General features: G+C 74.2%; 46 protein-coding genes (1 of these 46 running past the window's edge). 34 read left to right on the forward strand and 12 right to left on the reverse strand.

The genetic code is table 11. The features are described 5' to 3' along the window. Positions 1–247: 247 nt before the first annotated feature. The 8 genes from ACGFSC_RS40810 (at position 248) to ACGFSC_RS40845 (ending at position 11,556) form a co-directional block, all read left to right on the forward strand. Entirely contained in the window at positions 248–1,657 is a 1,410-nt protein-coding gene (locus ACGFSC_RS40810; protein ID WP_359909222.1) for a histidine kinase, read from the forward strand. Then, positions 1,609–2,274 (forward strand): response regulator transcription factor, encoded by a 666-nt coding sequence (locus ACGFSC_RS40815; protein WP_359909220.1) that lies wholly within the window; start codon positions 1,609–1,611, stop codon positions 2,272–2,274. The genes ACGFSC_RS40810 and ACGFSC_RS40815 overlap by 49 nt, the downstream gene beginning before the upstream one ends. 220 nt (positions 2,275–2,494) lie before the next feature. Then, positions 2,495–4,102, forward strand: coding sequence for a DUF2637 domain-containing protein (locus ACGFSC_RS40820; protein WP_359909218.1), 1,608 nt, complete (start codon positions 2,495–2,497; stop codon positions 4,100–4,102). Between the two features lie 110 nt (positions 4,103–4,212). Then, entirely contained in the window at positions 4,213–5,502 is a 1,290-nt protein-coding gene (locus ACGFSC_RS40825; protein WP_359909216.1) for a DUF6986 family protein, read from the forward strand. 132 nt (positions 5,503–5,634) lie between these two features. After that, positions 5,635–6,291 (forward strand): YigZ family protein, encoded by a 657-nt coding sequence (locus ACGFSC_RS40830; protein WP_359909213.1) that lies wholly within the window; start codon positions 5,635–5,637, stop codon positions 6,289–6,291. Between the two features lie 300 nt (positions 6,292–6,591). Next, positions 6,592–8,622 carry a hypothetical protein gene (locus ACGFSC_RS40835; protein ID WP_359909210.1) on the forward strand — a complete coding sequence of 677 codons (2,031 nt, stop codon included), beginning with the start codon at positions 6,592–6,594 and terminating at the stop codon, positions 8,620–8,622. 114 nt (positions 8,623–8,736) lie between these two features. Next, positions 8,737–10,518: a restriction endonuclease gene (locus ACGFSC_RS40840; protein ID WP_359909207.1), complete on the forward strand. Its 1,782-nt coding sequence runs from the start codon at positions 8,737–8,739 to the stop codon at positions 10,516–10,518. 273 nt (positions 10,519–10,791) lie between these two features. After that, positions 10,792–11,556, forward strand: a complete 765-nt coding sequence (locus ACGFSC_RS40845) for a ZIP family metal transporter (protein ID WP_359909204.1) — start codon at positions 10,792–10,794, stop codon at positions 11,554–11,556. Positions 11,557–11,617: 61 nt separating this feature from the next. On the opposite strand, the gene ACGFSC_RS40850 is transcribed toward ACGFSC_RS40845, so the two are convergent. Further along, the gene (locus ACGFSC_RS40850) at positions 11,618–12,523 is read right to left on the reverse strand and encodes a LysR family transcriptional regulator (protein WP_359909201.1); all 906 of its coding nucleotides are present in this window, start codon (positions 12,521–12,523) and stop codon (positions 11,618–11,620) included. Between the two features lie 169 nt (positions 12,524–12,692). Between ACGFSC_RS40850 and ACGFSC_RS40855 the strand changes: the two genes are divergently transcribed. Next, entirely contained in the window at positions 12,693–13,634 is a 942-nt protein-coding gene (locus ACGFSC_RS40855; protein WP_359909228.1) for an EamA family transporter, read from the forward strand. Here the strand turns inward: ACGFSC_RS40855 and ACGFSC_RS40860 are convergent. Next, positions 13,549–14,070, reverse strand: a complete 522-nt coding sequence (locus ACGFSC_RS40860) for a MarR family transcriptional regulator (RefSeq protein WP_359909198.1) — start codon at positions 14,068–14,070, stop codon at positions 13,549–13,551. The two genes, ACGFSC_RS40855 and ACGFSC_RS40860, sit on opposite strands and share 86 nt — an antisense overlap. Before the next feature lie 167 nt (positions 14,071–14,237). Between ACGFSC_RS40860 and ACGFSC_RS40865 the strand changes: the two genes are divergently transcribed. Beyond that, positions 14,238–14,573, forward strand: a complete 336-nt coding sequence (locus ACGFSC_RS40865) for a DUF2218 domain-containing protein (RefSeq protein WP_359909195.1) — start codon at positions 14,238–14,240, stop codon at positions 14,571–14,573. On the opposite strand, the gene ACGFSC_RS40870 is transcribed toward ACGFSC_RS40865, so the two are convergent. Then, on the reverse strand, positions 14,543–15,208 hold the full coding sequence (locus ACGFSC_RS40870) for a phosphatase PAP2 family protein (RefSeq protein WP_359909192.1): 666 nt from the start codon (positions 15,206–15,208) through the stop codon (positions 14,543–14,545). The genes ACGFSC_RS40865 and ACGFSC_RS40870 overlap by 31 nt on opposite strands. Before the next feature lie 481 nt (positions 15,209–15,689). After that, complete coding sequence (gabT, locus tag ACGFSC_RS40875) at positions 15,690–17,030, reverse strand: 4-aminobutyrate--2-oxoglutarate transaminase (RefSeq protein ID WP_359909189.1); 1,341 nt, start codon at positions 17,028–17,030, stop codon at positions 15,690–15,692. A gap of 245 nt (positions 17,031–17,275) precedes the next feature. Here gabT and ACGFSC_RS40880 point away from each other — a divergent pair, with 245 nt between their 5' ends. The 3 genes from ACGFSC_RS40880 to ACGFSC_RS40890 all read left to right on the forward strand — a co-directional run bounded on the left by ACGFSC_RS40880 (position 17,276) and on the right by ACGFSC_RS40890 (position 22,733). Then, the gene (locus ACGFSC_RS40880) at positions 17,276–19,348 is read left to right on the forward strand and encodes an ATP-binding protein (RefSeq protein ID WP_359909186.1); all 2,073 of its coding nucleotides are present in this window, start codon (positions 17,276–17,278) and stop codon (positions 19,346–19,348) included. A gap of 153 nt (positions 19,349–19,501) precedes the next feature. After that, positions 19,502–21,070 (forward strand): PucR family transcriptional regulator, encoded by a 1,569-nt coding sequence (locus tag ACGFSC_RS40885; RefSeq protein WP_359909183.1) that lies wholly within the window; start codon positions 19,502–19,504, stop codon positions 21,068–21,070. Positions 21,071–21,290: 220 nt separating this feature from the next. Further along, positions 21,291–22,733 carry an aldehyde dehydrogenase family protein gene (locus ACGFSC_RS40890; RefSeq protein WP_359909180.1) on the forward strand — a complete coding sequence of 481 codons (1,443 nt, stop codon included), beginning with the start codon at positions 21,291–21,293 and terminating at the stop codon, positions 22,731–22,733. Between the two features lie 119 nt (positions 22,734–22,852). On the opposite strand, the gene ACGFSC_RS40895 is transcribed toward ACGFSC_RS40890, so the two are convergent. Next, positions 22,853–23,521 (reverse strand): NAD(P)-binding oxidoreductase, encoded by a 669-nt coding sequence (locus ACGFSC_RS40895; protein WP_359909177.1) that lies wholly within the window; start codon positions 23,519–23,521, stop codon positions 22,853–22,855. A 122-nt stretch (positions 23,522–23,643) separates the two neighbouring features. Between ACGFSC_RS40895 and dxr the strand changes: the two genes are divergently transcribed. From dxr to ACGFSC_RS40920, 5 genes are all read left to right on the forward strand, one after another. Further along, positions 23,644–24,885: a 1-deoxy-D-xylulose-5-phosphate reductoisomerase gene (gene dxr / locus ACGFSC_RS40900; protein ID WP_359909174.1), complete on the forward strand. Its 1,242-nt coding sequence runs from the start codon at positions 23,644–23,646 to the stop codon at positions 24,883–24,885. A 69-nt stretch (positions 24,886–24,954) separates the two neighbouring features. After that, positions 24,955–26,259, forward strand: coding sequence for a M50 family metallopeptidase (locus ACGFSC_RS40905; protein WP_359909171.1), 1,305 nt, complete (start codon positions 24,955–24,957; stop codon positions 26,257–26,259). Between the two features lie 143 nt (positions 26,260–26,402). Then, positions 26,403–27,563: a flavodoxin-dependent (E)-4-hydroxy-3-methylbut-2-enyl-diphosphate synthase gene (ispG, locus tag ACGFSC_RS40910; protein WP_359909168.1), complete on the forward strand. Its 1,161-nt coding sequence runs from the start codon at positions 26,403–26,405 to the stop codon at positions 27,561–27,563. A 214-nt stretch (positions 27,564–27,777) separates the two neighbouring features. Then, positions 27,778–28,653 (forward strand): GNAT family N-acetyltransferase, encoded by an 876-nt coding sequence (locus ACGFSC_RS40915; protein ID WP_359909225.1) that lies wholly within the window; start codon positions 27,778–27,780, stop codon positions 28,651–28,653. 91 nt (positions 28,654–28,744) lie between these two features. After that, on the forward strand, positions 28,745–29,293 hold the full coding sequence (locus tag ACGFSC_RS40920; protein ID WP_359909165.1) for a GNAT family N-acetyltransferase: 549 nt from the start codon (positions 28,745–28,747) through the stop codon (positions 29,291–29,293). Between the two features lie 35 nt (positions 29,294–29,328). On the opposite strand, the gene ACGFSC_RS40925 is transcribed toward ACGFSC_RS40920, so the two are convergent. After that, positions 29,329–30,246 (reverse strand): aminoglycoside phosphotransferase family protein, encoded by a 918-nt coding sequence (locus ACGFSC_RS40925; RefSeq protein ID WP_359909162.1) that lies wholly within the window; start codon positions 30,244–30,246, stop codon positions 29,329–29,331. 98 nt (positions 30,247–30,344) lie between these two features. Beyond that, on the reverse strand, positions 30,345–31,268 hold the full coding sequence (locus ACGFSC_RS40930) for a ferritin-like domain-containing protein (RefSeq protein ID WP_359909160.1): 924 nt from the start codon (positions 31,266–31,268) through the stop codon (positions 30,345–30,347). 283 nt (positions 31,269–31,551) lie between these two features. On the opposite strand from ACGFSC_RS40930, the gene rimP reads away from it, so the two are divergent. The 10 genes from rimP (at position 31,552) to ACGFSC_RS40980 (ending at position 44,843) form a co-directional block, all read left to right on the forward strand. Continuing rightward, on the forward strand, positions 31,552–32,088 hold the full coding sequence (gene rimP, locus ACGFSC_RS40935; RefSeq protein ID WP_359909157.1) for a ribosome maturation factor RimP: 537 nt from the start codon (positions 31,552–31,554) through the stop codon (positions 32,086–32,088). A gap of 55 nt (positions 32,089–32,143) precedes the next feature. Continuing rightward, positions 32,144–33,145, forward strand: coding sequence for a transcription termination factor NusA (gene nusA, locus ACGFSC_RS40940; protein ID WP_359909154.1), 1,002 nt, complete (start codon positions 32,144–32,146; stop codon positions 33,143–33,145). Between the two features lie 76 nt (positions 33,146–33,221). Further along, the gene (locus ACGFSC_RS40945; RefSeq protein ID WP_392865171.1) at positions 33,222–33,515 is read left to right on the forward strand and encodes a YlxR family protein; all 294 of its coding nucleotides are present in this window, start codon (positions 33,222–33,224) and stop codon (positions 33,513–33,515) included. Positions 33,516–33,743: 228 nt separating this feature from the next. Continuing rightward, positions 33,744–36,869, forward strand: coding sequence for a translation initiation factor IF-2 (gene infB / locus ACGFSC_RS40950; protein WP_359909148.1), 3,126 nt, complete (start codon positions 33,744–33,746; stop codon positions 36,867–36,869). 152 nt (positions 36,870–37,021) lie between these two features. Further along, positions 37,022–37,318, forward strand: a complete 297-nt coding sequence (locus tag ACGFSC_RS40955; RefSeq protein ID WP_030311386.1) for a DUF503 domain-containing protein — start codon at positions 37,022–37,024, stop codon at positions 37,316–37,318. 153 nt (positions 37,319–37,471) lie between these two features. Beyond that, positions 37,472–37,912, forward strand: coding sequence for a 30S ribosome-binding factor RbfA (gene rbfA, locus ACGFSC_RS40960; RefSeq protein WP_359909144.1), 441 nt, complete (start codon positions 37,472–37,474; stop codon positions 37,910–37,912). A 2-nt stretch (positions 37,913–37,914) separates the two neighbouring features. After that, positions 37,915–39,018 (forward strand): DHH family phosphoesterase, encoded by a 1,104-nt coding sequence (locus ACGFSC_RS40965; protein WP_359909142.1) that lies wholly within the window; start codon positions 37,915–37,917, stop codon positions 39,016–39,018. Between the two features lie 35 nt (positions 39,019–39,053). After that, positions 39,054–39,983 (forward strand): tRNA pseudouridine(55) synthase TruB, encoded by a 930-nt coding sequence (truB, locus tag ACGFSC_RS40970; RefSeq protein ID WP_359909139.1) that lies wholly within the window; start codon positions 39,054–39,056, stop codon positions 39,981–39,983. Positions 39,984–40,191: 208 nt separating this feature from the next. Beyond that, complete coding sequence (locus ACGFSC_RS40975; protein WP_392865174.1) at positions 40,192–43,833, forward strand: serine protease; 3,642 nt, start codon at positions 40,192–40,194, stop codon at positions 43,831–43,833. Positions 43,834–43,898: 65 nt separating this feature from the next. Next, entirely contained in the window at positions 43,899–44,843 is a 945-nt protein-coding gene (locus ACGFSC_RS40980) for a bifunctional riboflavin kinase/FAD synthetase (protein ID WP_359911642.1), read from the forward strand. Between the two features lie 58 nt (positions 44,844–44,901). Here the strand turns inward: ACGFSC_RS40980 and ACGFSC_RS40985 are convergent, their stop codons facing one another. From ACGFSC_RS40985 to eccE, 3 genes are all read right to left on the reverse strand, one after another. Further along, complete coding sequence (locus ACGFSC_RS40985; protein ID WP_359911639.1) at positions 44,902–47,058, reverse strand: MinD/ParA family protein; 2,157 nt, start codon at positions 47,056–47,058, stop codon at positions 44,902–44,904. A 131-nt stretch (positions 47,059–47,189) separates the two neighbouring features. Beyond that, positions 47,190–47,957 carry a hypothetical protein gene (locus ACGFSC_RS40990; RefSeq protein ID WP_359911636.1) on the reverse strand — a complete coding sequence of 256 codons (768 nt, stop codon included), beginning with the start codon at positions 47,955–47,957 and terminating at the stop codon, positions 47,190–47,192. Further along, positions 47,957–49,177: a type VII secretion protein EccE gene (eccE, locus tag ACGFSC_RS40995; protein WP_359911633.1), complete on the reverse strand. Its 1,221-nt coding sequence runs from the start codon at positions 49,175–49,177 to the stop codon at positions 47,957–47,959. Before eccE ends, ACGFSC_RS40990 begins: the two co-directional genes overlap by 1 nt. 378 nt (positions 49,178–49,555) lie before the next feature. Between eccE and ACGFSC_RS41000 the strand changes: the two genes are divergently transcribed. The 6 genes from ACGFSC_RS41000 to ACGFSC_RS41025 all read left to right on the forward strand — a co-directional run bounded on the left by ACGFSC_RS41000 (position 49,556) and on the right by ACGFSC_RS41025 (position 55,563). Beyond that, complete coding sequence (locus ACGFSC_RS41000; RefSeq protein WP_359911630.1) at positions 49,556–51,241, forward strand: type VII secretion protein EccB; 1,686 nt, start codon at positions 49,556–49,558, stop codon at positions 51,239–51,241. Positions 51,242–51,423: 182 nt separating this feature from the next. Continuing rightward, on the forward strand, positions 51,424–51,729 hold the full coding sequence (locus ACGFSC_RS41005; protein ID WP_359911627.1) for a WXG100 family type VII secretion target: 306 nt from the start codon (positions 51,424–51,426) through the stop codon (positions 51,727–51,729). A gap of 120 nt (positions 51,730–51,849) precedes the next feature. Continuing rightward, on the forward strand, positions 51,850–52,140 hold the full coding sequence (locus ACGFSC_RS41010) for a WXG100 family type VII secretion target (RefSeq protein WP_359911624.1): 291 nt from the start codon (positions 51,850–51,852) through the stop codon (positions 52,138–52,140). 98 nt (positions 52,141–52,238) lie between these two features. Next, complete coding sequence (gene mycP, locus ACGFSC_RS41015) at positions 52,239–53,510, forward strand: type VII secretion-associated serine protease mycosin (protein ID WP_359911621.1); 1,272 nt, start codon at positions 52,239–52,241, stop codon at positions 53,508–53,510. 154 nt (positions 53,511–53,664) lie between these two features. Continuing rightward, on the forward strand, positions 53,665–54,204 hold the full coding sequence (locus tag ACGFSC_RS41020) for a SigE family RNA polymerase sigma factor (RefSeq protein WP_359911618.1): 540 nt from the start codon (positions 53,665–53,667) through the stop codon (positions 54,202–54,204). A 90-nt stretch (positions 54,205–54,294) separates the two neighbouring features. Further along, the gene (locus ACGFSC_RS41025) at positions 54,295–55,563 is read left to right on the forward strand and encodes a hypothetical protein (RefSeq protein ID WP_359911615.1); all 1,269 of its coding nucleotides are present in this window, start codon (positions 54,295–54,297) and stop codon (positions 55,561–55,563) included. 81 nt (positions 55,564–55,644) lie between these two features. Here the strand turns inward: ACGFSC_RS41025 and ACGFSC_RS41030 are convergent, their stop codons facing one another. Together ACGFSC_RS41030 and eccCa are read right to left on the reverse strand one after the other, a co-directional pair. Beyond that, positions 55,645–57,048, reverse strand: a complete 1,404-nt coding sequence (locus ACGFSC_RS41030; protein ID WP_359911612.1) for an APC family permease — start codon at positions 57,046–57,048, stop codon at positions 55,645–55,647. A gap of 465 nt (positions 57,049–57,513) precedes the next feature. Continuing rightward, positions 57,514–57,671: the final stretch of a type VII secretion protein EccCa gene (gene eccCa / locus ACGFSC_RS41035; RefSeq protein WP_359911609.1), read on the reverse strand. It continues 3,787 nt past the right edge of the window; only the last 158 of its 3,945 coding nucleotides appear in the window; the start codon falls outside the window, past its right edge — the gene reads right to left on this strand; it ends in the stop codon at positions 57,514–57,516.

Below are 57,671 nucleotides of genomic sequence, written 5' to 3' on the forward strand. Positions count from 1 at the left end.
ATGGTACTGCAGGGGGGACCCTGTGGGAGAGTAGGACGCCGCCGAACAATTATTCAGAAGAACCCCCATCCGGGATCCGGATGGGGGTTCTTCGCATTTCCGGACTGTCTCATCGGTCGGTGTCACTTCCTCCACTCGCAGGTGGTCCTAGGTCCACCTCGGGATTGGGGTGCCATGGCCAGTGTGGGTGCTGGACGGTTCGTGAAGACTGATGGAGGACGATCGGTACCGGCATCAGGAGCTTCCCGTGACAACAGTGAGTCGTACGAGCGGCGCGTCCGTACGTGCTCAGGCCCAGGCGGCCTTCAAGGCCGGCGGTGAGGGGCTGGCGCGGCTCGGTGTGGTGGTGTTGGCAGCGGTGCCGGGGGTGGTGCTGCCGGTGGGCGCGGCGATCTTCTCGGGGGCGATAACCGCCCGGCTCCTGCAGTCGTACGACCTGGGGCTCTTCCTCGCGCTTCTGGTGGCAGTGGCCGCCGGTGGTGTGGTGGCCGCAGCCAGCGTCCGCCGTACTGCGAACCGCACCCGCGGCCAGTTTGAGCGCTGGTTCGGCATACGGCTGCCGGCGGTCTACGAGCCCTGGCCGGAGCTGGAGTTGGACGGCCGGGGGCACTGGTGGACGGGCTACACCTACCACCGGTCGCGGACGGTGGCGAAGTACGCGCAGATCGTCCACTGGGGCCTGCGGGACCGGACCACCCGCGGCGAGCTGCTCTGGCTGCTGGTGAACCCGTTCCTCGTGGTGGCCCTGGCCGGCCCGGTGGCCGTCCTGCTCGGGCTGGGCGTCGCCTACGCCCTGTCCTCGCAGGTGCCGGCGGACGACTTCGGCCCGCTGAGCGGCCGGATGGCGTCCATGCTGCTGAGCGTCGTGCTCGGAGCCGCCATGGTCGTCGGCGGCATACTCCTGGCCCCGTTCGCGGTGCGGATGTACGCGGAGGCCGCCCGCCGGGTGCTGGACCAGGACGGCCGGGCGACGCGGGCCCAGCTGACCAGGCGGGTCGTCGAGTTGACCGAGACGCGGGCGGACGCGGCGGGCAGCCAGGCGGCCGAGCTGCGACGGATCGAGCGGGACCTGCACGACGGCGCCCAGGCGCGACTGGTCGCGATAGGGATGACGCTGGGCACCATCGAGCACCTGATGGACACCGACCAGGGGGCCGCGCGGGAGCTCCTGGCCGAGGCTCGCCAGTCCTCGGCCCGGGCCCTCCAGGAGCTGCGGGACCTGGTGCGCGGCATCCACCCGCCGGTGCTCGCCGAGCGCGGACTCGGCGATGCCGTCCGGGCCCTCGCGCTGGACAGCGCGCTGCCGACCGAGGTGTGCGTGAGCCTGCCGGACCGTCCGCCGGCGCCGGTGGAGGCCGCCGTGTACTTCAGCATCTGCGAGCTGCTGGCCAACGCGGCCAAGCACTCGGAGGCGGAGCAGGTCTGGGTGGACATCCTCTACCGGGCGGGCCTCCTGCGGATCACGGTGACGGACGACGGGGTGGGGGTGGCGGACCCTTCGCGGGGGACCGGACTGCGTGGTATCGAGAAGCGATTGGGTACCTTCGACGGTGTCCTCTCCATCGACAGCACGTCGGGCGGACCCACCACCATCACCTTGGAGTTGCCGTGCGAGTTGTCCTCGCCGAGGACCTCTACCTCCTTCGCGAGGGCCTGATCCGGCTGCTGGAAGCGCACGGCTTCACCATCGCCGCGGCGGTGGAGACCGGTCCCGAGCTGCTGGAGGCGCTTCTGACCCACCGGCCGGACGTGGCCGTGGTCGACGTCCGGCTGCCCCCGACGCTCACCGACGAAGGCCTGCAGGCCGCACTCAAGGCACGGCGGGAGATCCAGGGCCTGCCGGTGCTGGTGCTGTCGCAGCACGTCCAGCAGCTCTACGCGCGGGAGTTGCTGGCCGACGGCACCGGGGGGATCGGCTACCTGCTGAAGGACCGGGTGTTCAACGCCGGGCAGTTCATCGACGCGGTCCGCCGGGTGGCGGCCGGCGGCACGGCGATGGACCCGGACGTGATCGCCAAGCTGATGGAGACCACCGCGCGCAGGCCCGGTCCGTTGCTGCGGCTGTCCCCGCGGGAGCGCGAGGTGCTGGAACTGATGGCCGAGGGCTGTTCCAACTCGGCGATCGCCGCCCGGCTGTCGGTGAGCGACGGTGCGGTGGCCAAGCACATCGCCAACATCTTCGGCAAGCTCGACCTCGCCCCGGACGAGGACGCCAACCGCCGGGTGCTGGCCGTACTGGCCTACCTCAACGGCACGGCGAGGCAGACCCGCTGACGGTCCGGCCGGCCCCCGGCGCCGATCCTCACGGTGCCGGGCCGACGTTCGGCCGCCGCACTGTGACACCCCAGGCTGTGGGAACGCTTAAACACGCGTACGAGTAAACTCCGGTGGGCCGAGCCCGGAGGCTGCTCAGCCGTCCGGCGGCCCGACCAACGGGACCCGGCAGCCGAGGCACTGTACGCCAGCGGCCGACATCCAGGGGTTGATAGACGTAATGGCACGCCCAACGCTCACCAAGGCCCATCGTGGCCTGCTCGGCCTGGTCGCGGCCGGTGCATGCATCATTTCGGGCATCGGCTTCGCAGGCTCGTACAACGCGGTGCGCGAGCTGGCCGAGGAGAAGGGCTTCGGCGCCTTCTCCTACGCCTTCCCGATCGGCGTGGACGCCGGCATCGTCGTGCTCCTCGCGCTCGACCTGGTGCTGACCTGGCTGCGGATACCCTTCCCGATGCTGCGGCAGACCGCGTGGCTGCTGACCGTCGCCACCATCGCCTTCAACGCGGCCGCGTCCTGGGGCGACCCGCTCGGCATGGGGATGCACGCGGTCATTCCGGTGCTCTTCGTCGTCGTGGTCGAGGCCTCGCGGCACGCGGTCGGCCGAATAGCGGCGATCACGGCGGACCGCCACATGGAGTCGGTCCGGGTGATGCGCTGGCTCCTCTCGCCGGTGCCGACCTTCCGGCTCTGGCGGCGGATGAAGCTTTGGGAGCTCCGCTCCTACGACGAGGTCATCCGACTGGAACAGAACCGTCTGGTCTACCGGGCGCAGCTGCGTTTCCGGTACGGCCGCGGCTGGCGCCGCTCGGCGCCGATCCAGGCGCTGCTGCCGCTCAAGCTCGCCAAGTTCGGCGTGCCGCTGGACCCGGCGCTGCTCGACCGGCTGGATGACGAGGGCCGTGTGCGCGAGGTCCCGGAGGCGCTGCCGGAGCAGGAGGCGCAGGGGATACCCGGCCAGGAGAACCGCGCCGCCGCGGCCATCGCCCCGGTCGCCGAGGCCCCCGCCCAGCAGCCGCAGCAGCCCCAACAGCCGCAACCCTCGCAGCAGGAGCCGCAGGCCGCCCAGCAGGCCGCTCCGCAGGTCCAGCAGGTTCAGCAGGCTCAGCAGGCTCAGCCCGAACAGGCTGCGGCACAGGCACAGGCACAGGCACCCGCGGCCGTCGCGCCGTTGTCCGCCGAGGTCGCCGCGCCGATGCTCGCGAAGCTGGCCGCCGTCCGGCTGCGGGCCGCCCAGGAGCCGGACGAGGTGGCGGACGCCGTCCCGCAGCCGCGCGGCGAGGAGCTGAACGTCTGGACCGAGCGCCCGGTCCGCACCACCGGCCACCCGGCCGACGCCGCTCCGGGTGGGCGGGTGCCCGGTCAGGCCTCGCCCTGGTTCAAGCCCCCGCGCCCGGTCGCCGAGGAGCCCACCGCCCTCGCCGCCACCGCCTCCACCTCCGCCCCCGAGCCCGAGCCCGGTCCGCAGGCCCAGCACGCGGCCGGCTCGCAGCGGCAGCCCGAGCAGTCCGACCAGCTTGAGCAGCCCGCCGAGCACGAGCAGCAGGTCCCGGCCGAGGAGCGCGTCCACGCCGAGCAGCCGGTCCACGCCGAGCAGCGCGCGGTTGCTCCGGTGCCCGCGCGCCTCGACCCGGACCTCGCCTACGAGGCGCTCGTCTCCTACATGGACAGCTACGGCCACCAGCCCGACCCCCAGCGCCTCGCCGACTGGCTGACCAGGGAGTTCGGCGTCACCGGCAAGGGTCCGGACGGTTCGGTCCACCCCAAGGAGGTCGCCGACCTGTACCCGGAGCTGAACGAGCGCTACGCCGCCGCCGGGAGGGACTGACCGCGGCCGCCACCGTCCGGTGCCGGGGCGGCCATTGACGCCCGTACCCGCCGGAGCTACCTTCGCCTCAACAAACTGTTGAAGCGCTGGTTCGGCATGGAGGAGTGCGGATGACACGGGTCGGGGTCGACGGAAACGGGCCGACGGACGCGGCCTCCTTCTCCACCGCGGCCCGCGCCGCCGTGGAGGCGCTGCTCGCCCCCGTCGACGCCGATCTGGCACGCCGTTACCCGGGCGAACCCGGGACCAGGCAGCCGGTGCACACCGTCTACGTCCCGGCCGACGCCTTCGGTGCCGACACCGTGCGGGAGTGGGGCCGCCGGGCCCTGGAGGCCTTCGACCGGCACGCCGCCACCCCCGCCGAACTGGCCCGCGCCCTCGGCGTCGCGGACGACGAACTGCTCGCCGACGTGCGCGCCCGGGTCCGCGCCAAGCTGGAGCGCGAGCCGATCGAGGACCTGCGGATCGACTTCGAGGACGGCTACGGCCCCCGCCCCGATGCCGAGGAGGACGCGGCCGCGGTCCGCGCCGCCGGGCTGGTCGCCGCCGCGGTGGCCGGGGGCGGCGCCCCGCCGTACCTCGGCATCCGGATCAAGTGCATGGAGGCCGCCGTCCGGGCCCGCGGCATCCGCACCCTGGAGCTGTTCCTGGCCACCCTGCTGGCCCGCGGAGGGCTGCCGGAGGGCCTGGTCCTGACCCTGCCGAAGGTGACCTACGCCGAGCAGGTCACCGCGCTGGTCCGGCTGCTGGAGGACTTCGAGCGCCGGGCCGGGCTGCCCGCCGGCCGGATCGGCTTCGAGATCCAGATCGAGACCACCCAGGCGATCCTCGGCCCGGACGGCCGGGCCACCGTCGCCCGGATGATCGAGGCCGCCGAGGGACGCGCCACCGGCCTGCACTACGGGACCTTCGACTACAGTGCCGCCTGCGGCGTCAGCGCGGCCCACCAGAGCATGGACCACCCGGTCGCCGACCACGCCAAGGCGGTCATGCAGGTGGCGGCCGCGGGCACCGGGGTCCGGCTCTCCGACGGCTCGACCAACGTCGTCCCGACCGGTTCCACCGAGCAGGTGCACGCCGCCTGGAAGCTCCACCACGGCCTGGTCCGCCGCTCGCTGGCCCGCGCGTACTACCAGGGCTGGGACATGCACCCGGCGCACCTGCCCACCCGCTACGTCGCGGTCTACTCCTTCTACCGCGAGGGCCTGGCGGCCGCCGCCGCCCGACTGGCCGCGTACGTCGCGAAGGCGGGCGGCGACGTGATGGACGAGCCGGCCACCGCCCGGGCGCTGAGCGGCTACCTGCTGCGCGGCCTGGACTGCGGCGCCGTCGACCTCGCCGAGGTCGCCGCGCTGACCGGTCTGGACCGCGCGCGGCTGAACGCCCTGGCCGGGCGCTGACCCGTCGGCGGCCCGTGGCCGGTGGCCGGCCGCCGGTCCTCCCGTCGTGCGCCAACTAGGCTGGCGGTGCCGCCCCGGTGTCCCGGGGCGGGCGCCGTCAGCCTTCGCCGTCCTCGGGAGGACCTCCCCGCCATGTCCGCCACGCCGGAGCCCACCGCCAGGCCGTACCTCACCATCCGGCGGGCCGGCAGCCACGAGACCGAGATCAAGAAGTCCCGGTTCATCTGTCACCTCGCCCGGGTCGCCGACGAGGAGGAGGCGCAGGCGTTCATCGCCGGCATCCGCAAGCAGTACTGGGACGCCCGGCACAACTGCACCGCCTTCGTGGTCGGCGACGAGCAGCGCCGCGAGCGCTCCAGCGACGACGGCGAACCCGGCGGCACGGCCGGGGTGCCGATGCTGGAGGTGCTGCGCCGGCGCGGGCTGACCGACACCGTCGCCGTGGTCACCCGGTACTTCGGCGGGATCAAGCTCGGTGCGGGCGGCCTGGTGCGGGCGTACGGCAACGCGGTCTCGGCGGCGGTGGACGGGATCGGCCTGCTGGAGCGGCGGCCGGTCGCGCTGCTCGCGGTGACGGTGGACCACGTCCGGGCCGGGCGGGTGGAGAACGACCTGCGGGCGGCCGGGTACACGGTGAGCGATCTGGCCTACGAGGCCACCGGGGTGCGGATCGAGGTGGGCGTGCCGGAGCCGGACGTGGCGGAGTTCCACACCTGGCTGGCGGAGGCGACCGGCGGTACCGCGGTGGCGGTCCCGGCCGGCCGCACCTATGTCGAGGTGCCGGTCTGAGCGGTGCCGCTCCGAGCGGCAGCGGTCCGGCCGCGGGGCGGGTGGCACCTCGTGGGTCCCGGGGGACGGACGATCCGCGGGACGGCTCGTCGGACGGCCCGTGACCGGCCGTTTCCGGTAGCCCAGGCCTTGCGCCACGCGGAAGAACGCTTGAGCAGATTCACCCGAACGTAGTGTCGTTGCCCGGAGTTGGAACTTCCGCTCCGGGCCGTGGCGTTTCCTGGGCAAGGTTCCGGCAGAACCGGACGAAACCGTCGATGGAGGACACAGGACCCGACCCCGCACCGCGGAGGTATGCGCATGACCTCAGACCGTTCGACCTCGAATCCCCTGTCCGCGACGAACCCGATCTCCAGCCGCCCGACCTCGAACCGTCCGACTTCGTACCACCCGACCTCGAACCACCCGATCGCGAACCGCCCCGCCCCGAACCGCGTCCGCGCGCACGCCGCCGCCGACCTGCCCGGCCCCCGCGGTCCCGCGACGCCCTACCGGATGACGGTCACCACGCTCCTCGGGCACGCCGAGGCCGTCGCCCTGGCCGACGAACAGCTGGCCTCCTGGCTGAAGCAGGAGGGCTACGAGGAGCCCCCACCGGCCCACCGCGCCCCCGTCGGGCAGAGCGCCGAACCGGCTCCTACCGCCGAACCGGCTCCCACCGCCGAGCGCCTCCGCCTGGGCGAGCGCGTCCTGCTCGACCGCGACCTGGGCCCGCTGCGCGAGGGCCCGGGCGCCGGCCGCTACGACCGCCGCCGCCTGCGCACCCCGGCCCCGCACGGCACCCAGCAGCTCACCCTCACCGTGGCCACCGCGGCGGACGGCCCCACCTGGGTCCGGCTGGAGGCCGAGACACACAGCACCGGCAGCGGTGTGCGCACCCCGTGCCGGGTGCCGGTGCCCGAACTCGCCCGCTCGCTCCTCCCGCTGCTCGACGCCACCGACGGCCCGTCCGCCGTCCGCTCCACCCCCCGGGTGATCACGGCCGACGAGGTCGACGCCCTGATCGACGAGCTGTGCGACCCCGAGCGCAGGCTGCCCACGGTGGTGGCCAGCGTCCCGGTGAACCTCCCGCTCGACCGCTGGGTGGAGGACGTGGTGGCCCCGCTCTGCCAGCAGCTGCCCGGCCTCGCCACCACCTACGTGCTGGACCCCGGCGCCCGCACCGGGTTCAACGTCGCGCTGGAGTACCACACCGTCTACGGCGGAGCGGTGCGCACCTACCTGCCCGAGGTCGACCCGGCCTCCCGGCAGGACAGCGCCCGACATCCGGTGCTCGCCCGGGGCCGAATAGAAGAGGACCTGCGCCGCGCCGCCGGGCTGCTCGCCCGCGAGCCGCGCCGCCTGGCCGCGGAACAGCCGCTGCCACCGCCGCTCGCGGCCGTCCCGGTGCTGCGCGTCCCGCCGCCGCAGCTCCGCGAGCCCGCCGAGCGGTCCGCCCAGCAGTCCGCCGAGCAGTCCGCGGAGCAGACCGTCGAGCGGGCATCCGAGCAGGCCGGGCGGACGGCTGGGCACGTCGTCGGGCAGGCCTGCGAACAGGTCGCCGAACGGGCCGCCCCGGACCAGGGTGACGACCTGGCCGCGCTCGTCCGCGAGGAGCAGCAGGACCGCGCGGAGCAGCAGGCCCGGGCCGACGAGCTGGAGCGGGTCCGGCACACCCTGCGCCTGGAACGCCGCGAGCACCGGGACCGGGGCCAGGGCCGGGAGGGCCGCGACGGCCGGGACATCCGGGAGGGCCGCCTCCGCTCCGGAACCCGCGCCCTGACCGGACGCCACTGCGTCGCACCGGGCAGTGGTCCGGTCGTCGGGCCGCACTCCGTCGCCCAGCTCCACGACCACCGGGGCACGCCCGAGACCTTCTCCGAACTCATGGCCAGACTGGGCGAGTTCCCGCTGGTGACCTTCACCGGGGACCAGAAGAACGCGCTCGCCCTGGACGAGCTGCAGTGCGCCGGCGCGGGCTGGGCCCGGCTCGCCTGGGACGGGCTGACCGCCCTCCAGGAGTACGCCGAGGCGGCCGTCCGCGGCGCGGCCGGCGGGGACTTCAAACAGTGGTGCGAGCGAACCCCCGAGGGCTGCCACCGCTTCCCGCCCCGCAAGGCGGTCCGCGGGGAGTCCAGGACGGTGTTCAGCCACACCAAGTGGAAGCGCGAGCGGATGCTGCCGGTGCCGGAATGCGTCGACTCCTCCCGGCGCGCGTTCATGGGCGCGCACCTGCGGATCGGCGGCGGCCGCACCGCGCCCCGGCTGCACTACCTGGACGACTGCTCCGGCAGCGGCCGGATCTACGTCGGCTACATCGGTCTGCACCTCACCAACACCCGGACCAACTGAGCGGCTTGGCTGACCGCTGCGTCCGTTCGGGGGACAATGTCCGGCAGCGGCGGGTCCACAGGTTCGCCGATCGCCCCGGGCAGGCGCCGGACGAGCATGGGGGAACGACGACCGATGCAGTACCCAGCAGACGGCCAGTCCGACGGAACCGCCACCGTCCAGTTCCCCCGGCCGGGCTTCCTCGCCTCGGTCTTCCGCGACCTCGGAGCCGAGGAGGAGCAGGAGCCGGGCGACGCCGCCGCCGGCCGCCCCGGTGGGGGCACGGCCGGTGACGGTCCGTCCGGCGACGGCCCGGCAGGTGGCGATCCGGCAGGTCGCGGTCCAACCGGTGCCGGTCCGTCCGACCCGGACCCCGTCGGCCCCGGCCACGGCCCCGGCCGAGCCGACCACGGAACCGGCCACTCCGGCCAGTCCGGCCCCGCCGAGGCCGACCAGGACGAGGCCGTGGCGGCGCACGCCCGGGCCGCCGCCCTGACCCACCACCGCACCCGCACCGTCCAGGCCGAGCACGACCGGCTGGCCGACTTGCTGCGACGGGCCGCGCTGCCCGTCTCGGCCATGGACTTCGAGAGTCAGCTGCGCCACTACCAGCCCCGCCCCTACCCGGCCGACGGTCCCGCCGCGGCCGAGGACTCCGAGCCCCGCTGGGAGGACTACGCTCCCGCCGAGCCGCCCGCGGCCGACCCGGACAGCGGCCCCTCCCGCCGGCTGCTCGACTCCGGCTACCAGCGCGAGCTGGCCCAGGCCCGGCTCACCCACCAGCGCGCCCTGCGCGAGTGGCGCACCCGCCGGGCCGAGGCCGGAAGCCCGGCCGCCGACGAGTCCCGGCGCGCCCACGAGGCGGCCGAGGAGGCCCGGGCCCGCGCCGTGCGCGAGTACAACGAGAGCCTGGAGGAATGCCGGCGGGCCTACCGGCTGGCCGAACCGGCCGCGGTGGAATCGCTGCTGGAACGGGCGCTGGCCGCCGCCGAGACCGCCACCCAGGACCTGCCCGCCCCCTGCCGGGCGGTCTTCCGCCCGCTCACCCGCACCGCCGTGCTGGACCTCGACCTGCCGCCGCTCGACCTGGTGCCCTCGCTCACCGGCTACCGGCTCGACCCGGACGGCGACATCCGCCCGGTGCCGCGCCCGCCCGCGGACCGGGCCACCGACTACCTGCGGCTGGTCGCCCGGCTCGCCCTGCGCGCCCTCCAGGCCGCCGACGCCGTCGACACCGACGAGATACTCGCCGGCGTCGTCCTCAACGGCTGGCTGCGCGACCCCGCCGCGGCCGAGCCGCTCTGCCTGGTCAGCGTGGACGCCGACCGCGACGCACTGGCCCGCACCCGGCTGCTGCCGCCGGGCACCCCGTACGAGGAACGCGACGACGAGGGCGTCTACGCCGACGCCGAGCAGGACGAGGCCCTGGTGCGGCTGCGCCAGCTCGGCGCCGCCGTCACCCCGGACCCGTACGACCGGGCCGGTGTCCAGCCGGCCGCCCGGGCCGGGGCCACCGTGCCGGCCGCCTCCGACCTGTCCGCCAACGAGTTCGCCCAGCTGGTGCGGGACCTGCTGACCAGGGGCGGGATCGCGCAGTGGAGCGTCCGGCTGCGCGGCCCGGCCGGGCTGGTCGCCACCGGCGAGGGCGCGCCCGGGACCGCGCTGCCCGGCCGCTGGGTGGTCTGGGCCTCCCGGGACACCGCGTCGGTCGGCGCCGAGCAGATCGAGACCCTGGCCGAGGCGGTCGGGGAGGAGTCCGCCGAGCGCGGGCTGCGGCTGACCACCGGCCGCTTCACCGAGGAGGTGCTGGACCTCACCGCCGAGGAGAGCCACCGTCACATCCACCTGATCGACGGCGACGGCGTCCGCGAACTCGCCCACACCCACCTCGGCCTGCCGCTCGCCACCGGCGGCTGACGGGCCCCTCGCCCCGGCGGGGCGGCCTCACTCCGACAGCCCAACCGGCGGCCCATCCGGGGGGCGCCCGAGCGGGCCCGGGCCGAGGCTGGGGGCACGGCTCCCGGTCGGGCCCGGCACCCCGGGTGATCGCCGTCGAACGGGCGTCCGGTACGGTCGGCGGTCGGCCCGGTCACGGGCGGATCCCAGGGGGAGAGGAATGGGCAGAACGCTCGGCGGACCACCCGGTGAAGGCCCCGGCCACCAGGCCGGACCCGGGACGGAGTCGGCCCGATGACCGCGGTACTGGTCGCCGCCGCGGCGTTCCTGATGACCCTCGTCGGCGGCTTCGTGGCCCAGCGCACCCGCGACCGCCGCCACCTGGTGCTCGGCTTCGCCGCCGGTCTGATGCTCGGCGTCGTCGCCTTCGACCTGCTGCCCGAGGCGATCCACCAGGCCCCGAACGAACTGCACGGCGTCCCGCAGGCGCTGCTGATGTTCGCGGCCGGCTTCCTCACCATCCACGTGATCGAGCGCGCGGTCGCCATCCACCGCGGCCACGAGGGCGAGTACGCCGCGCACTCCCACGGCCACCAGCACGGGCACACCCGCTCCGTCGGGCACCAGGGCGTCGGGATGACCGCCGCACTGGCCCTGGTCGGGCACAGCGTCATGGACGGCTTCGCGATCGGCGCCGCCTTCCAGGCCGGCACCACGGTCGGCACGGTGGTGGCCATCGCGGTGGTCGCGCACGACTTCGCCGACGGCTTCAACACGTACACGATCACCCGGCTGTACGGGAACAACCGGAGGCGGGCGCTGACCCTGCTCGCCGCCGACGCACTGGCCCCGGTGTCCGGCGCGGCGATCACCCTGGCGTTCACCATCCCGGCGCACCTGCTCGGCCTCTACCTGGGCTTCTTCTCCGGCTTCCTGCTCTACCTGGCGACCTCGGACATCCTCCCCGAGGCGCACAGCCCGCACCCCTCGCGCACCACCCTGCTCTGCACCGTGGCCGGGGTCGGCTTCATGTGGCTGGTGATCGGCTTCGCCGGCTGAGGCCCGTACGAGGCCCGTACGAGGCCCCGGGCCCCCGCGATGCCCTCGAACACGGCGGCCCTCAGGCCGGAAGCCGCCCCCAGCACTCCCGCATCGAGGCCAGCGCCTCGGTGATGGCCGGACGCCGGGAGGCCTGGGAGCGCCAGAGCGCGAACACCCGGCGGCCGGGCTCCGGCGCCACCCGGCGGACCGCCACCCCGGGCGGCAGCGGGCCCCGTCCGAGCCTGGGCACCAGACCCATGCCCAGACCGGCCGCGACCAGGGCGATCTGCGTCTCGAACTCCCCGACCTGGTAGCGCACGTCCGGCTCCTCGCCGGCCTCGCGCAGCGTGCGGACCAGCCAGTCGTGGCAGATGTTGCCCGGCGGCACGCTGATCCAGCGCTGCCCGCACAGCCGCTCCACCGGCACCGGGTCGAGCGCGGCCAGATCGTCGTCGGCGGGCAGCAGCAGGTCCACCGGGTCCGTGCCGAGGTCCATCCGGGAGACCCCCTCCTGCACCGGCAGCGGCACGGTCGGCCAGTCCTGCACCAGTGCCAGGTCCACCTCGCCCCGGGCCACCAGTTCGGCCGCCGGGTAGGGGTCGCGCTCCAGCAGCCGGACGTCCAGCTCCGGGCAGCGCCGCCGCAGATCGGCCAGCGCCCCGGGCATCAGTCCGCGGGCACCGGACGGGAACGCGGCCACCAGCAGCCGCCCGACGGCCCGGCCGCGCTGCTCCTCCAGCCGCACCTCGGCCTGCTCCACCAGCCCCAGCACGGTCCGCGCGGTGACGGCCAGCTCGCGCGCCGCGTCGGTCAGCACCACGCCACGGCCCTGCCGTTCCAGCAGCACCGTGCGGGTCTCCCGCTCCAGCTTGGCGATCTGCTGCGAGACCGCCGAGGGGGTGAAGCCGAGCGCGGCCGCCGCCCCGCCGACCGAGCCGTGCACCGCCACCGCGTGCAGCGCCCGCAGGCGCCCCAGATCCATCATGCAGTGATCCTAAAGTGTCCGCTTCAGTATTCATCGCTGGTGCTACACGGTCCGGGGTCGCCATGCTCGACCCATGACCGCGACAACCGCCGCCGCCCCGAGCGGCCGCACCAGCACGGGCAGCACCGGCAGCACGAGTGGCACGAGTGGCAACGGCGGTCCGGGCGGCATGAGCCCGCGCCACATCGCCCTGGCCGTCCTGGTGGCCGCCGTCTGGGGCCTCAACTTCGTCCTGATCCACATCGGCCTGGACAGCTTCCCGCCACTGCTCTTCTGTGCCCTGCGGTTCGCCGCCGTCGCGGTGCCGGCGGTCTTCTTCGTCGGCCCGCCCAGGGTCGCCCGGCGCTGGGTGGTGGCGGTCGGCGTGGTCCTCGGGGTGGTCAAGTTCGGGCTGCTCTTCCTCGGCATGCACGCCGGGATGCCGGCCGGACTCTCCTCCCTGGTGCTCCAGGGGCAGGCCGGCTTCACCGCGCTGTTCGCCGCCCTACTGCTGCGCGAGCGCCCCGGCCGGCAGCGGCTGGCGGGCCTGGCGGTCGCCTTCGCCGGCATCGCGCTGAGCGCCTGGGACCAGGGCGCGGGCGGACCGCTCGGGGCCTTCGCCCTGGTCGTCCTGGCCGCCCTCGCCTGGGGCCTGGCCAACGTGCTGACCCGCAGGGCCGCGCCGCCGGACGCCCTGCGCTGGATGGTCTGGGTCAGCGCCGTCCCGCCGCTGCCGCTGCTGGGCCTGTCCCTGCTGGTCGAGGGGCCCGACGCGGACCTGCGCGCCCTGCGCGGGATCACCCCGGCCGGACTGGGCGCGATCGGCTACGTCGGGCTGGTCTCCACCCTGTTCGGCTTCGTCGCCTGGAGCTTCCTGCTGCGCACCTACGACGCGACCGCCGTCGCGCCCTACTCGCTGCTGGTCCCGGTGTTCGGGATGTCCTCGGCCTGGCTGCTGCTGGGCGAGCGGATCAGCCCGACCGCCGCCGCGGCCGCGCTGCTGGTGATCGCCGGGATCGGGATCACCGCGCTGCGGCCGGGGGCCGCTACCGGCGTGGTGGCCCGGCTTCGAGGAAGCGGGCCTCGGCCGAGCGCAGCACCCGCAGCAGCACCTCCTCGTCGGCGGGGCTGACCTCGCCGAAGTACTCCTGCGCCACCTCGTCCCGGACCTGCCCGATCCGCTCCACCGCCGCCCGGCCGGCCTCGGTCAGCAGGATCCGCACCGCCCGCCGGTCGGCCGGGTCGGGGCTGCGCTCGACCAGGCCGGCCTCCTCCAGCGCGTCGACCACGGTGGTCGCCGAGCGCGGGGCGATGTGCAGCTTGTCGGCGAGGTCGCTCAGCCGCATCGCGTGGTCCGGCGTCTCGCAGCCGGGGACGTGGGCGAGCGTGCGCAGCGCCCGGGCCTGGCCGGGGGTGATGCCGTACGGCTCCAGCCGCCAGCCGGTCTGACGGCGGATCCGCTTGATCGCCCTGGTCATCGCGTCGGCCAGTTCGGCGGCGGTGTCCGGGGTGCCGGACCGGGGGCCGGAGGAGGGGTCCGCCGGTTCGTCGGTCGGCGTGGTGGTCATCGGCGGTCTCCTCGGCTGGCGTCCGCCCAAGGGTAGCCGTCGGTCCGGGGCCCGCGGCCGGCGGCGGAGGGTGATCGCGGAAATATGTTGAGCTTAGCTCAGTATCTGGGTTAGCGTTGCCCCGAGTGAGGGGACCCTAAGTTCCCCTCCCCGACCTTGGAGGACCCATGCCCCGCTCCGAAGCCCGCGTCGCCACCGACCGCCCGGGCCGTTACGCCAAGCAGCTCACCGCCCACATGGGGCGCAAGATCGAGGCCGTCTACTCGGAGGAGACCGGCCGCGGCACGATGGTCTTCGGCGCCGGCACCGCCACCCTGGAGGCACAGCCCGACGCGCTGCTGCTCACCGTCGAGGGCGAGCGCGAGAACCTGCCCGGCCTGGAGGACGTCGTCGGCCGCCACCTGGTCCGCTTCGGCGCCCGCGACGAACTCGTCATCGCATGGCACCGGGACAACGGCGAGCCCGGCCTCGTTCACCGCAACGAAGAGGCCCCCGAGGCCTGACGCCCCCCGGAACCCGGCCGGGGCAGCCACCGGGCGAACGCCCACAGCACCAGGACGGCCAGGCACCAGCTCGCCACCACGTCCAGCAGCCAGTGGAAATCGCTCCACACCAGCCCCGCGCCCACCCCGAGCGACAACAGCACCGCACCCGCCGTCAACCCCCGGACGGCGCGCGGCCCCGCCACCCGGGCCAGCAACAGCGCCGCCACCCCGTACGCGACCGTCGCGGTCGCGGTGTGCCCGGACGGGTACCAGCCCCACTGGCCCGCCGCCAGCGGCTCCCCGAGCGGACCCGGCCGGGCGAAGGCCGACTTCGCCGGGACCACCAGCAACGGGATCAGCACCGCCGTCAGCGCCGCCACCGGCAGCGGCAGCCACCAGCGCCCGGCCCCGGCCCGGCGCCCGAGCCACGCGGCCAGAGCACCGGCCAGCAGCAGCACCGGGACCGCCGGAACGCTGCTGCCCAGGTCCGACAGGAGGAGACCGAGCCGGTCGAGCAAGGCGTTCGGGAAGTCCCGATGGGCCGAACGGACCGCCCGGCGGACCCAGCGGTCCACGCCGAGCAGCGGCCCCTCCGCCGCGACCTGCCAGGACACCACCACCAGCAGCACCGCCGCGACCACCGGCACCGCCACCGACCGCGCCACCCGGCCCGGAACGGCGGACAGCCGCCCCGGAGCAGGGGGGAGAGCTCCGGGGCGGCTCTGATGATCGCCGTTCCGCGCGCCCCGGGGGGTGTGGGTCGGACGGTCGGTCGATCGGCCTTCGGTGGGCGCCGACCCTCCCGGGCCGGCCTGGTCGTCCTCGTGCGGCACCCGCGCGACCGGCCCCGGAAGGGGCCCCGCGGACGGCCGCGCCAACGGCTGAGGCTCGCTGTCCATCTGCGATGACACTACGTCAACAGCCTTTCCGCGCCGAGCGCCTTCAGCGATTCCGCACATCATCTTCACCCCGCGCCGGGCCACCTCCGGGGCGCCCCGTCGATCATGCCCGGACCGCCCGCGCGGCACGCCGGAAACCGAACGGCCCGTGCGGACCAAGAGGTCCCCACGGGCCGTTCAGCGCTGTCCGGACAACCCTCCGGCGGGGGGTTCACGACCTGACGGGCGACACCGCTCAGAGGGCGGCGAACGCACCCTCCAGGATGTCCAGGCCCTCGGTCAGCAGGTGCTCCGGCATGACCAGCGGCGGCAGGAAGCGCAGCACGTTGCCGTAGGTGCCGGCGGTCAGCACGACCAGGCCCTCGGCGTGGCAGGCCTTGGCGATGGCCGCGGTGGCCGCCGCGTTCGGCTCCTTGCCGCCCGGCAGCACCAGCTCGACGGCGATCATCGCACCGCGGCCGCGGACCTCACCGATGATCTCGTACTTCTCCTGCATGGCCCGCAGGCGGCCCAGCATGATCTCGCCGATCCGCTGCGCCTTGCCGTTGAGGTCCAGCTCCTTCATGGTCTCGATGGCGCCCAGCGCGGCGGCGCAGGCCACCGGGTTGCCACCGTAGGTGCCACCCAGACCACCGGTCTGCGCGGCGTCCATGATCTCGGCGCGGCCGGTCAGCGCGGACAGCGGCAGACCGCCGGCGATGCCCTTCGCGGTGGTGATCAGGTCCGGGACGATGCCCTCGTCCTCGCACGCGAACCACTGGCCGGTGCGGCAGAAACCGGTCTGGATCTCGTCCGCGACGAACACGATGCCGTTCGCCTTCGCGAACTCCACGATCGCCGGCAGGAAGCCCTTGGCCGGCTCGATGAAGCCGCCCTCGCCCTGGATCGGCTCGATGATGATCGCGGCGACGTTCTCGGCACCGATCTGCTTGTTGATCGCGTCGATCGCCTGGGCCGCGGCCTCGGCGGCGGCGTTCTCCGCACCGGTCAGCCAGCGGTACGGGTAGGCGACCGGCACCCGGTAGACCTCGGGGGCGAACGGACCGAAGCCCTGCTTGTACGGCATGTTCTTCGCCGTCAGCGCCAGGGTCAGGTTGGTGCGGCCGTGGTAACCGTGGTCGAACACCACGATGGCCTGGCGCTTGGTGTAGGCACGGGCGATCTTCACCGCGTTCTCGACGGCCTCGGAACCCGAGTTGAACAGCGCGGTGCGCTTCTCGTGGTCACCCGGGGTCAGCTCGTTCAGCTGCTCGGCGACCGCCACGTAACCCTCGTACGGGGTCACCATGAAACAGGTGTGCGTGAAGTTGCCCAACTGCTCGGTCGTCCGGGCCACCACGGCCTCGGCGCTGTTGCCGACGTTCGTCACGGCGATGCCGGAACCGAAGTCGATCAGCGAGTTGCCGTCCACGTCCTCCAGCACGCCGCCGTTGGCACGGGACACGTACACCGGCAGGGTGGTGCCGACACCGGCCGCCACCGCACCCAGCTTGCGGGCGTGCAGCTCCTGCGACTTCGGACCGGGGATCGCGGTGACCAGGCGGCGCTCCTGCGGGAGCGGCGTTGCGGCGCTCATGGGGTTTCTCCAGACTTCTCGGCTCGGTGCTTCGCAGGCTACGGCCGCCCTCCCCACCCGGGCACGCGCCACTCGGTAGCAGTGCGCCGTCCGACTTGTCCGGCACGGCCAGCGCGGGCGGCACGACTGCCCGCAGGCCACGCTCCACTACCCTGAGCGCGGGCGTGTCGCCGGTACGGCGGCATGGGTATGGCGGCACCGACGGCGGTCGGGCCGGGCGGGCGGGCGAGGGAGCGGGGCCGTACATGGCACAGGACGGGGCACACCACCACGGCGAGCACACCACCACCAGCCCCCCGAGCCCCCTGCCCCACCAACGCCCCGGCGGGGGCACCGCCCCCTTCGACCTCGCCGCCTGGGCCTGCGCCCCGCGCCCCGACGCCGAACCGGGCGTCTACCGGCTCGGCTACCGCCGCCTCGACCCGGAGCGGGCGGAGGCGGCCAAGGTCGCCACCTGGCCGCTGCTGCTGCGGGCGGGGCTGAACGCGGTGGTGGGGTGGCTGGCTTTCGTCTACGGCGTTGAGTTCGCTACGGACGGGGCGACGGTGATCGGAATACTTCCGTCGAAATCGGCCTTCGTCGCGACCTCGGTGGTCCTCACGCTGAACGTCCTGGTGATGGGCATCGTCATCAAGGTTTTCGGCCGAATGGGCCGCTGGCCCGAGGTGTGGCGCCGCTACGTCACTCCGCTGCTGTCGCGCACGGTGACGCAGGAGCGGCCCGTCGAGGAGGACGCCCCGGGGGCGGCCGAGGGTGTGCGGGGGCAGGATCCGTGGGACGGGCTGCGCCGGGGCGGTGCGGTCGGGGCGGCGGCCCGGCTGGACGGTGAGGCCGTGGGGGACGTCGACTACGTGCGGATCCGGCGTGCCTGGGAGTCCGCCCAGGCGGACCCGGTGTTCGTGCCCGCCTTCGCCGAGCAGGTGGCTTCCCGCGGTGCGGCGGCCTTCGCCCATCCTTCCGAGTCGCGCGAGCTGCCCGGCCGTGCCGAGCGGCACGATCTGCTGCTCGGCCAGGTCCGGCTGGGCACCGCGCAGGACGTCCCGAAGAACCCGTTGGGCCACCGGGCGGCCGGTTTCGCGCTGGACCCGGCGGTGCTGGGCACGTCGCTGCTGGCGGTGGGCCCGGCCGGTACGGGGAAGACGGCGCGGCTGGCCCGGCCGGTGGCGGAGGCGTTGTGCCTGCAGGCGTTGTCGGGTACGGCCTGTGCGGTGGTGGTCGGGGCGGCGGACGCCGATCTCGGCCCGGACGACTGGTACGACGTGGTGATCGCGCCCGGTGATCCGTCCTCGCTGTACGGGCTGGACCTCTACGGCGCCGCACGGGACCCCGACGAGGCGGCCGCCCGGCTGGCCGAGGCGTTGCTGCCGGACGAGCTGACCGCCCGCGCGGAGCACGCCCGGACCGTGTTGCAGCAGGTGGTGGGCCCGTTCCACGCGGCGTACGGCCGTTACCCGGGGGTGCGGGAGCTGCGGGCGCTGCTGGCGGGTGAGCCGGATGTGCTGGCGCCCCTGGTGAAGGCGCTCGGGGTGGCCGGCCGGCTGGCCGTCCACGAGCGGGACCTGGAGCACCGGGAGCGGCAGCGCGACCGGGCGGACGACCCCGGGGCGCTGCTGGCGGACCGGCTGGCGCTGTTGGAGCGGCCCGCCTTCGACGGGGCCTTCGCGACCGACGGAACCGGTCGGCCCCCGTTCGCGATGCGGGTGCTGGACCATCCGCTGCGGGTGCGGGTGAAGTTGCCCGAGCGGAGTCATCCGGAGGCGGCGCGGATGCTGTCCCGGCTGGTGGTGGGGCAGTTCGTGCAGGCGGCCGGGGCCCGCGAGGACCGTTCGCTGTTCGCGGGCCTGGTGGTGGACGACGCCTCGGCGGCGCTGGACGCCACCGCGGTGCGCGGCCTGCAGCGGATGCGCGGGGCGAACGCGGGCGCGGTGCTGTTGCTGCGGACGCTGGTGGACCTGCCGGAGGCGCTGCGGGCTCCGCTGTTCGGCGCGGTCGGCTGCCGGATGGCGTTCCCGGGGATCGCGCCGTGGGACGGGAAGCTGTTCTCGGAGGCCTGGGGGACGCACCTGGTGCAGGAGACCGCGGTCACCCACACCCCCGACACCTCCGGTGGGGTGATACGGCGGGCCGGGCGGGTCGGGCGGAAGGCGTTGTCGGGGACGACGGCGCAGACGGAGTCGGTGACGACGCGGGATGTGGAGCGGCTGCGGTGGTCGCCGTCGGATCTGGCGCACGCGCTGCCGGCGGGGCATGCGGTGGTGTCGTTGACGGCGGTGTCGGGGGAGCAGGTGCCGCCGTTGCTGGTGGATCTCCGGGGTTGACGGCGGGCTGCCGGGGAAGTCGCCTTCGAGGTGGATTCGGCAGTGCGGGTTGTCCGGGGCGTCCATAATGAAGGGGAGAGACCCTCACCAGTCCCACGTCCCTCTCCTCGCCCGGCCGCAACGGCGCGGTCAGGTCGATCCTTCGAAGGTGCCATGCCCCCCACACTCGCCTCCGTCGTCCGTAACACGTCGCTCCATCTGACGGTCCTCGCCGGTGCGGATCACCTGGAACGTCCGGTCCGCTGGGTGCACACCAGTGAGCTGGACGATCCGACGCCGTTCCTGGAGGGTGGCGAGCTGCTGCTCACCACCGGTATCAAGCTGGGCCGTACGGCGGCGCAGTTGCAGGCGTATGTGCACCGGTTGGCCGACGCGGGGGTGGTCGGGCTGGGGCTGGGGGTGGGGTTGTCGCACACGGAGGTGCCACAGCCGCTGGTGGACGCGGCGGCGCAGCGGGGGCTGCCGCTGTTGCGGGTGCCGGAGCCGACGCCGTTCATCGCGATCAGCAAGGTGGTGTCGGCGGCGCTGGCCGCGGAGCAGTACGAGGCGGTGACGACCAGCTTCGAGGCGCAGGAGGAGCTGACCCGGGCGGCGCTCGGCAAGGACGGTACGACGGCGGTGGTGCGTCGGCTGGCGGCCCGGCTGGGGGGTTGGGCGGCGCTGTACGACGGGTCGGGCGCGTTGTCGGTGGTGGCGCCGGACTGGGCGGCGCGCCGGGCGGGGCGGCTGGCGGCGGAGGTGGACCGGCTGCGTCGGCGGCCGGCGCCGTCGAGTGCGGCGTTGCAGGGGCGCGCGCCGGGGATAGACACGGCGGACGAGGACTACGTGGTGGTCCAGTCGCTGGGGGCGGACCGGCGGGCCCGGGGCTTCCTGGCGGTCGGGACCGAGGACCGGATCACGCCGACCGAGCGGTATGTGCTGAACGCGGCGGTGGCGTTGCTGACCCTCACCCTGGAGCGGTCGCGGGAGCTGCGGCAGGCCGAGGAGCGGATGGGCGCGGCGCTGCTGCGGATGGTGCTGGCCGGTGAGGTGGCGACGGCCCGCCAGGTGGCGGTGGGGTTGTTCGGGGGGCTGCCGGAGGGGACGATACGGGTTCTGGTGGCGGGGGCGGGGCCGGCGAACGCGGATGCCGCGGAGGCGCTCGGGGAGCTGGGCGACCGGGCCGAGCAGGCGGGCGCCCGGGTGGGGGAGAAGCTGCTGGTGGCGCGGGAGGACGGTGCGCACGGGCAGCGGCTGATGGTGCTGGCGTTGGACAACGGCGCGGTGCACCGGGCTTGTCTGGGCACGGTGGAGGAGCACGAGGGCCTGTCGTTGGGTGTCTCGGCGCCGGCCGCGCTGGAGGAGGCCGGGACGGCGCACGCGCAGGCCGAGCGGGCGTTGGCGGTGGCGTTGCGCGGCGGCCGCCGGTCGGTGGACCACGAGGAGGTCGGCGCGGGGTCGCTGCTGCCGCTGCTGGGGGAGGACGCGGTGACGGCCTTCGCGGAGGGGTTGCTGCGGCCGTTGCGGGAGCACGACCGGACGGCCCGCGGGGATCTGGTGGCGTCGTTGCGGGCGTGGTTGTCCCGGCACGGCCAGTGGGACGCGGCGGCGGCGGACCTGGGGGTGCACCGGCACACGCTGCGCTACCGGATGCGCCGGGTCGAGGAGCTGCTTGGGCGCTCGCTGGACGACACGGACGTGCGGATGGAGCTGTGGCTGGCGCTGCGTTCCGGCGAGGAGTGACGTACGAGGTGGCACGGGCGGTTCACGCGGCGGACGAGGCGGGCGGCTCACGCGGCGGGCGGCGGGACGCGGACCGCGCCCCGGTAGGACGTGGTGGAGTGGCCCCGGGGGCGAACGCTCCTAGTCGGCCAATCCGGTCGGCGCGCCGCCCCGCCTACCCTCAAATCCGGGTCCCACGTCCGTGGGCCGTAGGACAGACGAGGAGAGGGCCGGTACCACGGTGACCACCACGTACGATTTCTGGCTCGCCGGCCGCCGGGCGAGCGGTGACGCCGACTTCGAGGTGCACAACAGCTGGGACGGCCGTCTGGTCGGCAGGGTGAGCATCCCGACCGAGGCCCAGGTCGAGGAGGCGCTGGACGCCGCCGTCGCCGCGCTGCCGGTGTTCGCCGCGACTCCGGCGCACCAGCGTGCCGCCGCCCTGGACCACGTGGCCAAGCGGCTGACCGAGCGCACCGAGGAGCTCGCCCAGCTGGTCAGCGCCGAGAACGGCAAGCCGATCAAGTGGGCCCGCGGTGAGATCGGCCGTGCGGTGTCGGTCTTCCGCTGGGCCGCCGAGGAGGCGCGTCGCACCAACGGCGAGACCATGCGCCTGGACACCGACCCGGGCGGCGTGGGCCGCTTCGCGGTGGTGCGCCGTTTCCCGCGCGGCGTGGTGCTCGGGATCGCCCCGTTCAACTTCCCGCTGAACCTGGTCGCCCACAAGGTCGCCCCGGCGATCGCGGTCGGTGCCCCGATCATCCTGAAGCCGGCTCCGTCGACCCCGCTGTCGGCGATGGTGCTGGGCGAGATCCTGGCCGAGACCGACCTGCCGGTCGGCTCCTGGTCGATCCTGACCGTGCCGAACGACCGGATGCCGGCCCTGGTGCAGGACGAGCGCCTGCCGGTGATCTCCTTCACCGGTTCGGACAAGGTCGGCTACCAGATCATGGACTCGGTGCCGCGCAAGCACTGCACCCTGGAGCTCGGCGGCAACGCCGCGGCCGTGGTGCTCGCCGACTGGTCCTCGGAGGCCGACCTGGACTGGGCGGCCACCCGGATCGCGATGTTCGCGAACTACCAGGGCGGCCAGTCGTGCATCTCGGTGCAGCGGGTGATCGCCGACGCCTCGGTGTACGACGCGCTGGTGGAGAAGGTCGTCGCGAAGGTCAAGGCGCAGGTCACCGGTGACCCGGGCGACGACGCGACCGACGTCGGCCCGCTGATCGACGAGAACGCCGCGAAGCGCGTCGAGTCCTGGGTCGAGGACGCGGTCGCCAAGGGCGCCAAGGTGCTCACCGGCGGCTCCCGCGAGGGTGCGACCTACGCCCCGACCGTGCTGGCCGACCTGCCCGGGGACGCCATCCTGGCCAAGGCCGAGGTGTTCGGCCCGGTGCTGTCGCTGCACAAGGTGGACGGCGTGGACGAGGCCTTCGCGGCGGTCAACGACTCCGCGTTCGGCCTCCAGGCGGGTGTGTTCACCCACGACCTGCAGACCGCCTTCCGCGCCCACCGGGAGCTGGAGGTCGGCGGTGTGATCATCGGCGACGCGCCGTCCTACCGCGCCGACCAGATGCCGTACGGCGGCGTCAAGGACTCCGGTGTCGGCCGTGAGGGCGTCAAGTACGCGATGGACGACTACACCGTCGAGAAGGTCATGGTCCTGACCGGCCTCGACCTCTGAGCGACGTCGTGGCAGTGCCGTAGCGCTGCGGTGGGAGGGCCCGGTTCGCCGAACCGGGCCCTCCCGGCGTTTCGCGTCCCCGCGCGGGCCCTCCCGGCGTTTCGCGTCCCCGCGCGGGCTCAGCCGTCGTGCCCGGCGGCCGCGGCGACGGCCTCCTCGACGGCGACGTTCCCGGAGACCAGTTCCAGGGTCAGTCCGGCGGTGCCGGGCTCGTGCAGCAGGGCGGCCAGGACGGCGGCGACGTCGGCCCGGTCGACCGCGCCGCGGTCGACCGAGGGGGCGAGCCGGACCAGGCCGGTGCCGGGGCCGTCGGTGAGCCGCCCGGGGCGCAGCACGGTCCAGTCCAGGCCGGTGCGGGCCCGGACGGCGTCGTCGGCGGCGCCCTTGGCCCGCAGGTAGGTCTCGAAGACCTCGTCGGCGGGGTGGTGCGCCGCGGCGTCGGCGGCCATCGCCGAGACCATCAGGTACCGGCGGATCCCGGCGAGTTCGGCGGCGTCGGCGAGCAGTACGGCGGCGTCCCGGTCCACGGTGTTCTTGCGGGCGGCGCCGCTGCCCGGTCCGGCGCCGGCGGCGAAGACGACCGCGTCGGCGCCGGTCAGCAGTCCGGCGAGCTGCGTGGCGGTGGCGGCCTCCAGGTCGAGCAGCAGTGGTTCGGCGCCGGCGTCGACGAGGTCCCGGGCCTGTTCGGGGCGGCGGATGATGCCGGCCGGGCGTTCGCCGCGGGCGGCGAGCAGCCGTTCCAGTCGGAGCGCGATCTGTCCGTGGCCCCCGGCGATGACGGTACGCATGGTTCCGACGGTAGCCCGGGACGGGCCGGGCGGCCCGGGGAGGTCCGGGGAAGTCCGGGGCGGTGCCGCGGACAGGACACAAGAGGTCCGGGGCGGTGCCGCGGACAGGACACAATGGGCGCATGACTTCGCTCGCCCACCCGCAGCTGCGCTTCACGCCCACCGTGGCGGACCCCTCCGGCCCCCGGGAGCTGGTGATCCTGGGTTCCACCGGTTCGATCGGCACCCAGGCGATCGATGTGGTGCTCCGCAACCCGGACCGCTTCCGGGTGGTCGCGCTGTCGGCGGCGGGCGGCCGGGTGGAGCTGCTCGCCGAGCAGGCGGTGCGGCTGGGCGTGCACACCGTGGCGGTGGCCGATCCGGCGGCCGAGCCGGCGCTGCGCGGGGCGCTGGCCGCGAAGGCGGCGGGCGGTCCGCTGCCGACCGTGCTGGTGGGTCCGGACGCGGCGACCGAGCTGGCCGCCCTGGAGTGCCACTCGGTGCTGAACGGCATCACCGGTTCGATCGGCCTGCGGCCGACGCTGGCCGCGCTGGAGGCGGGCCGGGTGCTGGTGCTGGCCAACAAGGAGTCGCTGATCGTCGGCGGTCCGCTGGTGAGGGCGGTGGCGAAGCCGGGCCAGATCGTGCCGGTGGACTCCGAGCACGCCGCGCTGTTCCAGGCGCTGGCCGGCGGGACCCGGGCCGAGGTGCGCAAGCTGGTGGTCACCGCCAGCGGCGGCCCGTTCCGCAACCGCACCCGGGAGCAGCTGGCCGGGGTGACCCCGCAGGACGCGCTGGCGCACCCGACCTGGTCGATGGGCCCGGTCGTCACGATCAACTCGGCCACCCTGGTGAACAAGGGCCTGGAGGTGATCGAGGCGCACCTGCTGTACGACGTGCCGTTCGACCGGATCGAGGTCGTCGTCCATCCGCAGTCGGTGGTGCACTCGATGGTGGAGTTCACCGACGGTTCGACCCTGGCCCAGGCGAGCCCGCCGGACATGCGGATGCCGATCGCGCTGGGCCTGGGCTGGCCGGACCGGGTGCCGGACGCCGCTCCCGCCTGCGACTGGACCAGGGCCGCCACGTGGGAGTTCTTCCCGTTGGACGACGAGGCCTTCCCGGCGGTCGAGCTGGCCCGCGAGGTGGGCGCCCTGGGCGCCACCTTCCCGGCGGTCTTCAACGCGGCGAACGAGGAGTGCGTGGAGGCATTTCTGAAGGGCCGCCTCGCTTTCACGGGAATCGTGGACACTGTTGCCAAGGTCGTGGCCGAGCACGGTCAGCGGGACGGCGCCGCGGCGGCGGGAACTTCCCTGACGGTGGAGGACGTCCTGCACGCGGAGGACTGGGCGCGCGCCCGGGCCCGCGAGCTGGCGGCCGGCTGACGGTCGGCCAATGGCCCCGATTGCGGTAGGACGAGACGATGAGCGGAGCGGCATGACGGAGGACCAACGGTGGCAACGGTTTTGACGGTGGTCGGCATCCTGGTCTTCGTCATCGGGCTGCTCATCTCGATCGCCTGGCACGAACTCGGCCACCTCTCCACGGCCAAGCTGTTCGGCATCCGGGTGCCGCAGTACATGGTCGGCTTCGGCCCGACCCTCTGGTCGCGCCGGAAGGGCGAGACCGAGTACGGCATCAAGGCGATCCCGTTCGGCGGGTACATCCGGATGATCGGGATGTTCCCGCCGGGCGAGGACGGCCGGATCACCAAGCGCAGCAGTTCGCCCTGGCGAACCATGATCGAGGACGCCCGCGAGGCCTCCTACGAGGAGATCCAGGAGGGTGACGAGAGCCGGCTCTTCTACACCCGCAAGCCCTGGAAGCGCATGATCGTCATGTTCGCCGGTCCGTTCATGAACCTGATCCTGGCGTTCGGGCTCTTCCTGACCGTCATGATGGGCTTCGGCGTCAACATGAGCGTGCCGACGGTCAGCTCGGTCGAGAAGTGCGTGGTCAAGGTCGGCCAGCCCCGGGACACCTGCCCGGAGGGCGCCCCGCAGACCCCGGCCGCCCAGGCCGGGCTCAGGGCGGGCGACCGGATCCTCTCCTTCGACGGCGACCGGATCCACAGCTACGACCAGCTCCAGGCGGACATCCGCGAGTCGGCCGGCCGGACCGTGCCGGTCGTGGTCGAGCGGGCCGGGGAGCAGCTCACCCTCAACCCGACCATCGCGGTCAACGACGTCCAGAAGTACGACGGCAACGGCGTCCCGCTCAAGGGCCAGAGCGTCCAGGCCGGGTTCCTCGGATTCACTCCCGCGAGTGGTGTGGTCCGGCTGGGATTCGGGCAGTCGGTCGACCGGATGTACGACATGACCGAGAACGGGGTGAAGTCGCTGATCGCGTTGCCGGGCAAGATCCCGGGGCTGTGGAACGCGGTCGTCGGCGACGCCCCGCGCGATCCGGACTCGCCGATCGGCATGGTCGGCGCCGCCCGGGTCAGCGGCGAGGTCTTCTCGCTCGACATCCCCGGCACCCAGCGGATCGCGTTCTTCGTGAACCTCCTGGCCGGCATCAACCTGTCGCTCTTCCTCTTCAACATGCTGCCGCTGCTCCCGCTGGACGGCGGGCACATCGCCGGCGCGGCCTGGGAAGCGGTCCGGCGCCGGTTCGCACAGCTGTTCCGGCGGCCCGACCCGGGCCCCTTCGACGTCGCCAAGCTGATGCCGGTGGCGTACGTGGTGGCCAGCATCTTCATCGGCTTCACCCTGCTGGTGATGGTCGCCGACCTGGTGAACCCGGTGAAGATCAGTTAGGGCGTTCGGGTACCACGGGTGTGCTGGGCGCCATGACGGTGCCGTACCGTGGAGGCCGGGTGCGCGATCGTCAGCGCGCCCGGCCTCGGCCGTGTCACGGCCGGGCGGTCGACCACACCTCTACCCCGGGGAACCCTGCGCACATGACCGCGATCTCGCTCGGTATTCCGTCCCTGCCGCTCAAGCCGCTGGCCAAGCGCCGTTACTCCCGGCAGATCATGGTCGGCAACGTGCCGGTCGGCGGCGACGCGCCGGTCTCGGTGCAGTCGATGACCACCACCGTGACCTCGGACATCAACGCCACGCTGCAGCAGATCGCCCAGCTCACCGCGTCCGGCTGCCAGATCGTCCGGGTCGCCGTGCCCTCGCAGGACGACGCCGACGCGCTGCCGATCATCGCCAGGAAGTCGCAGATCCCGGTCATCGCGGACATCCACTTCCAGCCCAAGTACGTCTTCGCGGCGATCGACGCCGGCTGCGCGGCGGTGCGCGTGAACCCGGGCAACATCAAGGCCTTCGACGACAAGGTCGGCGAGATCGCCAAGGCCGCCAAGGACGCGGGCGTCCCGATCCGGATCGGCGTCAACGCCGGCTCGCTGGACAAGCGGCTGATGGAGAAGTACGGCCGGGCCACCCCGGAGGCGCTGGTCGAGTCGGCGCTGTGGGAGTGCTCGCTGTTCGAGGAGCACGACTTCCGCGACATCAAGATCTCGGTCAAGCACAACGACCCGGTCGTGATGATCAACGCCTACCGCCAGCTCGCCGCCGCGTGCGACTACCCGCTGCACCTCGGCGTGACCGAGGCCGGGCCGGCCTTCCAGGGCACCATCAAGTCGGCGGTCGCCTTCGGCGCGCTGCTGGCCGAGGGCATCGGCGACACCATCCGGGTCTCGCTCTCCGCCCCGCCGGCCGAGGAGATCAAGGTCGGCAACCAGATCCTGGAGTCGCTCGGACTGCGCGAGCGCGGCCTGGAGATCGTCTCCTGCCCGTCCTGCGGACGCGCCCAGGTGGACGTCTACAAGCTCGCGGAGGAGGTCACCGCCGGGCTGGAGGGCATGGAGGTGCCGCTGCGGGTGGCCGTCATGGGCTGCGTCGTGAACGGTCCGGGCGAGGCCCGCGAGGCCGACCTCGGGGTCGCCTCCGGCAACGGCAAGGGGCAGATCTTCGTCAAGGGCGAGGTCATCAAGACCGTTCCGGAGTCGAAGATCGTCGAGACCCTGATCGAGGAGGCGCTCAAGCTCGCCGAGCAGATGCAGGCGGCCGGCGTCGAGGCGGGCGCGCCGACCGTGGTCGCCGGGGAGTGACCCCCGCGCGGCTTGTGCGGGAGCGGACCCCGCGTAGCTTGTTCTGACAGCCGTAGGTTGTCCTGACCGTACGGGAGCACCCGTGCGGTGCATTCCGGAAGCGGGGCCGTCCGTTCGCGGACGGCCCCGCGGCCGTAGCCGGGTGGGGCCACGGAGTAGGGTGCGGCCAGAGTCGTCTCAGTGAGGTGCTGTCTCGATGCTCGATCGAGGTGTGATGCTCCCGAGCTCCTTCCAGGCCGCCCGGGCCCTGGCCACCACCCGCGTGCTGGAGCCGCCGGACCTCCCGGACGCCCTGGAGGTCCTCCACCGCGACCCGGTCGCCAACGCGTTCGTCGCCACCAGGGTCGAGGCCGTCGGGCTGGACCCGTGGCGGCTCGGCGGGGAGTTGTGGGGCTGGTACGACGGGGACGGCGTGCTGGACGCGCTCTGCTACGCCGGGGCGAACCTGGTCCTCGTCGACGCCGGGTCGGAGGCGGTCGCGGCGTTCGCGGAGCGGGCCCGCCGGCAGGGGCGGCGCTGCTCCTCGATCGTCGGGCCGGCGGCGGCCACGGCGGCCTTCTGGGCGCTGCTGGAGCGCAGTTGGGGGCCGGCCCGGGACGTGCGGGCTCACCAGCCGCTGTTGGCGACCTCGGTGCCGTCGGCGGAGATCGCGCCGGATCCGCTGGTGCGCAGGGTGCGGCGCGACGAGGTCGAGGCGCTGATGCCGGCCTGCGTGGCGATGTTCACCGAGGAGGTGGGGGTGTCGCCGCTGGCGGGGGACGGCGGGCTCCTCTACCAGGCCCGGGTGGCCGAACTCGTGTCCGCCGGGCGGTCGTTCGCGCGGTTCGGGGAGGACGGGCAGGTCGTCTTCAAGGCGGAGATCGGGGCGGTGACGGAGGGGGCCTGCCAGATCCAGGGGGTCTGGGTCGCTCCGGAGCACCGGGGGCAGGGGCTCTCCGAGACCGGGATGGCGGCGGTCCTGGACGTCGCGTTGCGGGAGGTGGCGCCGGTGGCGTCGCTGTACGTCAACGACTTCAACCTGCGGGCCCGGGCCGCGTACCGGCGGGTGGGGTTCCGGGAGGTCGGGGCGTTCATGAGCGTGCTGTTCTGAGGGGGAGGCCCGGGCGGGGCGGGCGCGGTGCGCGAGGTGCTGTTGGGATCTTCGGCCGCGCCGCAGGGCCACGGGTAGTAACGTCCGGAGCATGGATCAGCTGACCGGGGTGACGATCGAGGCCATCGACCTTGCGGCCTGGGCGCCGCAGGCGCTGGAGGTCCAGGCGGTGGCGTTCGGGCTGACGCCCGAGGAGGTCGCGGTACGGCTGCACATCGTGGGGCGGCACGCCCAGCAGCCGGGGGTGATCGCGCTGGGGGCGATGAGCGGGGGGCAGCTGGTCGGGTTCGGGTACGGGATGCCCAACCAGCGGGAGCACTGGTGGAGCACGGTGATCGAGCCCTACCTGGCCGCCCGCGGGTACGGGGACTGGCTGGACAGGGTCTTCGCCGTCACCGAGCTGCACGTGCTGCCGGAGTTCCAGGGGCAGGGGGTCGGCTCGCGGATCATCCGGACCCTGTGCGAGGCGTCGGGCCTGGACCGGAGCATCCTCTCGGCGATCGACGCGGAGACGCCGGCGCGGCGGCTGTACCGGGCGTTGGGGTACCAGGACCTGGCGCGGGCGGTGCGGTTCCCGGCGACGGACCGGCTGTACGCGGTGATGGGGGCCCGGCTGCCCCTGCGGGGAACCGGGGCCTAGCAGCCCAAGTGCCTTTGGCCTCAAGGGCCTTGGGGTCAGAGGGAGTCGGCGAATTCGAGGTGTAGCTCGGCGTCCTCGCGGCGGTCCGCGGCGAGGGCGCGGAGGGCGAGGTCGACGGCCCGGAAGAGGGTCCAGCCGCGCAGGCGCTCCCGGTCGACCTCGAGGGACTCGGCGAGCCGGCCCAGACGGCGGCGGACGGCCGCGGGGGCGCCGGGGGAGCCGAGCAGGGTGTCGGCGCGGTCCAGGGCGAGACGGGCCAGGTCGTAGGCGCGCTCGCCGGCCAGCGGGCTCGGGTCGACGGCCAGCCAGGGGGCCCGGTCGGCGGCCAGGACGTTGCCGTGGTGGAAGTCGCCGTGCAGGAGGAAGGACTCGTCGGCGGAGTCGGCCAGGCTCCGGGCGGTGTCCAGGGCCTCGGCGATCAGCTGCCGCGCTTCGGCCGCGGCGGGGTGGGGGTGTTCCGCGAGGCGGGCGGCGGCGGCGATCCGCTGGGCGGCGGCGGGGAAGGGGTGGCCCTCGGGGAGCTCCGTCCAGAGCCGGTGCAGCAGGCTGGTGGCCTCCAGCGCGGCCTTGGGCTCGGCGAGGGAACGCAGCGGGATCTCGCCGTGGAGGCGTTCGAGCAGGAGGACCCCCTCGGCGGGGACGGCGTCGAGCAGGAGGACGGCTCCGCGGCCCGCCCAGTGGGCGAGGGCGGTGTGCTCCTGGGCGGTCTCGGGGGTGGGCAGGCCGATCTTGAGGACGGCGGGGGAGAGGTCGTCGCGGTGGACGTACGCGACGAGGCTGAGGCTGCCGCCGGGGTCGAGGATCCGTTCGAGCGTGAGGTTCAAGGCGGCGAGGTGGGTGGCGGCCTTCGCGGGGAGGTCGGCCAGCCATTGGCGGCCGGCCTCGCCGTGGGTGGCGGTGACGGTGTTCGTCAGCCAGGTGGGGACGGTGATGGTGGGTTCGGCTCCCGACATGGGTCCATTGTCGGGGTTTGGGAGGGCGGGGGCGCTCGGGAGGGTGCCGGCTTCCGGGCGGGAGGCGGGAGGCGGGAGGCGGGCGCGGGGGCTCAGGGTCAGTCGGGGGTGCCGGGGAAGGGGGTGGCGGGGGCGCCCCAGTGGTGGGCGCGCAGGGTGGCTTCGCGGAGGGCGGTGGCGGCGAGGAGGCGGTAGGGGGCGGGGACGGCGGGGACCAGGTCGGCGTAGGCGGTGGTCAGGCGGGTTTCCAGGTGGACGGCGAGCTTGGCGGCGTCGGTGGGGGAGGTGACGGGGAAGGGGAGCCGGTAGCCGCCGGCGGCGGGGGTGGGGGCGGCGGTGAGGGTGCCGAGGAGGCGTTGCCAGGCGTCGCGCTGGGCCTGGTGGGCGGCGTGGGTGGTGCGGGCGTCCGCGCGTTGGGGGTCGTCGGGGAAGTGGGCGCCGACGACGCCGTAGCCGTAGACGGCGGCGTGTTCGGCGCCGAGGGCGGCCTGGAGGGCGGGGACGGCGGCGGCTCTGCCGGCGGGGGTGCCTTCGGCGACGGCGTCGGGCGTCAGGACGGGGGTGGTGTCGCCGAGGGCCGCGGCGTGCAGGGCGTTGGAGGCGGAGACGGAGGCGAGCAGCCGGGCCAGGGGCGGGCCGACCTCGTCGAGGTCGTGGAGGTGGGCCTCGGCGGTCCGGTGCTCCATGAGGGCCAGCTCGGGGAGGGTGGGGAGGGAGCGGTACGGGGTGCTGGTGGGGGAGGGGCTCGCGCTCGGCAGGCCCTGGACGAGGGCGGCGCGGTGCTGGACGGTGTCGTCGCGCAGGGGCTGGAGCAGGGCGGTCCGGGCGCCCGGGACGGTGAGCAGGTTGTCGTAGGCGCCGAGCAGGAGGTCGGTGGCGGCGATCGCGCGCAGTCGGACCGGGGTGTCCGGGTCGCGGGGCGGGGCGGGGTCGGCGTGCCGGTCGCCGACGGAGGCGGTGCAGGCGGTGAGGGTGGTGAGCAGTCCGAGGGCCAGGAGGGTCCGTCGGCTGGGCGGCTGCATCGGGGGCGCTCCGGGCGGGTACGGGAGGACGGCCTCCCCGCCAGCCCTCGTTGGCGTGAATGATTACAGAATCCCCACGTTCCCGGGTCCGGTTCGGGGATGCCGGGCCGGGTGTGAGGTTGCTCGCAGTGGGTGGTGTGCGGGCGGCCGGGGGAGGTCAGGAATCGGTGGTTGGGGGCTTGACCGGATAGGCTTTGGGCCGAGCTGCCGTGATTCCGGTGTGGCACCGGGGGTGCGCGGCGACCTTCTGACAACAGCAGACGCGGCCGAGGAGTCCACCCGGATGAGCACCACCCACACCGACCGGCTGCGAGCGTTGCTGGAGCCGCTGGCCGAGCAGGCCGGACTGGACCTGGAGGACGTCAGGGTCACTCGGGCGGGCAGCCGCCGGCAGGTGCAGATCGACGTCGACACCGACGGCGGTGTGGACATGGACGCCATCGCCGAGTTCAGCCGGGTGGTCGGTGAGGCCCTGGACGAGTCGGACCTGATGGGGGACGACGCGTACCTGCTGGAGGTCGGCTCGCCGGGTGCGGAGCGTCCGCTGGTCCTGCCCCGGCACTGGCAGCGCGCCGAGGGTCGGCTGGCCAGGATCCACCTGGTGGACGGCGGGGAGATCGTCGCCCGGGTGCTGGAGGCCGACGAGGACGGCGCACTGGTCGAGGTGCAGCCGGTGAAGGGGCGCGGCCGTCCGAAGGAGCGCCGTCTGGCGTACGCGGAGGTGACCCGGGCGCGCGTCCAGGTCGAGTTCAACCGCAAGGACGACGAGCTCCTGGACGAGGCCGCGGACTTCGACGAGGGGGAGGACGGCGCCGAGTGACCCCCGGGTGCCGTACGACCATGACGAACGTGACGAAAGACGAGGAGGCGTAGCCGTGGACATCGACATGAGTGCCCTGCGCACGCTGGTCAACGAGAAGAACATCCCTTTCGACCTGCTGGTCGAGTCCATCGAGTCCGCCCTCCTCACCGCGTACCACCGCACCGAGGGCTCGCGCCGCCGGGCCCGGGTGAACCTGGACCGCAAGAGCGGCCACGTCACCGTGTGGGCCATGGAGGACCCGGCGGAGCTGGACGAGGGCGTCGAGCCGAAGGAGTTCGACGACACCCCGAACGGCTTCGGCCGGATCGCGTCCAGCATCGGCATCCAGGTGATGATGCAGCGCCTGCGCGACGCCGCCGACGACCAGACCTTCGGTGAGTACGCGGGCAAGGAGGGCGACATCGTCACCGGTGTCGTCCAGCAGGGCAACGACCCGAAGAACGTGCTGGTCGACATCGGCAAGCTGGAGGCCATCCTGCCGCCGCAGGAGCAGGTCCCGGGCGAGGACTACCGGCACGGCACCCGGCTGAAGTGCTACGTGGTGGCCGTGCGCCGGGGTGTGCGCGGTGCTTCGGTGACGCTGTCGCGCACCCACCCGAGCCTGGTGAAGAAGCTGTTCGCGCTGGAGGTCCCGGAGATCGCGGACGGCAGCGTGGAGATCGCGGCGATCGCCCGTGAGGCCGGCCACCGGACCAAGATCGCGGTCTGGTCGCGCCGCCAGGGCCTGAACGCCAAGGGCGCCTGCATCGGCCCGATGGGCTCCCGGGTGCGCGCGGTGATGGGCGAGCTGCACGGCGAGAAGATCGACATCGTCGACTGGTCCGAGGACCCCCGGGAGATGGTGGCCGCCGCCCTGTCGCCCGCGCGGGTGACCAGCGTGGAGATCGTGGACGCCGCCCAGCGCTCCGCCCGGGTGATCGTGCCGGACTACCAGCTGTCGCTGGCGATCGGCAAGGAGGGGCAGAACGCCCGCCTGGCCGCGCGCCTGACCGGCTGGCGGATCGACATCCGTCCGGACACCGAGGGCCAGGCCGAGGAAGCGCAGGCCCGGTAATCAGTGTCGTCGTCGGCGTCCCCGCCGGTCCTCCGGGTTCGGCGGGGCGGCGCCATGTCGCTTCGGAGGGGTAGACTTGCCTTCGTCTGGCCGGACGCATGTCCGAGCACGCCCGGAACGCACCTGCGTGGGCTGCCGCAAGCGCGCGGCCAAGCACCAGCTGTTGCGTGTCACGGCGGTCGAGGGCGAGTGCGTCCCTGATCCCCGTGGCGCACTCCCGGGCCGGGGCGCTCATCTGCACCCCGATCCGACCTGCCTCGACCTCGCGGTCCGCCGTCGGGCGTTCCCCCGGGCCTTCCGGCTCCAGGGCGCGCTCGACACCGAGCGGCTCCGCGGGTTCATCGGGGAGCGGGCGGGCGAAGCCTCGTAGCAGGGCCGCCTCCCGCGACGGCCGCCGCTCGCGCGGCGGAGAACCACCGCAACAAGCACAGCGCTCGGGAAGCCGCGCGCCGTGCACCAGTCAGGTACCTCGCGATGTGGAAGTAGGTCGAGATTGCGATGAGCTCTCGATGAGTACGCGATGAGTACGCGATGGGTACGCCCATGAAGTAGCGACAGTCCGGCGGACGAGACCCCCGGACTCATAGACAGGAGTGAAGTGGCTAAGGTCCGGGTTTATGAACTCGCCAAGGAGCTTGGCTTGGAGAGCAAGGCCGTCATGGCCAAGCTCACCGAGCTCGGTGAGTTCGTCCGTTCGGCGTCCTCGACGATCGAGGCGCCGGTCGTGCGCAAGCTGACTGACGCGCTTGGTGTTGCCCCCACTGGTGGTTCCGCCGCCAAGCCGGGCCCGCGGAAGTCCGCGGCGCCCTCCCCCGCCGCCGGCTCGGGTTCCCCGAAGCCGGGGGCCCCGACCCCGGGTCCGCGCCCCAGCGCGACCCCTGGTCCCCGTCCGACCCCGGCTGCCGCCGCGCCTTCCGCGCCGGCCGCCCCCGCCGCCCCGAAGCCGGCCACGCCGGCTCCGGGTGCGCCGACCCCGGGCCCGCGCCCGGCCGCACGTCCCGCCGCTCCGGCGGCCCCGGCCGCGCCCGCGGCCGAGTTCTCCTCGCCGGCTCCGGCCGGTGACGCCCCGCGTCCGGCCGCCCAGGCCCCGCGCCCCAGCGGCCAGGCCGCCGGCGGTGCCCGTCCGGGCCCGCGTCCGGCCGGTCCGCGTCCGGGCAACAACCCGTTCACCTCGGGCAGCGCGACCGGCATGGGCCGCCCCGGCGACCGCCGTCAGGGCGGTCAGGGCGGTGCTCCGCGTCCGGGCGGTGCCCAGGGCGGCGACCGTCCGCGTCCCGGTGGCGACCGTCCGCGTCCCGCCGGTGCTCCGGGTGCCAGTGCCCCCCGTCCGGGTGGTGCTCCGGGTGCCGGTGCGCCCCGTCCGGGTGGTGCCCCGCGTCCCGGTGGCGACCGTCCGCGTCCCGCCGGTGCTCCGGGTGCCGGTGCCCCCCGTCCGGGTGGCGCCCCGCGTCCCGACGGCATGCCGCGTCCGGCCGCGCCGCGTCCCGGTGGTCCGACCCCGTCCGGCATGCCTCGCCCGAACCCGGGCATGATGCCGCAGCGTCCGGCCGGCCCGCGTCCGGGTCCGGGTGGCCGTGGTCCGGGTGGCCCCGGCGGCCGTCCGGGTGGTCCGGGTGCCGGCGGTGCCCGTCCCGGCTTCCAGGGCCGTCCGGCCGGTCCGGGCTCGCGTCCGGCCGGTGGCGGTGGCTTCGGCGGTCCGCGTCCCGGTGGCGGCGCTCCCGGCGGTGGCGGTGGCTTCGGCCCGCGTCCCGGCGGCTTCGGCGGTCGTCCCGGTGGCCCGGGTGCCCGTGGTGGCACGCAGGGTGCCTTCGGTCGTGGCCCGGGCGGTCGCCCGGCTCGCGGTCGCAAGTCGAAGCGGGCGAAGCGCCAGGAGTACGAGGCCATGCAGGCCCCGTCCGTCGGCGGTGTGATGCTGCCTCGCGGCAACGGCCAGACCGTTCGCCTGTCGAGCGGCGCCTCGCTGATGGACTTCGCGGAGAAGATCAACGCCAACCCGGCCGCGCTCGTCTCCGTCATGTTCAACCTCGGTGAGATGGTCACCGCGACCCAGTCGGTCTCCGACGCCACGCTGCAGCTGCTGGCGGACGAGATGGGCTTCGTCCTGGAGATCGTCAGCCGGGACGACGAGGACCGCGAGCTGCTGGAGTCGTTCGACATCGACTTCGGCGCCAACGAGGGCGACGAGGACCAGCTGGCCCCGCGCCCGCCGGTCGTCACCGTCATGGGTCACGTCGACCACGGTAAGACCCGCCTGCTGGACGCGATCCGCAAGTCCAACGTGGTGGCCGGTGAGGCGGGTGGCATCACCCAGCACATCGGTGCCTACCAGGTGGCGACGGTCGTGAACGGCGAAGAGCGCCCGATCACCTTCCTCGACACCCCGGGTCACGAGGCGTTCTCCGCCATGCGTGCCCGTGGTGCCAAGTCCACCGACATCGCGATCCTGGTGGTCGCGGCCAACGACGGTGTCATGCCGCAGACGGTCGAGGCGCTGAACCACGCCAAGGCCGCGGGTGTGCCGATCGTGGTCGCCGTCAACAAGATCGACGTCGAGGGCGCCGACCCGACCAAGGTCCGCGGTCAGCTGACCGAGTTCGGTCTGGTGGCCGAGGAGTACGGCGGCGACACCATGTTCGTCGACATCTCCGCGCGCCAGGGCCTGAACATCGACCAGCTGCTGGAGGCCGTGGTCCTGACCGCGGACGCCTCGCTGGACCTGCGGGCCAACCCCGAGCAGGACGCGCAGGGTATCGCCATCGAGGCGCACCTGGACAAGGGCCGCGGCGCCATGGCGACCGTGCTCGTGCAGCGCGGTACCCTCCGCGTCGGCGACTCGATCGTCGTGGGCGACGCCTACGGCCGCGTCCGCGCGATGCTGGACGAGAACGGCAACAGCCTCGCCGAGGCCGGCCCGTCCCGCCCGGTGCTGCTGCTCGGTCTGACCTCGGTGCCCCGCGCCGGCGACAGCTTCATCGTCGTCGACGAGGACCGCACCGCCCGTCAGATCGCCGAGAAGCGTTCGGCCCGCGACCGCAACGCCGCCTTCGCGCAGCGTCGGGTCCGGGTGTCCCTGGAGGACCTGGACAAGGCCATCGCCGCCGGCTCCATCGAGCAGCTCAACCTCATCATCAAGGGTGACGTCTCCGGTTCGGTCGAGGCCCTCGAGGACGCCCTGGTCAAGCTGGACGTCGGCGAGGAGGTCGAGCTCCGGGTCCTGCACCGCGGTGTGGGTGCCATCACCGAGTCCGACGTGGACCTGGCGATGGGCTCGGACGCCATCATCATCGGCTTCAACGTGCGCGCCGAAGGCCGTGCGCGCGCCGCGGCCGACAAGGAAGGCGTGGACGTCCGGTACTACTCGGTCATCTACCAGGCGATCGAGGAGATCGAGAACGCCCTCAAGGGCATGCTCAAGCCGGAGTACGAGGAGGTGCGCCTCGGCGCCGCGGAGATCCGCGAGGTCTTCCGCTCCTCCAAGTTCGGCAACATCGCCGGTGTCCTGGTCCGCGACGGCATCATCCGCCGCAACGCCAAGGCCCGCCTGCTGCGCGACGGCAAGGTCGTGGCGGAGAGCCTCACCATCGAGGGTCTGCGCCGCTTCAAGGACGACGCGACCGAGGTCCGCGAGGGCTTCGAGGCCGGTGTCACCCTGGGGTCGTTCAACGACATCAAGGTCGAGGACATCATCGAGACCTACGAGATGCGCGAGAAGCCGCGCGCCTAGTCGGTGTCAGCCGGGGCCGGTCGACGGGTGGTATTTCCGTCGACCGGCCCCGGTCTCGCTGTGTAGGGTCCGGGAAGTAGTCGGACACAGCGGAGCCGGCCCGGTTCCGGGCTGCTCCCCGAGGCCTTCCAGGTCGGCGAGACCTGTCATACATGTTCGTGGGAACACTCACCTTCGACCTGCTGCTGGGCGACGTCCACTCGCTCAAGGAGAAGCGTTCGATCGTGCGGCCCATCGTGGCCGAACTGCAGCGCAAGTACAGCGTGTGCGCTGCCGAGACCGGGAACCAGGACCTGCACCGCCGGGCCGAGATCGGTCTGGCGGTGGTGGCCGGCGAAGCCGGGTACGTCACCGAGGTCCTGGACAGCTGTGAGCGGTTGGTCGCCGGCCGCCCCGAGGTGCAACTCCTCTCCGCGAGGAGGCGCTACCACAACGACGACGATGAATGAGGCCCGTGGAGCCGGTCGGCGGAAGTCGCCGTTCTCACACGGATCAGGACCGAGAGCGCCCGCAAGGCCGGGCGCGGGCCGGTACTTTGGGGCGTGGGCCCCGACGGGTGCGCAGCTCACCCGGGTACCGGGCCCACTGCACGAGGAGGCAACGTGACCGACACCGCAAGGGCGCGCAAGCTCGCCGACCGCATTCAGGTGGTCGTCGCCCAGACCCTGGAACGGCGGATCAAGGACCCCCGTCTGGGGTTCGTGACCATCACCGACACCCGGGTGACCGGAGACCTGCGCGAGGCCACCGTCTTCTACACCGTCTTCGGTGACGAGACCGAGCGCGAGGCCACCGCGGCCGCGCTGGAGAGCGCCAAGGGCGTGATCCGTTCCGAGGTCGGCAAGATCGGCGTGCGCTTCACGCCGACGCTGACCTTCGTCGCGGACGCGCTGCCGGACAACGCCCGGAACATCGACGACCTGCTCGACCGGGCCCGCACCTCGGACGCCGCCGTGCGCACCCAGGCCGCGGGGGCGGACTACGCCGGCGGCGCGGACCCGTACCGGGTTCCGGCGTCCGAGCGTGACGACGAGGACGAGTAGTCATGGCGGGTGAGCCGGCGCGGGCCGCCCCGCGAGCCGGATCGACCACGGGGGCGTCCTCCACCAGCACGGTGGAGGGTGCCCTCGCGGCGCTCCCGGGCCCGCGCACCGAGGAGAGCGGGTTCGAGCTGATCTGGCAGCAGGTGGTGGCGGAGATCGGGCGGGCCCGTTCGATCGACCTGATCTGCCACATCTGCCCGGACGGCGACGCGCTGGGCTCCTCGCTGGCGGCCGCGCTGGCGCTGCGCGCGCTCGGCAAGCAGGTGCGGGTCTCCTTCGGCGACGACCCGCAGATCGTGCCCGAGTCGCTGGTCTTCCTGCCCGGCCAGGAGCTGATCGTGCCGGCGTCCGCGGTGCCGGACGTGCCCGAGCTGGTGCTCTGCTTCGACGTGGCCGCGGAGAGCCGGCTCGGCCTGCTGCACGACAAGGCCTTCGCCGCGCCCGTCCTGGTGGTGTTCGACCACCACGCCTCCAACCCGGGCTTCGGCACCCACCAGCTGATCGACCCGACCGCTCCGGCCACCGCCGTGCTGGTCGACGAGTTGCTGCGCCGGCTCGGCGTCGAGCTGGACGAGGAGCTGGCCACCTGCCTCTACACGGGTGTGGCCACCGACACCGGCTCGTTCAAGTACCGGGCCACCACGCCCGCCACCCACGAGCTGGCCGCCCGGTTGCTGGCCACCGGGATCCGGCACGACCTGATCTCCCGGCAGCTGTGGGACACCTCGTCCTTCGGTTACCTCAAGGTGCTCGCGGGCGCGCTCGACCGGGCCGTCTACGAGCCGGAGGCGGCCGACGGGCTGGGGCTGGTGTGGACCTGGGTGCCGTACCAGGACCTCGCGCTGTTCAGCGTCACGGTCGAGGAGATCGAGGGACTGATCGACATCCTGCGCCGCCCGGCCGAGGCCGAGGTGGCGCTGGTGCTCAAGCAGGACCCGGACGGCACGCTGCGCGGCTCCTCGCGCTCCCGGGGCGTGGTGGACGTCGCCGCGGCCTGCGCCGAACTGGGCGGCGGCGGGCACGTCCACGCGGCCGGATTCAGCGTCCGGGAGGACGTGGCCGCGGTGGTCGAGCGGTTCCGGGGCGCGCTGCGACCGGTACGTTGATCATCTCTGCTGATGTTGTTGAGAGAAAGAACCCGATGAAGCGCAAAGGCACCGGCCCGGACGGCCTGGTGATCGTCGACAAGCCCGAGGGCATCACCTCGCACGGGGTCGTCGCCAAGCTGCGGTGGCTGGCCGGGACCCGGAAGGTCGGACACGCCGGCACCCTGGACCCGATGGCCACCGGCGTGCTGGTGATCGGCATCGAGCGGGCCACCCGGCTGCTCGGCCACCTGATGCTCACCGCCAAGACCTACGAGGCGACCGTCCGGCTCGGCCAGACCACCGTCACCGACGACCGCGAGGGCGAGGTCACCTCCTCGGCCCCGGCCGACGCCGTCACCCGGGAGGCGATCGACGCCGGGATCGCGGCACTCACCGGCGAGATCATGCAGGTGCCGTCCAAGGTCAGCGCGATCAAGATCGATGGCAAGCGCTCGTACGCCCGGGTGCGCGAGGGCGAGGACTTCGAGCTCGCGGCCCGGCCGACCACGATCCACTCCTTCACCGTGCACGAGCAGCGCGCGGCGGTCGCCGAGGACGGCACGCCGGTGATCGACCTGGACGTCACCGTCGAGTGCTCCTCCGGCACCTACATCCGGGCGCTGGCCCGGGACCTGGGCGCCGGGCTCGGCGTCGGCGGCCACCTGACCGCGCTGCGGCGCACCAAGGTGGGGCCGTACGGGGTGGAGTCGGCGCGCACCCTGGAGCAGCTGGAGGCCGAGGTCACCGGCGAGGACGCCAAGGGGCTGGAGGTGCTGCCGATCGCGGAGGCCGCGGCGGCCGCCTTCCCGCGCTGGGACCTGGACGAGGCCTCGGCGCAGAAGCTGTCGCACGGCGCCCGGCTGAAGGCGCCCGGGATGGGCGTGGACGGGCCGATCGCGGTGTACGGGCCGGACGGGCGCTTCCTCGCGCTGGTCGAGGAGAAGGGCGGGCAGGCGAAGCCGGTCGCGGTCTTCGTCGGCTGACGGCCCCACCGCTGTTCGGCCCCACCGCTGTTCGGAGCCCCCGTCGGGAGTCATCCCGACGGGGGCTCCGCCGTTCCCGCGGCACCTTCACCCGCACGAGGGAGCGCGCGGAGCGAACGCCCGTGGTGAGCGGCGCGGGCGCGGTCGGGGCGCCGCTCCGGCGGGCAGGCTCCCGACGGCGAGCGAGCGACGGCCGAAGGGGTACGGGATGCCGGGGTTTCTGGAGGGCGATCCGGGGCGGTACCTGCTGCGGATCCGCGACCTCGACGGGCGGCTGCACGGCTTGGGGTTCGTCGCCGACCCGCAGGGGAGCGTGCTGACGGCGCACGAGAGCGTGGCCGGCCTGGACCGGATCGTGCTGCACACCCCCGGCGGGCAGACCAGGGTGCTCGGCCCGGACGCCGTGCTGCCACTGCCCGGGTACGGCCTCGCCCTGCTGCGCACCGAGGCGGTCGGTGGGCTGCCGGTGCCGCCGCTGCCGCTGGCCCCCGCCGCGGCCGCGCGGGAGGTGCTGCTGCCCGCGCTGTCGGGGGAGGACGGCCGGGTGGTCGCGCTGCGCTGCGGGCTGCTCGGGGTCACCGCGGCGGCGTACCACGGGCACCGGCTGGGCGGGGTGCTGCTGCTGGACGTGCCGCTGGTCGGCGGGGTCGCGGTACCGGCCGGATCACCGGTGCTGGACGCCCGCAGCGGGGCGGTGGTCGCCCTGGCCGCGCCCGCCCTGGGCGGGCCCCGGCACGGCGGGGCGCTGCCGGCCGTGGCGGTGAGGGCGGACCCGTCGGACGGGACGGGCGGCGCCGAGGCGCTGGCCGGAGTGCTGGCGGGCAACGCGGCCGCGGTGCCCGGCTACGGCCCGGCGCTCAACCTGGCCGGGGTGCTGCGGCTGACCGCCGCCCAGGTGACGGCGGCCGGTGCCGGGCCGGGCCGGGTGGCCCACCTGGCCGCCGACCGGGTGGACCGGCCGGACGGCCTGGCCGGGGACGCTCCGGCCGCGACCGTCACCGTGCTGGTCGGCGCCCCCGGCAGCGGGCGCACCACCGAACTGGCCGCCCTGGCCGCCCGCCGCCACGGCGGCACCCACCCGCTGCCCACCCTCTGGCTGCGCGGCGCCGACCTGCACGCCGACGACCGGTCGCTCGCCGAGCCGGTGGAGCGGGCGCTGGCCGCCGCGGCGGCCGGACTCGGCACCCCGGCGCCCGCGCCCGAGCCGGTGGCCGCGCTGTGCGCGGCGGCCGGCCGGCCGCTGCTGGTGGTCCTGGACGGCCCCGAGGAGGCCCCGCTGCCGGTGGACGCGCGCTGGCTGCGCGGCGCCGGCCAGTGGCTGACCGGCTGCGGGGCCCGGCTGGTGACGGCCTGCGGGGAGGAGCTGTGGGAACTGCTCGCGGCCGAGACCTGGGGCAGCGGCACCCCGGGCCCCCGCCGGACGGAGGAGCCGCACCCGCACGGGGACCTGGGCAGCGCCCCCACCGTGCGGATGGACGGCCGCGGCCACGGCGGGCCGAGCCTGGCCGGACAGCGGCTCGGCCCGCTGCCCCCCGAGGCGGCCGAGCGGGTGCGCCGCCGGTACGGGCTGCCCCCCGGGCACCCGGCCGCCGCCGAGGACGCCCGGCACCCGCTGGCCGTCCGGCTGGCCGGGGAGCTGTGGGCCCAGGGGCTGCACGACGGGCCGGTGCGCCGGGGCGACCTGTTCGGCGCCTTCCTGGACCTGCGCTGCCTGCGGGTGGCCCAGCGGCTGGCCGAGGACGCCCGGCCGCGCCGCCCGGGCGCCCACCGCCGGGGCGCGGTGCGGCCCGGCACACCGCGGCACCGGCGGGTGCGCCGGCTCGCGGCGGCGGTGGCCGGGCGGGTGCACGAGGCGGCCCGGCGGATGCTCGGCGGCCGGTCGGACGGCGGGCTGGACCACGCCGTCTTCGAGGAGCTGTTCCCGGTCGAGGGCGGCTGGGCCGCGGCGGTGCTCGCCGAGGGCCTGTTCGTCCCGGCCGGGCCCGGATTCCGCTTCGCGCACGGGGAGTTCGCGGACTGGCTGCAGGGCCGGCACCTGGACCTGGACGCGGCGCTGCGGCTGCTGCTCGGCGAGGCCGAGGACACCCCGCCCTGGCCGGCCGACGAGCCGGAGGAGCCCGGCGGCCACCGCGCGGGGGAGCCGGCCGCCGGGGCGAGCGCCGTCCCCCGGCACCGGATCGGCCCGGTCGTCGCCGCGCTGCGCCGGGTGGCCGAGACCTGGGGCGCCGGCGCCCTCGACCCGTGGCTGCACCGGATCTGGCGCGCCCTGGACCTCCGCCCGCCGGGCAGTGAACCCGCCTGGTGGGCGGCCGGGTTGCTCGCCGCGGGTCTGACCGTCGGCCCGGACCCGGCCGAACACCGGGCACTGCTCGACCAGTTGGCGTCCCGGATCGCCGAACGGGCGGGCCCGGCGGGCACGGCGGCGCTCCGGGCGGCCGGGCTCGGCCGCTTCGGCCCGGCCTTCTGGACCGGCCTCGGCCTGCCCGTCGAGGCCGAACTCGACCTGCTGCGCCGCCTGATGCCCGCCGACGGCCCCGGGCAGCGCTACCTCGCCGCGGTGGCCGAGCGGCTGCGCGCCGACCCGGTCGCGGTGTTCCCGCTGCTCTGTGACTGGTTCGAGGACGCGCGCGGCCTGCCGGGGCGCCCCGGCCGCACCGTCGCCGACGTCGCCCACGACCTGCTGCGCGCCCACCGCCGGCTCGCCCTGGACGAACTGGCCGACGCGCTGGCCGCGGCCGCGCACCCGAGGGCGGACGCGCTGCTGACCGTGCTCGCCGCCGAGGAGCCGTCCGCGCTCTGCCGCGCGGTGGACCGCTGGAGCCACGACCGGCGGCCCGAACGGCACGTCGCGGCCGCCGTGCACGCGCTGCGGACCGCCCCGTACGCCTCCGGTGCCGGGGCGGAGCTGCTGCGGTACACCGCGCTGACCCTGCTCGCCCGGGAGGACGAGCCCGGCCTGCACGGGGCCGCGCTGGCCCTGCTGGTCGGTGACCCGGCGACCCGCTCCGCGTACCTGCCGGCCGCCCTCGCCCGGCTCCGGGCCGGCGGCGACGCCTTCCTCACCCCGCGGGCGCTCGCCCCGGCCCTGGAGAGCGACCCGGAGCCCGTCCTGGCCGCGTTCGCCGCCCGGTCGGCCGGCCCCGGCGCGGCCCTCGCCGAGACGCTGCGGGTGCTCGCCGACGCCACTGCCCCGGCGGCCGTGCGGCGGGGTGCCGAGCTGGCCGCCGGGCTGCTGCGGGCGGACCCGGCGCCGGCCGGGCCGGTCGCCGTCGACTACCTCGGCCGCCGGCTGGGGCGCGCCGGCGCCGTCGGCCCGGCCGACCGGCTGGAGCTGCGGGTGCTGCTCGGCGTCGCGCTGGCCGCCCGCGGGGCGGAGGTCCGGCGGCCGTTCGCCGAGGTGCTGTCCGTCCCGGTGGCCGACCCGGCGGCGGACGCGCTGCGCTGCGAGCTGCTGGACACCCTGCTCGCCACCGAGGCCGACCCGGTGGTGCTGACCACCGCCGTGGAAGGGCTCGCCGAGCACTGCGCGGCCGAGAATCCCGCCCGGGCCCGGGCGGTGCTGGCCCGGGCCACCCCGGGGCTGCCGGGCGCGGACGAGCTGCTGGTGCGCTGCGCCGGACGGTCGGCGGCCTTCGCCCGGCTGCTCGCCCGCTGGCCGTCCGGCGCCGCGCCGACCGCCCCGGACGGCCCCCGACTGGCCCGGATGCGGGCCCTGACGGCGGCCGGACGGGACCCTCAGTACGCCGCCGCCGAGGCCGAGCGGGCCGTGTCCGGGCGGGCGGCGGGGCCCTCGGCGGGCTCAACCCGTATTCCGGTGCCTGAGCCGGGGCAGGCGCATGGCACGCTATAGGGGTTCGGGTTTTGAGCGTTTGAGCGTACAGAGGGTACGCGCCGTACGGAACAAGGAGCGGTCAGGTGCAGCGCTGGCGTGGCCTGGAGGAGATCCCCGGGGACTGGGGACGCAGCGTCGTCACCATCGGCTCGTTCGACGGGGTGCACCGCGGGCATCAGCTGATCATCGGGCGGGCGGTCGAGCGGGCCCGCGAACTCGGTCTCCCGGCGGTCGTGGTGACCTTCGACCCGCACCCGCGCGAGGTCATCCGGCCGGGCAGCCACCCGCCGCTGCTCGCGCCGCACCCGCGCCGCGCCGAGCTGATCGCGGAGCTGGGCGTGGACGCGGTGCTGGTGCTGCCGTTCACCACGGAGTTCTCCCAGGAGTCCCCGGAGACCTTCGTCCGGCAGGTGCTGGTGGACGCGCTGCGCGCGCGGGTCGTCATCGAGGGCCCCAATTTCCGCTTCGGCCACCGGGCCGCCGGGAACGTCGAGCTGCTCGGCGAGCTGGGCCGGGCGGACGACTTCGAGGTCGAGGTGGTCGACCTCCAGGTGTGCGGTACGGCCGGGGCCGGCGAGCCGTTCTCCTCCAGCCTGACCCGCCGGCTGGTCGAGACCGGGGACATGGCCGGCGCGGGCGAGGTGCTGGGCCGCCCGCACCGGGTCGAGGGCGTGGTGGTGCGCGGCGCGCAGCGCGGCCGCGAGCTGGGCTACCCGACGGCCAACGTCGAGACCGTGCCGCACAGCGCGATCCCGGCCGACGGCGTGTACGCGGGCTGGCTGACGGCGGACGGCGAGCGGATGCCGGCGGCGATCTCGGTCGGCACCAACCCGACCTTCGACGGCACCGCCCGTACCGTGGAGGCCTACGCCATCGACCGGGTCGGCCTGGACCTGTACGGGATGCACGTGGCCGTGGACTTCCTGGCCTACCTGCGGGGGATGGAGAAGTTCGACTCCATCGACGCGCTGCTGGACCGGATGGCCGACGACGTCAAGCGGGCCCGTGAGCTGACCGACGGCGTCTGAGCGCCGCAACGCCGGAAGGGGCCCACCGACACCAGGTCGGTGGGCCCCTTCCGCCGTTTCACTGCTGGGGCGCCTGCGGCGGGTAGCCGTAGCCCGGTCCCGGCTGCTGCCCCCAGGGCGCCCCGGGAGCGGGCTGCTGCGGGTAGCCGTACCCGGGCGGGGGCGGCGGGGCCTGGCCGGGCTGCGGGGCCCACGGCGCCCCCGGGGCGGGCTGGCCGGCCTGCTGCGGGTACGGCTGGGGCTGCTGCTGCGGGTCGGCGTACGGCTGCGGGCCGCTCGACTGCTGGTAGGCCGGCTGGGCCTGCGCCTGGGCCTGCTGCTGCCAGCCGGCCTGCTGGGCGGCGGCCTGCTGGGCCCGGACGATGTCCTCGCCGACCAGGGTGGCCAGATCGAAGTAGGCCTCGCGGACCTTGGGCCGCATCATGTCGAGGTTGACCTCGGCACCGGCCGCCAGGCTCTCGTCGAACGGCACCACGACCACGCCGCGGCAGCGGGTCTGGAAGTGCGCGACGATGTCCTCGACCTTGATCATCTTGCTGGTCTCGCGCACCCCGGAGACCACCGTGATGCTGCGCTGCACCAGGTCCGCGTAACCGTGCGCGGAGAGCCAGTCCAGGGTGGTCGAGGCGCTGGAGGCGCCGTCCACGCTGGGGGTGGAGACGATGATCAGCTGGTCCGCCAGGTCCAGCACGCCGCGCATCGCGCTGTACAGCAGGCCGGTGCCGGAGTCGGTCAGGATGATCGGGTACTGGCGGCCCAGCACGTCGATCACCTGGCGGTAGTCCGAGTCGTTGAAGGTGGTCGAGACCGCCGGGTCGACGTCGTTCGCCAGGATCTCCAGGCCCGAGTTCAGGTCCTGCGAGGTGAACTGACGGATGTCCATGTAGCTGCGCAGGTGCGGGATGGCCGTCACCAGGTCGCGGATGGTCGCGCCGGTCTGGCGCTTGACCCGGCGGCCCAGGGTGCCCGCGTCCGGGTTGGCGTCGATCGCGATCACCTTGTCCTGGCGCTCGCTGGCCAGGGTCGCGCCGAGCGCGGTGGTGGTCGTGGTCTTGCCGACACCGCCCTTGAGGCTGATCACGGCGATCCGGTAGCAGCTCATCACCGGGGTGCGGATGATCTCCAGCCGGCGGGCCTTCTCGGCCGCCGCGGCCTTGCCGCCGAACTGGAAGCGCGGCTGCTGGCGCTGCTGCTTGGGCTGGCTGCGCAGCAGCCGGTCCGAGGACAGCTCGACGGCGGCGGTGTAGCCGAGCGGCGCGCCGTGCGCCGTCTGCTGCGGGGCGGCGGCCTGCTGGAACGCGCTGGGCTGCGGGGCCTGCGGCGGCTGCTGCTGCCACGCCTGGCCGGGCAGGGGCTGGCCGGGCTGGCCCTGCGGACCGGGCTGCGGCTGGGCCGGCTGCTGGTACGCGGCGGGCTGCGGCCAGCCGCCCTGGCGCGGGTCCACCGGGCCGGGCTGCGGCACCGGACCGGGCTGCGGCGGGACGGCGGCCTGCTGCGCCTGCTGCGCTTGCTGCGCCTGCTGGGCCGCCCACGCGGCCTGCGGGTCCCAGGCCGCCGCCGGGCCCTGGGGGTCCTGGGGGTGCTGTGGCGGGGCCGGCTGGACCGGCGGCTGCGCGAAGTTCTGCGGCTGGCCCGGCTGGACGGGCTGTCCCGGCACCGCGGTCGCGGCGGGCGGCGCCGGGTAGGGCTGCGGGACGGGCTGCTGCGCCGCGGCCTCCGGCAGCGCCCACGCCGGGGCACCGGGCTGCGGCTGCTCGGGGACCGGCGGAGTCGGGGAGGGCGCCGGGAAGGGGACGTGCCGCGCCTCGGCCTGCACCGGCGGGGCGGGCGCCGCGGGCACGGGAGCGGGTGCCGGCGAGGGTGCCGGAGGCTGGACCGCGGCCGGCACGGCCTCGGCCGCCGGGGGCGCGGCCTGGCCGGGCACCGGAGCCTCGGCCTGCTGCTGCGCCGGAGCGGGCAGGGGGGCCTGGGCCTGCTGGGCCTGCGCCGGAGCAGCGGCGGGCGTCGGGGCACCGGGTGCCGCGGCCGCGGAGGCAGCGCCCGGAGTCGTCGGAGCGCCCGCCGCCGGTGCGTTCGGAGCCGGTGCGTTCGCGGCCGCCGCGGGCTCGGTCTGGACGTACCAGGACGGGGGAGTGTAGTCAGGCGCGTCCGACCAGTCGTCGTCGTCCTCCGCCGCGTTGTCGCCGACGTAGACGCCGTCCCGATCGCTGCTCACTCTGGCTCCCTCGTGTTCGCCGCCGCTTTCTCAGCGGTGCCGTTGCCACATCAAAGACTAGGCCGTACGGCAACCCCCGTTGAAGGCGGCTTCGCATCCCCGCCGGCCCGCCCGGTGCGGCGGGCCGGCGCTCAGTCCATCCGGCGCGGCCCGCCGAGCACCTGCTGTTCGGCCTGCCCGGCCACGGCCCGTACGTACTGGCGGCGCATCCTGGTGGCCCACAGGGTCAGGTCGTCGCCGAGGGTGGGCAGGGCGGCCACGTCCTCCGGCGGCAGCGACAGGATCCGGCCGGTCAGTTCCGCCTCCTGCGGCGAGATCCGCTGCACGCCGACCAGGTCGGCCGCGTTCAGCACCCGGGAGGCGTTCGGGCCCAGGTAGGGCAGCAGGGTCAGGGTGGTCTGCCAGGGGGCGGCGGAGAGCCGGCTGCGCGGCGGGCGGGCGCCGAGGTCGCGCACCACCAGCACCGGCGAGGCCACCGAGGCGCCCTGCGGGCCGAGCCGGCCGACCTGGTGGACCGTCACGCACGGCTGGCCGCCGCCGGCCGCCTGGGCCATCGGACCCCACAGCTGTCCGCGGGCGGTCTCCACCGCGACGCGGGCGCCGATCGCGGCCGCCCGCAGCGCGATGACCTGCGCCGTCCACATGCCGCCGACCAGCACCAGGTCGTACGAGGTCGGGCGGAACAGGCCGAGCACCGCGGGCAGTCCCTGCGGGTCGACGCCGATCACCACGCCGTCGTCGCCGACCGGGAAGGCCAGCGACGCGAGGTCGGCCGGCTCCAGCACGTGCTTCTCCCGGCGCGGGCCGCGCAGCCCGAAGCCGGGCAGGATCCGCGGCCGGGTCCGGCGCTGCTCGGCGCCGGGCTGCGGGCCGGCGGTGGGGTAGGTCTGGTACGCCATCAGGAAGCCCCTCCGAGCGGCAGGGTGGCGAGCATGCCGGGGGCCTGCTCCAGGTCGAGCCGGACCAGGCCGAGCCCGGTGCTCTGGGCGCGGCTCTCCACCTGGCGGCCGATCTGGCCGACCTCGCTCTCGTTGCGGCCGGTCACCCGCACGTGCCCGCTGACCGTCACCGAGCCGCCGGTGCCGTGCCCGGCGGTCAGGCTGAAGGTGCTGGCGAGGGCCGGGGAGCCGGTGATCAGGTTGACCAGGTCCGGCGCGGCGACCCGGCCGGGGGCGCCGCCGGGGCGGCTCAGCTGCGGCCAGCGGGAGATCCAGTACGTGGTGTGCCAGCGGTCGTCGATCCGCCAGAACCGGTTGCCCTCCTGGGTGCGGCGGGTGGTGCCGCCGCCGCTGCCGGTGCCCTGACGGCCCGCCACCGCGATCGGGTTGGCGCAGGTGGCGATGGCCAGTGCGGCGATCAGCTCGCGCTCGTCCAGCACGGTCGCGTTGAAGCCGGCGCTGTTGAGCCGGCCGGCCAACTGGTCGGTGACCCGCTGCAGCGCCTTGCGGGCGCCCTCCTCGCCGCCGCCGCGGGCCCGGACGGCGGTCGCCGCGCGTTCCGGGTCGAGCTTGAGCGCGATCCAGGTCAGCCGCAGCCCGGGGGTGGCGGTGCCGTCCGGCAGTTCGCGGTAGGCGCGGGCGGCCAGCGACTGCTCGGGCAGGTGCTGGGCCGGGGCGGGCTGGGTGTGCTGGACGAGCTGCACCGACTCCAGGGTGATGTCGTCCACCGTGAGCGCCGAGCAGATCACGTCCAGCGGCAGCGGCAGGGCGGTGCGCACCGGGCGCAGCGGCTGGTCCTTGGCCTGGACGAGCAGCACCGAGCTGAGGAAGGTCCCGTCGCCGACCATGCCGGTCTCCCGGCGGACCGGGCGGCCGCCGAACTCGGCCTCGGTGGCGTGGGTGCAGGTGCGCAGCCCCGGTTCGAGCTCCAGCGCCGGCGCCAGCGCCGGGTCGGTGCCGGCCGGCGGCAGCAGCGTCCTGGCCTGCTTGCGGCGGGACTTGAGGGCGGCGCGGACCCGCAGCAGTTCCGGGACGGTGCGGCCGCGCACCGGGACGAGCGCGAGCACGAGCAGCACCAGCGCGACCGCGCCGAAGCCGGCCGCGACCGGTCGGCTGATCGTCCAGCCGACCGCGACCAGGGCCGCCGCGACCTCGACCAGGACGAGCTGCTGGAGCTTCAACCGCCCTGCGAGCAGCCCCGGTCGGGGGTTGACCCGGACCTGGACGGCCCCGCCGCCCCTCGGCTGCGGTCCGGCGGTCCCGGTCCCCGGTCCGGTCTCGTTCGCCGGTGCGCTGTGCTGCGCCCGGCCGGACCGGCGCGGCCTCCCGCCGCCCGCACTGCGGCGGCGTCCTGGAGCGGTCTGGCTTGGCATCCCCCGGTGGCCCTCTCTGATCCGTTGTCGCGGCCCGGCTGGCTGTGTCGCGGACCGTACCCGTACCGTACTCACCGTCTGCTGCCGCATCGTAGAGGGTTCGCGCCGGTTCGTGCCCGGCGGGTGACCACGGGGCCGGTCGGTCTGACAACGCCCGACAACGTCTGACAAGGGGGACGACGAGGTATGGCATCGCGCCGGGACGAGCTGAACGCGTACACCTTCGCCCGCAAGCGCACGGTGGGCGCCTTCCTGCTGCCCGCCGGCGGCGGCAGTGACGAGGACGCGCCGCGTCCGGTGAAGGCGGTGCTGCCGAGTGTGCTGGCCGGGGCGGTGTTCGTGGCCGGGTTCGGGCTCTGGGGGGTCTTCAAGCCGAGCGCGCCGGTGAAGTGGGACGACGGCAAGAACATCATCCAGGGCAAGCAGTCGACGACCCGGTACGTGGTGCTCATCGACCAGGACCAGAAGACCAAGCGGCTGCACCAGGTGCTCAACATGTCCTCGGCGCGGCTGGTGCTGCCCGCGGGTGCCAAGGTCGTGGTGGTGGACGACGGGGTGCTCGACCGGTACCCGAACCACGGGCCGACGATCGGCATCCCGTACGCGCCGGACAAGCTGCCGACCACGGACAACGCGAGCAAGCCGATGAAGTGGGCGGTGTGCGACCGTCCGGGCTCGGACGACAAGCAGGAGACCGTCAACCAGGCGGTGTTCGTGGCGGCCGGCGCGGACGCGACGGCGCTGGCGGCCAAGGACCGGATGCTCGGCCCGGACCAGCTGCTGCTGGTGCAGCAGGCCGACGAGCAGCAGGTCTCGGCCGCGCCGGTGCCGGGTCAGCCGGCCGCCGCGGGTGCGGCGGTGTACCTGGTGGACGCGCAGGGCCGCAGGCACCTGATCGGCTCCCCGCAGTCGGACGACAGGGAGCGCAAGGCGCTGATCACCGCGGTGTTCGGGCCCAACGCGGTGCCGCAGCGGGTCAAGCGGGACTGGCTGGAGACCCTGGTGGACGCCACCCCGGTGACCTTCCCGCAGGTCGACGGGGTCGCCGACAGCCAGGGCGCCAACTCCAAGGTGGAGCTGAGCAACCAGGCCGACCGCCGGGTCGGCCGGCTGGTGCACTACCAGGACCGCCACTACGTGGTCGGCAAGGAGCAGCTGTACCTGGTCACGCCGTTCCAGGCGGACCTGATCCGGCAGAACCCGGCGTTCCAGATGCTCTACAAGTACGACCAGGACAAGAAGCCGCGCAGCGACGAGATGACCCCGGCCGACAACGCCCAGTGGGGCGTCGACGCGCCGCTGAAGGGCACCGTGGCTGACTGGCCGTTGAAGACCGGCGCGCCGGTGAACAACCAACAGGACCGCCAGGACGCCCGGATGGTCGTGTGCAGCACCTACGACGGCGTCGCCGAGGACGGCACCACGGCCAAGCGCAGCGTCTGGGCCGGGACTTCGTACCCCGCGCCGTACAACAACGGCGCCGGGGCGGCGTACGTGACCCCCGGTCACGGTCTGTTCTACCGCTCGCTGGACCACTCGGCCGCCGGCTCCGGAACCGACTTCCTGATCACCGAGACGGGGTTGCGCTACTCCGTCCCGTCCAACGGCGACGGCGGTCCGCGCCCCGGCGCCTCGCCCCAGCCCGGCCAGAGCGGCACCCCGAAGCCGCCGACCCCGTCGGCCGCTGCCACGCCGACTCCCGGGGCCACGGCCCAGGATCCCGGTCGCCAGCCGGAGGAACCCGGCGGCAACCAGGCCCGGTTGGGCTACCAGGGGGTCCGGCCGCTGCCGGTGCCGAAGGAGTGGTCGAACCTGGTTCCGGCCGGCCCGCCGTTGACGGCGACGGGCGCCGTTCAGCCGCAGAACGCCTGACGGGCCAAGCGCGGCAACCGAATTGGCCTCAGTGTCATGGTCTGGTAACTACTCGGTGATCGATGTTGGGCGAGCTGCGTGTGCCGACTACAGTGCTGCTGGACATCACACCGGTGATGGCGGCGGTCGGCCCGCAGGGCCCTCCGTACACGCAAATGTTGTCTCATGGGGGACGGTGGAGCATGGCTCAGGGTCAGTTCACGATGACCGCGCAGGAGATGCTGGCATTCGCCAAGCAGATCGAAGAGGCCATCGGCAAGATCGAGGCTGAGAAGAACAAGCTGATCAGCACGGTCTCCGGCATCACCGGCGGTTGGCAGGGCACGGCCGCGACGGCCTACACGAGCCTGCAGAACCGGGTCAACGAGGACATCGCGGCGCTCAAGGAATCGCTGAACGCGATCAAGCACGCGATCGAGCTGACCACCAAGCACTACGCGAGCACCGAAGAGGAGCAGAAGGCGATGTTCTCCGCGGCCCAGGGCTGATCACCGCACTCGCGCTGATCGACGCACCCGCGCCGACCGCCGTTCTGCCCCGCTCCACCGCTCTGCGGAGCGTCCGCCACTGACCGCGCGGCGCTCCGCACCCTCGTCAAGGGAGACAACGTGTCCGACCACATTCTCGTCAACTTCCAGACCGTTCACCAGGCGGCCGAGGAGGTCAAGGCCTCGGCGAGCCGCATCGACCACCTGCTGAACGACCTCAAGGGCAACGTCACCCGCATCGCCACCAGCTGGCAGGGTGCCGCCCAGCAGGGCTACCAGGCCCACCAGGCCAAGTGGGACGCCAAGGCCAACGACCTCCAGCAGGCCTGCGCGCAGATCGCGACCTCGCTGGAGCAGGCCGCGCAGAGCTACCGGACGACCGAGGACGCCAACGCCAAGCTCTGGGGCTGACGTTCGGGTTCCTTGAGGAACGGCAGGGGGCGGGTACCCGGATTCCGGGCACCCGCCCCCGACGCGCGGCACGGGTGAACGACATGAGGGGTGGCAGGGTGTCCCGACACGGGTACCGGAAGGCGGCCGCGGCGATCGCCGCGCTCACGGTGCTGGGCGGCCCGCTCGCCGCCCCGGCGTACGCCGAGGGCGGGCCCGCGCTGGCCGCGGCCGGCGACTGCCCCAAGAACGCGCCCGATGTGCCGACCGTGCCGTGGTCGCTCCAGCGACTGCTGCTCAACGAGCTGTGGCAGGGCGGGAAGACCACCGGCGTGGGCGTGAAGGTCGCGGTCATCGACACCGGCGTCGACCTGGGCAACCCGCAGTTGGCGGGCCAGGTCCCGGCCGACTCCTCCGGTCAGAAGCTGGTCGACAAGCTCCAGGCGGGCTCCAACCTGCTGGTCAACCGGGAGACCAAGGAGCCGGTCAAGGGCGCGTCCGTCGAGGACCCGGTCGGGCACGGCACCAAGGTGGCCGGCATCATCGCGGCCCGGGTCAGGCCGCAGACCGGTTTCGTCGGACTGGCTCCCGACGCCCAGATCCTCTCGATCCGGCAGAACGACAGCGACGGAAACGGCGACGTCTCCACCCTGGTCCAGGCGATCAGGGAAGCGGTCGACAAGGGCGCCGGGGTCATCAACATCTCCCAGGACGTGCGCGGTGCGGGCGACGCCCGCTTCGGCGGGTACCAGGACCTGAAGGCCGCCGTCGAGTACGCGGAGTCGCGCAACGTCGTGGTGGTCGCCTCCACCGGGAACGACGGCAAGGAGGGCGACACCTACCCGGGCGCCTTCCCGACCGTGCTGGCCGTCGGCGCCTCCGACCGCAACAACGAGCGCGCGCCGTTCTCCCAGTACGGCAGCTTCGTGAAGGTCGCCGCGCCCGGTGTCGACATGCTGTCCACCGTGCCGGGGAGCGGCCAGTGCGTGGACAACGGCACCAGCTTCGCCGCCCCGTACGTCTCCGGCCTCGCCGCGCTGCTGAGGAGCGCCCACCCGAACTGGAAGGCGGCCCAGGTGCGGGCCTGGATCGAGCAGACCGCGCAGCGGACCCAGCGCGAGCCGGACAAGTTCATCGGCTGGGGTGTGGTGGACCCGGTCAAGGCCGTCACCAAGGCTCCTGAGGACGCGCCCTACGCGCCCGTCCCGGACGCCCCGGTGCAGCTCGCCGCCGCGCCGATCGTGCCGCGCCCGGTGGGCCTCGGCGAGACCCAGGCCGACCGCGACGGCCGTACCGCGACGTACGTCGTGGGCGTCGGCGCGCTGCTGGTGGCCCTGCTGATCGGCGGCGGCGTGGTGCTGCGCGACCACCGGCGCAAGTCCGCCGACTGACGCCCGGCCGGCACCCGGCCGACTCCCCATCGGTGCCCGCCCGGCGCCCGGCGCGGGCCGGCTCACCGAAAATCCGCCGGACCCCTGTAACACCGCCGCCCGCCCGCCGCATCGATGAAGTGTCAGGGAGGGCGGACCGCGGGGGGCAGGGCGCATGAGGTGGATCGGGGCGGGCCGGGAGGCCAAGGACGCGGAGTTCCTGGAACTCGTCTCCGGCCGCACCGGCCACCTGTACCGCTCGGCCTGCCTGCTCACCAGCGGCGACACCCACTACGCCGAGGACCTCGTGCAGGAGGCCCTCAGCCGGATGTACGTGCTGTGGCGGCGCAGCGCCTTCACCGGCCGGGGCCGGATCGACAACCCGGCGGCCTACACCCACACCGTCATGGTGCGCACCTTCCTCGCCCAGCAGCGCCGCCGTTCCAGCGGCGAGCGTCCCAGTGACGTCCTGCCGGAGCCGGCGGGACACGACACCGACAGCACCCTGCGGCTGACCCTCCTCGACGCGCTCGGCCGGATGCCGCCCAAGGACCGCGCGGTCCTGGTGCTGCGCTACTGGGAGGACCGCAGTGTCGAGGAGACCGCCGAGGCGATGCGGGTCTCCTCCGGCGCCGTCCGCACCCGCACCACCAGGGCCCTGAACCGGCTGCGCGCCCTGCTCGGCGACTCGCTGACCGAGCTCGCCGCCCGCTGAGGCCGGCGGGTGCCCGGCCGTGCGGCGCTTCCCGCCATCCGTGACACGGCACTTCCCGCAACCCGCGACGCAAGGAGACGGTGAACACCCATGTCCGAACCGGACAAGTTCGAGGACGATCTTCTCTACGCCCTCACCCGTACGGGCGAAGGCTTCCGCACCGGACAGGCAGACCTGGTCGCGGGCGGCTACCGGCGCGGCCGCCGCCGCTGGCGCCGCCGCTCGACCGCCGCCGTGGTGGGCGGTGCGGCCGCCCTGGCCCTGGTGGGCACCGGCGCGGTGTTCCTGGGCGCCCCGGCCGGCAAGGACGCGGGCACGGTGAGCGCGGCCTCCGCCCCGGCGGGCGCCACCCCCGACGCCACCACCCCCGACGCCACCGGCAGCGCCGCCGCCGCGGCCACCCCGACCTCGGTGAAGTCCTCCGCTCCGACGGTGGTCTCCGGTGACGAGGTGGTGGCCACCTTCCGGGCACTGCTGCCCAAGGGCCAGGTGTCCGACGCGAAGGGGCATGGAACCGACGAGAACAGGGGGAGTTACGCGGACGCCAACCTGGTCTTCGACGATGGCCAGGGCCGGTCGCTGATGGGCCTCAGCATCCAGAAGCACCGCCCCAAGGACGTCCAGCCGCAGACCTGCCCGACGAACCTCAAGATCGCCTCGATGGACTCCTGCACCGTCACCGTCCTGCCGGACGGATCGAAGCTCATGCTCACCCAGGGCTACGAGTATCCGGACCACCGGGCCACCACCAAGGAGTGGCGCGCCTCGGTGGCCCGTCCGGACGGCGGGCTGATCGGCTTCAGCGAGTGGAACTCCCCCCAGGAGAAGGACGCGCCGGACAGCCGGCCCAACCCGCCGCTCACGCTGGACCAGCTGAAGGCCGTCGTCACGGACAAGTCCTGGGACCGGGTCGTCGCGGCCCTCAAGTTCGACGGCGTCGACACCGAGGCGATCGACCCGGGCCTGTCGCTGCAGGACCGCGAGACCGTCCTGACCGGGCTGTTGCCCTCCGGGGTGACCGTGACCGACCGCAGGAGCCGGGAGCTGCGGGCGGACTTCGACCTGGCCGGGGGCGGGCGGACCGGGACCCTGACGCTGACGGTCGAGAACTGGGCGAAGGCCCCCGACGACCGGCCGGGACCGGAGTCGTACCAGGACGCGGAGACCCTGCCGGACGGGACGAAGCTCCTCGTGCGCGGCGCGGTGGCCAGCGCCCCGAAGGGAGTGCTGGTCGTGGACGCGATGCGGCCGGACGGCATGGAGGTCCTGGTCACGCTGGCGTCGAAGGGCGATCCGCTGATGACCGCGGCGGAGCTGCGGGCGATCGCCACCAGCCCGGTGTGGAAGGCGAAGAAGTAGGCGCGGGGACCGGACTCGCACACGGCGGTGCCCCGGGCTGGGGGAGGCCCGGGGCACCGCCGTGTGGGGGAGGGGTGGGGGTCAGTCCTGCTGGTCCTCGGGGAGGCTGATCACCCAGCGGGTGTCCTGCCGGGGGCGCAGGTAGAACAGCCAGTAGAGGGTGGCGGCGGCGGTGATGCCGCCGGTCCACAGCAGGGGCTCGGTGTCCAGCTTGGTCATGACGTAGACCAGGACGGCGATCAGCACGATCGGGACGGCCGGCCACAGCGGCATCCGCCAGGCGGCGGCGTGCTTGTGGTGGGCGCGGCGGGAGAGCAGCGCGGCGATCGCGACCAGCAGGTACATCCCGGTGACGGCGACGCCGGTGATGTTGCTCAGCAGTTCGCCCTTGACGAAGCAGAGCGCGGCGCCGGGCAGGCCGACCGCCAGGGTGGCGATCCACGGCGAGCCGAAGCGGCCGAGGGTGCCGAAGGCCTTGTTGACCGGCTCCGGCCAGGCCTTGTCACGGGCGGAGGCGAACAGCACCCGGGAGTTCTGGATGACCATGACGATGCCGGCGTTGATGATGGCCAGCGCGACGCAGAGGCTGATGAAGGTGCCGACCGCGGAGTTGCTCCAGGCGGTGACCATGCCGGAGATGTCGCCGGCGGACAGGGTCTGGAGGTCGGGGGCGCCCATGGTGATGGCGACGACCGGGACCAGGATGATGGCCGAGGAGATGCCGAGCGTCCACAGCACGGTGCGCGAGACGTTGCGGCGGGGGTTCTCCAGCTCTTCCGACAGGTAGACCGCGGTGGAGAAGCCCTGGGTGATGAACAGGGCGATGCCGAGCGCGCCGACGATGGCGCCCACGCTGACCGTGGTGGTGGCGCCGTTGTCCCCGGTGACCACGCCGTGCAGCAGGCTGGGGGCCCCGCTGTTGGTGTGGGCGAAGCCGAGCACCGAGACCACGCCGGCCGCGATGACCTCCAGGACCAGGAAGATGCCGGTGATCCAGGCGTTGGCACGCAGGTCGAGCAGGCCGGCCAGGGTGGCGGCCAGCATCACGGCGGCGCCGGTCATGGCCTTGTCCAGGTGCAGGACGGGGGCGAGGTAGTCGGCGGTGCCGAGGGCGATGACGGACGGGACGATCATCACCACGATCAGCGAGAGCACGAAGACCAGCCAGCCCATCAGCCGTCCGGCGAGGGTGCCGACCATCGCGTACTCGCCGCCGGCGCTGGGGATCAGGGTGCCGAGCTCGGAGTAGCAGAACGCGACCGCGACGCAGAGCACGGTGCCGATCGCGATGGCCAGCGCGGTGGCGCTGCCGATGCTGGAGAACAGTTCCGGCACGATCACGAAGAGCGTCGAGGCGGGCGTGACGCAGGACAGCGTGAGCAGGGTGCCGCCCACCACGCCGATCGAGCGCTTGAGCTGCTGGGGCGCGGCCGCCTCGGCCGCCGGGGCGGCTACGTTCTGTGGCGGACGAAGCGTGTCGGTCATGTGGCTTCCGATCGGCTCTGCGGTGCTGGAGTGGGAGCGGTATCGCCTCCGCTGGCTGGTTGCTCGGTGTCCGGTTCCAGTCGCTCCCTGGCCGCCATGGAACCTTGGGCGTATTGATTGCGTCAACGCCGGAACTGCTTCGGAATCCGTTGCGGTGAGCGGCGCGGACATGCGATCCGATGATCACTTTCGGTCATTGCGAGCTTTGTCCGACTTGTTACCTCGGCCACATTGCAATTGAATCGAAGGTGAACAAAGGGGGAGCAGTGTGATTCAAAGGCCATGCTCCGGATGGACGGCGACACGCCAGGTGCCCCCGAAGCGCCCGGCAACTCCCCGGCCGGGTACGGGAACCGCAGCCCCCGCCCGGAAAGTGGCAGGTAACGTTTCGGAACCTGGGACGCCGAAGGGGCCGGACCCCACGGGTCCGACCCCTTCGCTCACCGTCCGTGACGGCCGGCGCGGCTACGCCACCGGCAGCCAGCCCGTCTGGACCATCTGCCCGCTGGTCACCCGGCGTGACACGTAGACGCCCCGGCCCGGCGGCAGCGCCTGCGGCTTGACCGTCCCCAGCAGCGCGCCCTCGTCCCGGTTGCCGGAGAGGATCACGCCCTGGCCGCCGA

Origin of the sequence: Kitasatospora sp. NPDC048715 (assembly GCF_043198905.1) — a bacterium.
Taxonomy (GTDB): Bacteria; Actinomycetota; Actinomycetes; order Streptomycetales; family Streptomycetaceae; genus Kitasatospora; species Kitasatospora lactacystinica.

What these genes read in the sequence shown, in the direction of transcription:
- ACGFSC_RS40820 (WP_359909218.1), top strand. Translation starts at nt 2,495, where the DNA reads ATGGCACGCCCAACGCTCACCAAGGCCCATCGTGGCCTGCTCGGCCTG.
- ACGFSC_RS40825 (WP_359909216.1), top strand. Translation starts at nt 4,213, where the DNA reads ATGACACGGGTCGGGGTCGACGGAAACGGGCCGACGGACGCGGCCTCC.
- ACGFSC_RS40830 (WP_359909213.1), top strand. Translation starts at nt 5,635, where the DNA reads ATGTCCGCCACGCCGGAGCCCACCGCCAGGCCGTACCTCACCATCCGG.
- ACGFSC_RS40835 (WP_359909210.1), top strand. Translation starts at nt 6,592, where the DNA reads ATGACCTCAGACCGTTCGACCTCGAATCCCCTGTCCGCGACGAACCCG.
- ACGFSC_RS40840 (WP_359909207.1), top strand. Translation starts at nt 8,737, where the DNA reads ATGCAGTACCCAGCAGACGGCCAGTCCGACGGAACCGCCACCGTCCAG.
- ACGFSC_RS40845 (WP_359909204.1), top strand. Translation starts at nt 10,792, where the DNA reads ATGACCGCGGTACTGGTCGCCGCCGCGGCGTTCCTGATGACCCTCGTC.
- ACGFSC_RS40850 (WP_359909201.1), bottom strand. Translation starts at nt 12,523, where the DNA reads ATGATGGATCTGGGGCGCCTGCGGGCGCTGCACGCGGTGGCGGTGCAC.
- ACGFSC_RS40855 (WP_359909228.1), top strand. Translation starts at nt 12,693, where the DNA reads ATGAGCCCGCGCCACATCGCCCTGGCCGTCCTGGTGGCCGCCGTCTGG.
- ACGFSC_RS40860 (WP_359909198.1), bottom strand. Translation starts at nt 14,070, where the DNA reads ATGACCACCACGCCGACCGACGAACCGGCGGACCCCTCCTCCGGCCCC.
- ACGFSC_RS40865 (WP_359909195.1), top strand. Translation starts at nt 14,238, where the DNA reads ATGCCCCGCTCCGAAGCCCGCGTCGCCACCGACCGCCCGGGCCGTTAC.
- gabT (WP_359909189.1), bottom strand. Translation starts at nt 17,030, where the DNA reads ATGAGCGCCGCAACGCCGCTCCCGCAGGAGCGCCGCCTGGTCACCGCG.
- ACGFSC_RS40880 (WP_359909186.1), top strand. Translation starts at nt 17,276, where the DNA reads ATGGCACAGGACGGGGCACACCACCACGGCGAGCACACCACCACCAGC.
- ACGFSC_RS40885 (WP_359909183.1), top strand. Translation starts at nt 19,502, where the DNA reads ATGCCCCCCACACTCGCCTCCGTCGTCCGTAACACGTCGCTCCATCTG.
- ACGFSC_RS40895 (WP_359909177.1), bottom strand. Translation starts at nt 23,521, where the DNA reads ATGCGTACCGTCATCGCCGGGGGCCACGGACAGATCGCGCTCCGACTG.
- dxr (WP_359909174.1), top strand. Translation starts at nt 23,644, where the DNA reads ATGACTTCGCTCGCCCACCCGCAGCTGCGCTTCACGCCCACCGTGGCG.
- ispG (WP_359909168.1), top strand. Translation starts at nt 26,403, where the DNA reads ATGACCGCGATCTCGCTCGGTATTCCGTCCCTGCCGCTCAAGCCGCTG.
- ACGFSC_RS40915 (WP_359909225.1), top strand. Translation starts at nt 27,778, where the DNA reads ATGCTCCCGAGCTCCTTCCAGGCCGCCCGGGCCCTGGCCACCACCCGC.
- ACGFSC_RS40920 (WP_359909165.1), top strand. Translation starts at nt 28,745, where the DNA reads ATGGATCAGCTGACCGGGGTGACGATCGAGGCCATCGACCTTGCGGCC.
- ACGFSC_RS40925 (WP_359909162.1), bottom strand. Translation starts at nt 30,246, where the DNA reads ATGTCGGGAGCCGAACCCACCATCACCGTCCCCACCTGGCTGACGAAC.
- ACGFSC_RS40930 (WP_359909160.1), bottom strand. Translation starts at nt 31,268, where the DNA reads ATGCAGCCGCCCAGCCGACGGACCCTCCTGGCCCTCGGACTGCTCACC.
- rimP (WP_359909157.1), top strand. Translation starts at nt 31,552, where the DNA reads ATGAGCACCACCCACACCGACCGGCTGCGAGCGTTGCTGGAGCCGCTG.
- ACGFSC_RS40955 (WP_030311386.1), top strand. Translation starts at nt 37,022, where the DNA reads ATGTTCGTGGGAACACTCACCTTCGACCTGCTGCTGGGCGACGTCCAC.
- ACGFSC_RS40965 (WP_359909142.1), top strand. Translation starts at nt 37,915, where the DNA reads ATGGCGGGTGAGCCGGCGCGGGCCGCCCCGCGAGCCGGATCGACCACG.
- truB (WP_359909139.1), top strand. Translation starts at nt 39,054, where the DNA reads ATGAAGCGCAAAGGCACCGGCCCGGACGGCCTGGTGATCGTCGACAAG.
- ACGFSC_RS40975 (WP_392865174.1), top strand. Translation starts at nt 40,192, where the DNA reads ATGCCGGGGTTTCTGGAGGGCGATCCGGGGCGGTACCTGCTGCGGATC.
- ACGFSC_RS40990 (WP_359911636.1), bottom strand. Translation starts at nt 47,957, where the DNA reads ATGGCGTACCAGACCTACCCCACCGCCGGCCCGCAGCCCGGCGCCGAG.
- ACGFSC_RS41000 (WP_359911630.1), top strand. Translation starts at nt 49,556, where the DNA reads ATGGCATCGCGCCGGGACGAGCTGAACGCGTACACCTTCGCCCGCAAG.
- ACGFSC_RS41005 (WP_359911627.1), top strand. Translation starts at nt 51,424, where the DNA reads ATGGCTCAGGGTCAGTTCACGATGACCGCGCAGGAGATGCTGGCATTC.
- ACGFSC_RS41020 (WP_359911618.1), top strand. Translation starts at nt 53,665, where the DNA reads ATGAGGTGGATCGGGGCGGGCCGGGAGGCCAAGGACGCGGAGTTCCTG.
- ACGFSC_RS41025 (WP_359911615.1), top strand. Translation starts at nt 54,295, where the DNA reads ATGTCCGAACCGGACAAGTTCGAGGACGATCTTCTCTACGCCCTCACC.
- ACGFSC_RS41030 (WP_359911612.1), bottom strand. Translation starts at nt 57,048, where the DNA reads ATGACCGACACGCTTCGTCCGCCACAGAACGTAGCCGCCCCGGCGGCC.